At 52.3% G+C, this 49,672-nt stretch carries 41 protein-coding genes and 1 pseudogene; 17 read left to right on the top strand and 25 right to left on the bottom strand.

All coding sequences use genetic code 11. The features are described from left to right. Positions 1-410: 410 nt before the first annotated feature. Complete coding sequence (locus ACCI49_RS15290) at positions 411-695, top strand: hypothetical protein (protein ID WP_371839935.1); 285 nt, start codon at positions 411-413, stop codon at positions 693-695. 340 nt (positions 696-1,035) lie between these two features. On the opposite strand, the gene ACCI49_RS15295 is transcribed toward ACCI49_RS15290, so the two are convergent. After that, entirely contained in the window at positions 1,036-1,545 is a 510-nt protein-coding gene (locus ACCI49_RS15295; protein ID WP_371839936.1) for a hypothetical protein, read from the bottom strand. Between the two features lie 298 nt (positions 1,546-1,843). Between ACCI49_RS15295 and ACCI49_RS15300 the strand changes: the two genes are divergently transcribed. From ACCI49_RS15300 to ACCI49_RS15310, 3 genes are all read left to right on the top strand, one after another. After that, positions 1,844-2,362 carry an SRPBCC family protein gene (locus ACCI49_RS15300; protein ID WP_371839937.1) on the top strand — a complete coding sequence of 173 codons (519 nt, stop codon included), beginning with the start codon at positions 1,844-1,846 and terminating at the stop codon, positions 2,360-2,362. After that, on the top strand, positions 2,359-3,372 hold the full coding sequence (locus ACCI49_RS15305; protein WP_371839938.1) for a zinc-dependent alcohol dehydrogenase family protein: 1,014 nt from the start codon (positions 2,359-2,361) through the stop codon (positions 3,370-3,372). Before ACCI49_RS15300 ends, ACCI49_RS15305 begins: the two co-directional genes overlap by 4 nt. A gap of 238 nt (positions 3,373-3,610) precedes the next feature. Beyond that, a complete protein-coding gene (locus tag ACCI49_RS15310) occupies positions 3,611-3,817 on the top strand; it encodes an SRPBCC domain-containing protein (protein WP_371839939.1) in 207 nt (68 codons plus the stop codon). Between the two features lie 327 nt (positions 3,818-4,144). On the opposite strand, the gene ACCI49_RS15315 is transcribed toward ACCI49_RS15310, so the two are convergent. Next, positions 4,145-5,092 (bottom strand): GlxA family transcriptional regulator, encoded by a 948-nt coding sequence (locus ACCI49_RS15315; protein ID WP_371839940.1) that lies wholly within the window; start codon positions 5,090-5,092, stop codon positions 4,145-4,147. Positions 5,093-6,370: 1,278 nt separating this feature from the next. Between ACCI49_RS15315 and ACCI49_RS15320 the strand changes: the two genes are divergently transcribed. Beyond that, a complete protein-coding gene (locus tag ACCI49_RS15320; RefSeq protein ID WP_371839942.1) occupies positions 6,371-6,634 on the top strand; it encodes a hypothetical protein in 264 nt (87 codons plus the stop codon). Between the two features lie 263 nt (positions 6,635-6,897). On the opposite strand, the gene ACCI49_RS15325 is transcribed toward ACCI49_RS15320, so the two are convergent. Next, a complete protein-coding gene (locus ACCI49_RS15325; protein ID WP_371839943.1) occupies positions 6,898-7,773 on the bottom strand; it encodes a DUF3667 domain-containing protein in 876 nt (291 codons plus the stop codon). A gap of 519 nt (positions 7,774-8,292) precedes the next feature. Beyond that, on the bottom strand, positions 8,293-9,582 hold the full coding sequence (gene pepB, locus ACCI49_RS15330) for an aminopeptidase PepB (RefSeq protein WP_371839944.1): 1,290 nt from the start codon (positions 9,580-9,582) through the stop codon (positions 8,293-8,295). A 168-nt stretch (positions 9,583-9,750) separates the two neighbouring features. On the opposite strand from pepB, the gene ACCI49_RS15335 reads away from it, so the two are divergent. After that, positions 9,751-11,163 (top strand): hypothetical protein, encoded by a 1,413-nt coding sequence (locus ACCI49_RS15335; protein WP_371839945.1) that lies wholly within the window; start codon positions 9,751-9,753, stop codon positions 11,161-11,163. 34 nt (positions 11,164-11,197) lie between these two features. On the opposite strand, the gene ACCI49_RS15340 is transcribed toward ACCI49_RS15335, so the two are convergent. The 9 genes from ACCI49_RS15340 to ACCI49_RS15380 form a co-directional block, all read right to left on the bottom strand. Next, a complete protein-coding gene (locus ACCI49_RS15340; protein WP_371839946.1) occupies positions 11,198-11,563 on the bottom strand; it encodes a thiol-disulfide oxidoreductase DCC family protein in 366 nt (121 codons plus the stop codon). A 20-nt stretch (positions 11,564-11,583) separates the two neighbouring features. Continuing rightward, positions 11,584-12,051, bottom strand: coding sequence for a cupin domain-containing protein (locus ACCI49_RS15345; protein WP_371839948.1), 468 nt, complete (start codon positions 12,049-12,051; stop codon positions 11,584-11,586). A 77-nt stretch (positions 12,052-12,128) separates the two neighbouring features. After that, entirely contained in the window at positions 12,129-13,541 is a 1,413-nt protein-coding gene (locus ACCI49_RS15350; protein WP_371839949.1) for a rhomboid family intramembrane serine protease, read from the bottom strand. Positions 13,542-13,688: 147 nt separating this feature from the next. Further along, the gene (locus tag ACCI49_RS15355; RefSeq protein WP_371839950.1) at positions 13,689-15,863 is read right to left on the bottom strand and encodes a mechanosensitive ion channel domain-containing protein; all 2,175 of its coding nucleotides are present in this window, start codon (positions 15,861-15,863) and stop codon (positions 13,689-13,691) included. Positions 15,864-15,965: 102 nt separating this feature from the next. Continuing rightward, on the bottom strand, positions 15,966-16,589 hold the full coding sequence (locus ACCI49_RS15360; protein ID WP_371839951.1) for a DUF6515 family protein: 624 nt from the start codon (positions 16,587-16,589) through the stop codon (positions 15,966-15,968). Between the two features lie 96 nt (positions 16,590-16,685). Next, positions 16,686-17,810, bottom strand: a complete 1,125-nt coding sequence (locus ACCI49_RS15365) for an efflux RND transporter periplasmic adaptor subunit (protein ID WP_371839952.1) — start codon at positions 17,808-17,810, stop codon at positions 16,686-16,688. Next, entirely contained in the window at positions 17,807-20,902 is a 3,096-nt protein-coding gene (locus tag ACCI49_RS15370) for an efflux RND transporter permease subunit (protein ID WP_371839954.1), read from the bottom strand. Before ACCI49_RS15370 ends, ACCI49_RS15365 begins: the two co-directional genes overlap by 4 nt. A gap of 138 nt (positions 20,903-21,040) precedes the next feature. Then, on the bottom strand, positions 21,041-21,856 hold the full coding sequence (locus ACCI49_RS15375; RefSeq protein WP_371839956.1) for a LytR/AlgR family response regulator transcription factor: 816 nt from the start codon (positions 21,854-21,856) through the stop codon (positions 21,041-21,043). 4 nt (positions 21,857-21,860) lie between these two features. Beyond that, a complete protein-coding gene (locus ACCI49_RS15380) occupies positions 21,861-22,949 on the bottom strand; it encodes a sensor histidine kinase (protein ID WP_371839958.1) in 1,089 nt (362 codons plus the stop codon). Between the two features lie 120 nt (positions 22,950-23,069). Between ACCI49_RS15380 and ACCI49_RS15385 the strand changes: the two genes are divergently transcribed. Continuing rightward, positions 23,070-23,531 (top strand): EVE domain-containing protein, encoded by a 462-nt coding sequence (locus ACCI49_RS15385; protein ID WP_371839959.1) that lies wholly within the window; start codon positions 23,070-23,072, stop codon positions 23,529-23,531. A gap of 53 nt (positions 23,532-23,584) precedes the next feature. On the opposite strand, the gene creD is transcribed toward ACCI49_RS15385, so the two are convergent. The 5 genes from creD to ACCI49_RS15410 form a co-directional block, all read right to left on the bottom strand. Then, complete coding sequence (gene creD, locus ACCI49_RS15390) at positions 23,585-24,853, bottom strand: cell envelope integrity protein CreD (RefSeq protein ID WP_371839960.1); 1,269 nt, start codon at positions 24,851-24,853, stop codon at positions 23,585-23,587. Positions 24,854-25,225: 372 nt separating this feature from the next. Then, positions 25,226-26,650: a two-component system sensor histidine kinase CreC gene (gene creC / locus ACCI49_RS15395; protein ID WP_371839962.1), complete on the bottom strand. Its 1,425-nt coding sequence runs from the start codon at positions 26,648-26,650 to the stop codon at positions 25,226-25,228. A 1-nt stretch (position 26,651) separates the two neighbouring features. After that, a complete protein-coding gene (gene creB / locus ACCI49_RS15400; protein WP_371839964.1) occupies positions 26,652-27,338 on the bottom strand; it encodes a two-component system response regulator CreB in 687 nt (228 codons plus the stop codon). A gap of 78 nt (positions 27,339-27,416) precedes the next feature. Then, positions 27,417-28,085, bottom strand: coding sequence for a nitroreductase family protein (locus tag ACCI49_RS15405; protein WP_371839965.1), 669 nt, complete (start codon positions 28,083-28,085; stop codon positions 27,417-27,419). 10 nt (positions 28,086-28,095) lie between these two features. Next, positions 28,096-28,287 (bottom strand): DUF3094 family protein, encoded by a 192-nt coding sequence (locus ACCI49_RS15410; protein ID WP_371839966.1) that lies wholly within the window; start codon positions 28,285-28,287, stop codon positions 28,096-28,098. A gap of 471 nt (positions 28,288-28,758) precedes the next feature. Between ACCI49_RS15410 and ACCI49_RS15415 the strand changes: the two genes are divergently transcribed. Then, positions 28,759-30,489 (top strand): S8 family peptidase, encoded by a 1,731-nt coding sequence (locus ACCI49_RS15415; RefSeq protein WP_371839967.1) that lies wholly within the window; start codon positions 28,759-28,761, stop codon positions 30,487-30,489. A 75-nt stretch (positions 30,490-30,564) separates the two neighbouring features. On the opposite strand, the gene ACCI49_RS15420 is transcribed toward ACCI49_RS15415, so the two are convergent. Together ACCI49_RS15420 and bioD are read right to left on the bottom strand one after the other, a co-directional pair. Next, positions 30,565-32,346: an acyl-CoA dehydrogenase C-terminal domain-containing protein gene (locus ACCI49_RS15420; RefSeq protein WP_371839968.1), complete on the bottom strand. Its 1,782-nt coding sequence runs from the start codon at positions 32,344-32,346 to the stop codon at positions 30,565-30,567. A 115-nt stretch (positions 32,347-32,461) separates the two neighbouring features. Beyond that, positions 32,462-33,148 (bottom strand): dethiobiotin synthase, encoded by a 687-nt coding sequence (gene bioD / locus ACCI49_RS15425; RefSeq protein ID WP_371839969.1) that lies wholly within the window; start codon positions 33,146-33,148, stop codon positions 32,462-32,464. Between the two features lie 179 nt (positions 33,149-33,327). Between bioD and ACCI49_RS15430 the strand changes: the two genes are divergently transcribed. Next, positions 33,328-33,867 (top strand): L,D-transpeptidase family protein, encoded by a 540-nt coding sequence (locus ACCI49_RS15430; RefSeq protein WP_371839970.1) that lies wholly within the window; start codon positions 33,328-33,330, stop codon positions 33,865-33,867. On the opposite strand, the gene bioC is transcribed toward ACCI49_RS15430, so the two are convergent. Genes bioC through bioB form a run of 3 tightly spaced genes read right to left on the bottom strand, consistent with a single transcriptional unit; the run spans position 33,858 to position 37,656 of the window. Then, the gene (gene bioC / locus ACCI49_RS15435; RefSeq protein ID WP_371839972.1) at positions 33,858-35,402 is read right to left on the bottom strand and encodes a malonyl-ACP O-methyltransferase BioC; all 1,545 of its coding nucleotides are present in this window, start codon (positions 35,400-35,402) and stop codon (positions 33,858-33,860) included. The genes ACCI49_RS15430 and bioC overlap by 10 nt on opposite strands. Continuing rightward, positions 35,399-36,592 carry an 8-amino-7-oxononanoate synthase gene (gene bioF, locus ACCI49_RS15440; protein ID WP_371839973.1) on the bottom strand — a complete coding sequence of 398 codons (1,194 nt, stop codon included), beginning with the start codon at positions 36,590-36,592 and terminating at the stop codon, positions 35,399-35,401. Before bioF ends, bioC begins: the two co-directional genes overlap by 4 nt. After that, on the bottom strand, positions 36,589-37,656 hold the full coding sequence (bioB, locus tag ACCI49_RS15445) for a biotin synthase BioB (RefSeq protein WP_371839982.1): 1,068 nt from the start codon (positions 37,654-37,656) through the stop codon (positions 36,589-36,591). Before bioB ends, bioF begins: the two co-directional genes overlap by 4 nt. 150 nt (positions 37,657-37,806) lie before the next feature. Here bioB and ACCI49_RS15450 point away from each other — a divergent pair. The 3 genes and pseudogenes from ACCI49_RS15450 to ACCI49_RS15460 all read left to right on the top strand — a co-directional run. Beyond that, positions 37,807-37,932 (top strand): annotated as a pseudogene (locus tag ACCI49_RS15450) (ComF family protein); the annotation flags it as partial. A gap of 57 nt (positions 37,933-37,989) precedes the next feature. Then, complete coding sequence (locus ACCI49_RS15455; protein WP_371839983.1) at positions 37,990-38,496, top strand: ComF family protein; 507 nt, start codon at positions 37,990-37,992, stop codon at positions 38,494-38,496. Positions 38,497-38,653: 157 nt separating this feature from the next. Continuing rightward, positions 38,654-39,799 (top strand): beta-ketoacyl-ACP synthase III, encoded by a 1,146-nt coding sequence (locus tag ACCI49_RS15460; protein WP_371839974.1) that lies wholly within the window; start codon positions 38,654-38,656, stop codon positions 39,797-39,799. A gap of 45 nt (positions 39,800-39,844) precedes the next feature. Here ACCI49_RS15460 and ACCI49_RS15465 read toward each other — a convergent pair whose 3' ends face one another. Further along, positions 39,845-40,396 (bottom strand): PadR family transcriptional regulator, encoded by a 552-nt coding sequence (locus ACCI49_RS15465; RefSeq protein ID WP_371839975.1) that lies wholly within the window; start codon positions 40,394-40,396, stop codon positions 39,845-39,847. Positions 40,397-40,652: 256 nt separating this feature from the next. Between ACCI49_RS15465 and alaE the strand changes: the two genes are divergently transcribed. The 5 genes from alaE (at position 40,653) to ppc (ending at position 47,375) form a co-directional block, all read left to right on the top strand. Continuing rightward, positions 40,653-41,147: an L-alanine exporter AlaE gene (alaE, locus tag ACCI49_RS15470; protein ID WP_371839976.1), complete on the top strand. Its 495-nt coding sequence runs from the start codon at positions 40,653-40,655 to the stop codon at positions 41,145-41,147. A 45-nt stretch (positions 41,148-41,192) separates the two neighbouring features. Next, a complete protein-coding gene (locus ACCI49_RS15475; RefSeq protein WP_371839977.1) occupies positions 41,193-41,888 on the top strand; it encodes an aspartate/glutamate racemase family protein in 696 nt (231 codons plus the stop codon). Between the two features lie 389 nt (positions 41,889-42,277). After that, positions 42,278-43,651, top strand: a complete 1,374-nt coding sequence (locus tag ACCI49_RS15480; RefSeq protein ID WP_371839978.1) for a response regulator — start codon at positions 42,278-42,280, stop codon at positions 43,649-43,651. A gap of 133 nt (positions 43,652-43,784) precedes the next feature. Further along, positions 43,785-44,147 carry a DUF4870 family protein gene (locus tag ACCI49_RS15485; RefSeq protein ID WP_371839979.1) on the top strand — a complete coding sequence of 121 codons (363 nt, stop codon included), beginning with the start codon at positions 43,785-43,787 and terminating at the stop codon, positions 44,145-44,147. 564 nt (positions 44,148-44,711) lie between these two features. Then, positions 44,712-47,375, top strand: coding sequence for a phosphoenolpyruvate carboxylase (gene ppc, locus ACCI49_RS15490; protein ID WP_371839980.1), 2,664 nt, complete (start codon positions 44,712-44,714; stop codon positions 47,373-47,375). Between the two features lie 66 nt (positions 47,376-47,441). Here the strand turns inward: ppc and ACCI49_RS15495 are convergent, their stop codons facing one another. Next, positions 47,442-48,689: a DUF945 family protein gene (locus tag ACCI49_RS15495; protein ID WP_371839981.1), complete on the bottom strand. Its 1,248-nt coding sequence runs from the start codon at positions 48,687-48,689 to the stop codon at positions 47,442-47,444. Positions 48,690-49,672: the final 983 nt, after the last annotated feature.

Genomic DNA, 49,672 nt, shown 5'->3' on the forward strand with positions numbered 1-49,672 from the left:
TCGTTCAGAATGGACGCTTCATTATCAGAAACTTGAAAAGGTTTAGGTGTACGCATAGAAGATACATTATACGGACAATTCTCCATTAGTTACATTACTTTCCGCATGGACCACTAGGTGGTTGTTTCACGAAAAACTGGTGAACGCCGGCTCATGAAACCCGTCTTTCTGGATTTCAATTTGCAGCTTGAGGCGCAAGGGCGTAAAGCTCAAAAGGACAAATAGTTGATGCCAACTTAATCAGTGCGCCGAAACAGCGTAATAGCCGCGAAGAGGACGAGTAAATCAAGGCAGATAAGATTCCGAAACGAATCGAGAAAAATTAAGATACCAGACACCAGAAGGATCTTGATGCTCGTTGGACTAAGCAGAACAACGAGATCCACTACGAATACACGAGTCACGCCTGAGTGGACAACGAGCATAATCTTATCCGAGATTACGATATTACCTCCGTTGAGGTGTATGACTCGCAGATGCTCCATCAACTGCTTGGTGACAATAGCTCCCAGGATGGTTGGGCAGACGGTGCCTACTACAGTGAAATGAGTGAGATCATGTTGGAAGCGATGGGTTACCGCAGCCATGGACACAAGAAAGGTTGGCATGATGAATTTGATTTACAACATACGTCGACTTGTAAGTTTGCACGCTTGAGGTGCGCCCATTGTGTGAATAGATATGGATATAGATAAATACTTACACTACCGTCTGAAAATCAAAAAATACCTTAAGATTCTACATTTTCACTGATTTTAATATTATCGGTACAAATTAACAGGGAAAAAGCCAACTCAAAAAATTGTGCAATTTTTTCAGGATTTATAGGGATGTCATTAAGATGAAGACCGCTTACGCATTCCTATTGTCTGGTGCAGATAACGTTAAATTTATGAATCTCACCCTTCGCTGAGATAACAAATGGTATTTTTATGAATAGCGTTTAACTAATAGAGCAATAATTCAAAGTTATTTGTATACGCAAAAATAGTATCAATTTTTGCTCTGTAAAAATAATTTAGTAAAAAATTGATACTAAAGCGGTGCTTGCGTATCTCGAAACATCGGTTGATCATTCATCCAGGGAATTCGCTCAGCTGTATGGCATGCCATACACGCTGAGCGACCTGTGGAAAATCCCTGCCATGCTTTTTTGATATCCTTCACCTCAAATGACTTGAGCACATCCCCATAAACTGAGTTAAGGAAAATTGCATCAGCATTTTCTTTGCGTGCAGGGCGTTTTAGGTAGCCATTTTCAATGGCTATTTTTATTTTTTTCCAGTGGTAAATAGCCAGCTCAAAATTCTCATCCTGTAGGGCAGTGTAGATATGCTTGTAACGGGCCCCTACTTCCCACATTGAAGCGCCAAACCCACCTAGATAGTTTTGTAATAAAATCAAGCGCTCCTTTTCATTTTTTGCATTCAACAGCCAGTCGCGCTCCTGGCCTGTATCGTAACTTTCAGAATGTACAAAGCTGACCATTGACAAAAAAATTATCAGGGTAATTAGCAACTTACTCCCATCCTTAGCATTCACCATCAGTTATGCCTTAGCCCCCTGGGAATGGATAACATCCTAATATTTATAGCAGTGGATTCAAGTGCAGCCCCGCCATTAAAAAGCCATATCTATGCATCCTTAGAATACTGGCCCACCATTGAGCTTCTGAGAGCAATGCTCTCAGGATTTAGGTACTTCAACTAGATATAAGTTTAGATTATGACTTAAATAATTAAATAGAATTAGACTTATATCTGGAAGCTATTATGATCAAGTCAACGCTTCAGAACAGGCCTCCAAGACTTGCTGAGCTATCAACGAATTTCAGGAAATCACTATGAGTGAAATCATTTGGCCCCAGGGCTTTGTTCCGGGATTTACCGACAATTATTGCTCCAATGAAGTAATAGTTGCCGAACTGACTACAGCAGATATTTGGCCGTTATTGAATACCCCTTCCCTGTGGCCCAGTTACTATGCAAACTCATCCAATGTCCAATTCCAGGATGGGCAGGGGCCAGAACTAAGTGAAGGTGCACGGTTTTCGTTTGAGACCTTCGGTTTTCCGGTTGAGGCGCGTTGTGTAGAGCATGTAACCCCAGTAAAAGGCCAGCCCGCACGAGTAGCTTGGCATGGCTGGGCTGGTGAAGGAGATACTCGCCTGGATGTTCATCACGCCTGGTTAATTGAGGATTTATCTGGCGACCGCGTGCGTATCCTCACCCAAGAAACACAAAATGGTTTACCGGCTGTTGAATTAGCAAAAGCTCAACCCAACCCTATGATCAATGGACACCAGGATTGGTTACAAGGCTTGGTGACAGCAGCACTCAAAGTTAAAGGAGAGAATTCGTGAAAGCATTAACGCTGAAAGCACCCGGCGGACTGAACAATATCTTAGTCAGCGATATCGCAGACCCCGGTGAGCCGGGACCAGGAGAGATTCGAGTTGGTATTGGTGCATCCTCACTCAATTTTCACGACCTGCTGGTTGCCAACGGTAGTATTCCCACGGAAGACGGCCGAATTTTAATGTCCGATGGTGGCGGTACTGTGGAGGCGATTGGTGAAGGCGTAACCGAGTTTAAGGTTGGAGATTCCGTGGTTTCGTGCTTTTTTCCACAGTGGCCAGCCGGTTCCGCTGACGCATCTGTGGGCACTTTCGCCAATACGCCTGGCGATGGTATCAACGGCATGGCTGCCCAATTTGTTGTACGGCATCAAAACGCATTTACCTTAGCCCCCAAAGGCTGGACCCATGCAGAATCTGCAACCATCACTACAGCCGGTCTTACCGCATGGCGGGCGCTGGTGGTAGATGGCAAAGTAAAACCCGGCGACACTATATTAACCTTGGGAACCGGCGGCGTGTCTATCGCTGTAATACAGATCGCTAATATGCTGGGGGCTAAAGTCATTATCACTTCCTCGTCAGATGAGAAACTAGAGCGCGCTAAGAAACTGGGTGCCAGCGAGGGGGTCAACTATCGAACCTATGCACAGTGGTCAGACAAGGTGTTGGAGCTGACTGACGGTAAAGGCGCAGACCATGTGATCGAGCTCGGAGGCCCTGGCACGCTAGAGCAATCGATCCACGCTGTGAGAGTTGGCGGCCATATCTCCTTGATCGGAGTGTTAACCGGCCGGTCGGGAGAGGTTCCCACAGCCCTGTTAATGGCAAAGCAAGCCCGTTTGCAGGGCTTGGTTGTTGGTAGCCGCCGTAATCAGCAGGACTATGTCGCGGCACTGGAAGCCAACCAAATTCATCCGCTGATTGATAAAACTTTTGCCATGGAAGAATTGGCAGCGGCATTTGAGCACCAAACCAGCGGGTCACATTTTGGCAAAATCTGTGTGGAATGGTAATTGACCCTCATAAGAGGGTAACTTAAGGAGCCTCAAAATAATTCCGTAATATTCCTGCGGGACTTTCAGAGGCTCCTTAACCTTGCTATTGACCCCTTAAGCTCTGATGCGAGGTATATCCAAAAACTTTCCCGCCAAATGCTACCAAGTCACTCTACTTCTCCAAAATTAAGTAATACAAACCCCACAATTTTCTGCATAACCTTAAATTTGACAAGGTGTCAAAATTGGAAAAAGTATGGAAATCGCAATTGAAACAACTGTGAAGGCTCCCATAGAGGAAGTCTGGTCATTCTGGACCACACCGGAAGATATTGAGCAATGGAATTTTGCCTCCGACGATTGGTGCTGCCCGGAAGCAACTACAGAATTAAAGGTGGCTGGCAAATTTACTTACCGTATGGAATCAAAGGATGGCTCGGCTGGCTTTGATATTGAAGGCTAGTTCACCAACATTGAGAATGTTTAAACGTATCGAATTTGTAATGCCAGACAAAAGAAAAGTAGATACTGAAGAAGCCCGCTATACTGAAACACAAAGGCAAGGCAAAGTAAACTGAACAACTTCAAAAAGCATGGTGAGGGGAAGCTGGATTAATATCCATCAAGCCCCATCCTTAATTGGTAAATTCATGGTATTCGATACCGCAGGCTTCCCATTTTTTAAATCGTATCTACTTTGACCGTATCTCACTGTTCCTAAATTTAAAAACCAAGAAAAGCAACCTTGCTGTAGAATGACATAAAAATAAAGACATAAATAGTTTAGGGCTCATCCGTGATTCCTATTGAAGTAAGAGGGAGATACCCCAAACTGATTGTGAAATGCCCGGCGGAAACTATCATAATTAGAAAAGCCCACCTGTAAGGCTACCTGTTCCAGCTGCAAAGTCTCACAGGTAATCAAATCTCTAGCCCGATTAAGGCGTATTTGATTTAAATAATGGCTAGGTGTACTGTTCAGGTGACGCTTAAATAAGCGCGTGAGCTGACGCTCACTGATAGCTATTCTCTCGGCCATATCCGTAACGGTGATGGGCTTTTGGTAATCTTCGGCCAACCATTCCAACAACGGGTTGAGACGCATACTATCACTTGACTGTACTTGTAATAGATCTGAGTACTGGGCTTGACCACCTCGGCGCTGCAGATAGACTACCAGCTCTTTCGCAACACTCGCAGCTATAGTATTTCCGTGATCCTGGCGAATGATTTCCAAGGCAAGGTCTACTCCTGACAAAATACCGGCAGAGGACCATATCCCGTCGCTCTCAATAAACAGCGGATCTTTCTCAACCTGATAATTTGCCGCTTTTCGTGCCAGTTGCTGACAGTGCCGCCAGTGGGTGGTAACCCTGTGGCTCTGTTCGGGGAAAACCTTTACCAGTACAAAAGCTCCAGTACAAATACTCAATACCTTGCTAGCACTTTCCGCGATTAGTCTGAGCGTATTGAGTTGCTTGGAGCTCAATTCCAATTGACGCATCCCTATGCCCCCGCAAATTACCAGATAGTCAAATTTGGGCAGCTGATGGATATCGTAATCTACAGAGAGTATTTGGCCATGAGCCGTTTTAACCTGATCGCTCTCAAGACCAATCAGGCTACAGGTATATGCATCACTGACAAAACTATTGACTTCCATAAAGGCATCCAGTGGACCGAACAAATCCAGTGCCTGGAACCCATCGGCAATGAAAAATCCAACTTTCTTAGGCATAGCGTCTCCTCCACGACCGTATTCTAACGGTTTAGCGGTGTCATATAGGACGCAATTACGACAAAAACAGACAAAAAGAACAGTCAAAGCGCTGGTAATCTACGGATGGATCTTAGCCCTACAACCAATCTAAAGCAGGTGACACTCGTATTTACCATTGAGACACAAGTATTAACAATACTAATCAGCAAGCTGCGAAATATTGTGACTAACGCCTAAACATCCAATCACTTTTATCGGAAACATGTATCACTTACTCCTAATCAATTTCAGCATCAACCAGACAATTGCATTGGGAATTTTTATCCCAGATAATAATACATAGGCACCAACTCTCTTTTTAAGGCCTTCTATCGAATCTCAAACAACCTATCTTCGGTCAGTTACTAACCAATCCATATAAAAAGCATACTAATCTTCGCTTTAAAGTCGAACCAACAGAATCTTTTTTAACTCTCAAGATTAGGGTGCTGTTTACCAGCAATCCTAAATCTCCAAGAGAAAAGAAAAACACCTAGATACTAAAACGGGGGAAGAAAAGAATACCCTGCACACGGGACCGTATGAGGCATGGATGCCGATTACGAGCTTACGGGATGTATTCACAGCGAGTCCCGAGTGCAGGCTATTCTTTTCTACTGACCCAGTAGCACAAACCTTATATTTTCACTATATCTTTTATCTGCATACTCGGTTTATGAACACATATTTCAAATAGAAAGATAGTTATTCATCTGAATCACAGGGCATCAATCATTACGGACCAAAATATTGATCTATAGTGCTAAGAGAGAAAACATTACTGTCAATAAACAATTGAAAATGTAAAAAGGGGGTATAAGGAACAATATTCTTATGGAAATTTATCAAGATTACCGCGATTATCATTACCACCTACTTTTGCTTGCATTGGTCGTTGGCACTATTATTTGCGCGAAAGTTCTCAAAAGGATTTTTCAGTTTCGTGAAAACTCTATAGCACAAGTAAGCTTGGAAAGGTCGCCAGAACTCCATTGAATAAATTTTACTTACAAAAAACGACCATAGGCCCGAAATGATTACTATTGAACACAGCGATGAATCGCACCCTTTCAAATTTCTTACTCAAGCCGTCAAACACCATACACTGGGATCTATTGAATAGCGCTTAATTACCACTTCAGAACAATAATATCAATTAACTTTATGACTACAGCGATTGAGGCAGTTGAGCTATACTCACCTAAAAATTCAGAGATCTCCTTCTGGAATTCAACTTGTCTTGTAGAGATTTCATAAATGTATAACTCACTATTAATTGCTTCCTTGCTGGCTGCTACTGCTCCTCAGAATATTTGCTCCGATGGCATTGCCCTTGTCAGAGGAGTTGCTGCAATCACAGCGGAATATCCCTGGCATAGCGCCAATAAAAACGATTACTTGGTACGAAGCTATCCGCGCATGTATATCATAGTCCCCAGAAAACTCGAGATCGGCGGCTCACCCACTGCAACGATCAACAAGGAAGATTGCCAGGTAATCAATATTTACCTGTCCCGTTAAATTTAGCAACGGCTAATCACCCTTTTAGCCGCCTTTCCAGAGTGAATTTTGCTCCAATTCCGGGACGTTCGCTCTTCGAACTCCCCCAATTATATTCACTTTAATCGTCCCTAACTTCTCAGATTCAGTCTTTGAGTCTGCATGACGTACTCTTGTCTCAGCCGCACGGCAAGGAGTTCACTATGAAGTCTCTCACTGATTTTTGCACATTGGTTATCACTACTACTGGTACTCCACTAACCTCAAAGACAGCCCCTATTTATTTACAATTCGGCGAGACTATATAAAGCTGTTACTGCCGCACAAAATGCTAGTAGAACAGGATAAGAGGTTGCCAGAAAGGTATATTTTATTAATGTTATTAACCAACTTTGCTGGTAGATTCTTTTTTGCATCATCAGCAAATAAATGGGAATCCACCCAACCAGAAACATCAATCCCCATGAAAAAACAACTTCGATCCACCTGAAATTTTTCAGCCATTCCTGGGCATCCATCATCAGGGTTGCCAGTAATAAGGAAAAACAAATAAACGCATGGCTATGGAGCGTGACTATCAAATGTTCCATATATAAACGACGCTTAAATACATAGAGAACCCAAAGCATCATGGCGAATATGGGAACCATAACAAGCAAGGTTGAGGGGAGTGCACTAAAAAAAGCTTTCTTGAAACGATTTGGATCCTCAGAGACCCGATTAATATTTTTACGGGCCTTGGCAATTTCCTTGTTAGTCCAGTCACTCCAGGATACTGGCAAGCTAACAATTTGAAGGAATCCCTGATCAATGTTGGTAATCGCCTGGTTGAGCCCCGTTTCAATCCCCTTTGTGGTAGAGCGCTCCGAACTCTCAGGTCCTTCCACAATTACATTTTGTTCACTGTTAAAATTATCTTTGACTTGCGCCATCTCCAGTTCGACTTTACTGACATCAATTGTCCAGTCGCTACTAAGGCGCATCACGAGGAAGGTAGTAAGGCACAAGAAGATAAACAGACGCACAGGGCTTACATAACGTACCCGGCGCCCGGCAAAATACTCTATAGAGAGAAAACCCGGCTTGAATAACAGAGATGGCAGAGTACGCCAAGTACGAGAGTCCAAAGCTAATAATGTGCTTAAAAGATCCCCAATCACATTGGAGAAGTGTCGAACCATCCCCTTGACCGGTTGGCCACAAGCATAGCAATGTGGACCCATTAGCTCAGTCTGGCAGTTGGCGCAGCGTAACTTAGAGTCAGCGCATGAGCCTGCCGCGTCAGAAGTATTCATTACATATCCCCTTTCAGCCTCCTCGAGAACTAGCTGGTCATCACTTATCTGGCATCATTGCATGTGTGTTAAAAAGCCAATGTTACCAAAACACGTCGCAACTTTGAACAAAAAATAAACTTACCGATCAATATTCAACCAGAACAATTACTTGATTTTAATGTGATTCACCCTTTCATATAGACGTATAAAATAATTTCTAAAGGTTTTTCAGGTTTCTAAATTATTTGTATCATGCAAAGCCGCTACCGAATTACCAATTCAACCCGTGCCTGTCCAAGAGAAAACTAGGGAGCCTCTGAAAAAATAGAGACAAAAAAAACGCACTCAATAGTGAGTGCGCTTTGTAAACAGCTCTGCAGTAGTTTTTGACTGCAGTGACGGTTAAGTTTCCAGCAAAAAGCGCGCGATAGTACGCATGCCGTGTCCTTTGGCTCCAGTCGCCCACAGGTCATTGGCAGCCGGTTGATATGACCCGGACAAATCCATATGTACCCAGTTACGTCCCTCATTAGGCACGAAGCGCGCAAGAAATGCCGCTGCGGTGGAAGCTCCGGGACTACCATCTGCGCCTATGTTGGATATATCTGCAAAGCTGGATGGCGTCTGATCCAGGTGGAAACGTTCCAGGGGCAAACGCCAGGCTTTTTCATTTTCCTGTGCAGCAGCATCCAGTACCTTTTCTGCCATCTCATCTTCAAAGCTGAACACAGAGTTAAAATCGCGGCCCACGGCCATCTTGGCTGCACCAGTCAAAGTAGCGGCATCCAGCAGCCAGCGCGGTTCTTCCTCCGAAGCAGCAATCAGGCCATCAGCCAGTACTAAGCGCCCTTCCGCATCGGTATTTAATACTTCGACGGTGACATCGTTTTTATATTTAATAATATCCCCAAGTTTAAAGGCATGCCCGGAAATCAGATTTTCCGCACAACATAAATAAAGTTTCACCCTTTTGTCCAAGCCTCGGGCAATCGCCAGTGCAAGACCACCTGTGACCATAGCTGCTCCGCCCATGTCAGACTTCATCGTGGCCATATTGCCTGAGGGTTTGATGCTGTAACCACCGGAATCAAAGGTGATACCTTTACCCACCAGGCAGGTATCTACGGGCGCACTTTTGTCATCTGACGGGTTGTAGTCCACCTGCAACATCACCGGTTCACGTACGCTGCCACGGCCAACATTATGAATCCCCACAAAACCCTCACGCAGCAGGTCATCACCAGCAACAATGCGGTAGCTCACTGCTCGGGGGGCCAGCTTCTGCAACATTTCTGCGGCACTCTCTGCAAGCACTCTGGGGGAGATATCATCCGGGGTACCATTAGTGATTTCGCGTACCCAACGAGCGGCGTTCTCGCGTGCCATTAGTTCTTTCAGTTCCTCGGCATCTTCGGTGCCCCAATCAATCTTATTGGGTGTCTTGGGGTTGAAATAGCCCAACCAGAATGCCCAGCGACATTCGATATCCCAACTATCGCCAGTTAGGACAACTTCTCTTACTCCCATGCCATCCAGGCGGCGCGCCGCACGCTGGGCCGCCACCAATGGCGCCCCAGCGGCTGCACCAATATGAACCAACGCATCGCTCCCATTAAAGCTGAGCAGTGCAGACTCTCCCCAGGGTTCTCCGGCCATACCTTCCACCAACTGAACGCGCATAGCTTTTGTCATACAACACCTTTTTTTGAAACTTTTGTGCCAATTTTGTCGGGAAACTTTCAGCATTCTAACAGTACTTCAAAAATACTTGACGATTGCGCCGCCACGAGCGCGACGATTACACTGTCACCAGGAAAAACCATACACGTTTAGAAAAGGAAGACACTGTGGGGAAATTTCATGGCTGAATCCTGCCACTACCATTCCACTGTCAGTGCATCCTGGCAGTGCCAACCTTGCCGCCGAACATACTGTGGAGAATGTATCCCCGGCTCAAGTGCCAATTATCAGGGCCTGGGGCCGGAGTGCCCGTTATGCCGCAAGCCAGCGGAGTATATAGGGGCCAGTAATGGTGCCAAACCGTTTTGGCAAATGGGACTCTTCTATTTCCTTTATGCACTGAAACCGGGGCCACTGATCGTTATCGCCCTGGCCGCGGGAGCCAGCCTTTTAATCTCGGGGTTGGGCATATTGGCACTGATCGCCCTAATAGCCATTATCGCTCTGGTCACCCGCTACAATCTCCTGGTGATAGAACGCTTGGCCAGTGGTCAGCTGGAAGCACCCGAGTTCACCGACGCCCTCGACGGAAACAGCGCGCTACTTTTCCTGAAAGTGATTGGCATGTCACTCATCGCCGTTTTTGGGGGCTACAAGCTGATGGGTTTTGGCATAGGGGCTGTACAGGTTTATGCCTTTGTCCTTTCTCTGCTGGCGCCAGCAGCCATGATCGTATTGGCGTTGGAGCACAGCCTACGTGCGGCAATCAATCCCCTTAAGTTACTGCAATTTACTCTGATTATCGGCTGGCCCTACTGGTTGCTGTGGCTCACCACTACCGCCGCTTCGGCAGCACCCAGTTTCCTGGTAGGAGTCACCGCGAGTAAATTACCCCCCTGGGCGATCGGCCCGGTAATTGCCGCCTGCACCGCATACTTCTATACGGTGACCAGTGCCATGATGGGCTACATCTGTCTGTCACGGCAACAGAAACTAGGTATCGTGGCAGAGCCCGATGAAAATGATACCTATATGGAAGAGGAGCAATTCAACCGTGCGCGAGCCCTGGCAGAAGCTCAAATACTGGTGCGGGAATCGGATTTCAAATCCGCACGCCAAGCACTGGTAGATGGGTTGCGCCGTTACCCTAATGACGAGGCCCTCAACGAACGCTACTATCGTTTGCTGCTGGCGACACAGGACAAAAAAGCCTTGCAGGAACTTGGGCCCCACCTACTGGGAAAGTTTGTCCATATCAACCGGCCCCACAAGGCCGCAGAACTTTATCTTGCCACCAAGCCCATACCGCCCATTAAAAAGCCGGAATTACGCCACGCCCTCGCCGAAGTACTTTACCAGCAACATAAATATTCGCTGGCAGCCCAGCTTTTGAATAACCTGCACAAGGAAAACTATCCACAGCTGGACGCTGCCTATTTGCTACTGGCCCAGGTGTACATCGAGGGAATGAATCGCGAAGACCTGGCCAGGAAACTGCTACAGTTTGTGCGACAGAGATTCCCGGAGAGCCCGATTCGCAGCCAGATAGACACACTATGGAAGGTATTAAACAACGCAGAGGCAACCAGCTGATTCAGTGAAAAACGCTTCGGGCTACCGCTGGCCATCACCAATGTTTCAAAGCCCGGTTCCACAGGTAAAGGCACCGGGCAAATCCATTGTAGGTTTTATTGAGACACCAGCGCAGTCCGTATATTTTTGACAGCTTCGCCTTCCACCGCTCACTAGGGGAGTTCTCCCAAATTGCAATAAAAGCCTCATAGCCCACACACAAGTTCCCACGTGCATCAATCACATGCAGGCGCTCGCGTATAAGCTCCAGATCCACATTGAGCTCTTCTGCCTTGGCATTATCCAGGTGCACGTCTTCCCAAATTACTTCACAGCTGCTGGATTTTCTCTTTTGGGCACTAATACCCGCATTGCATACTGGACAGGCGGAGTTATAGTAAACACGGATTTTGGTGGCCATGGGGCAAGTAACTGATCAGCTTACCTCGGGTATTCAATATCACTGTGATTTACCAGCTCCCAAGGCAACCCTTTATTGCGGTAAATCCTCTTATTTTTATTAGGGTAGTCGGCCACATCATGATCCAGGCGCTGGCCCACAACGATACAGCGCAGGATCTCAGTACCGGTATTTTTCATTACATGGGGCAGCCCACCTGCCGGATAGCCAATAAAGTCTCCTTCCGATACCTTGTAAGCCTCTTCACCGATTTGGACTTGCGCCTGCCCTTGCAAGATATAGACACATTCATCCTCGAATTGATGGCAGTGAAATTCTGTCGATTCATAACCCGGCTCTATTTCAATAATATGAAAGCCAAAACCGGATATCCCGGTCATATCCCCAAGGGATTTGTTGCGGCGCAACGCATTTGGATTGAGGAAGTGCATCTTCTTTTCGCCTTCCATTTCCAGAATTTCTTCATTTTTAAGAATATATTTACTCATGCCTCTCCCTTGCCTATTCCATCTTTTATTGGAGATCCAAAAATTGTGCTCTTCTCTTCTAATTTAAAACGTAGCTGTTAGGGCTGTCCCTGTATCTCCAAAGCCTGTGTTAATTCTTTCATTTCCCGCGCCCTGCCTTCCTCACCGACGCGCCGGTAATAATTCACCAGGGTCATACTCAGCTTGGGTATCAGCGGGTGTTGCACTCTCTGCGAAATCAGTCTCTGCAGCAGTTCCTCCAGCCAGGGCCAGTTCTTAGCTTCGGCAGCGCGGCGTGCCAGCAACAGGCAGGCCTTGGCAGTGAGAGCACGGGGGTTTTGGGTGACTTTCAAATACCCCTGGTATCCCGTTACCAAAACACGCGCATCAATACTCGGATTAGCCGCCTGGGCAAACAAAGCGAGGTTAGCGCGGTGGAAAGCTTCACTGTCTGGATTGATTGCAGTTAATTCGATATGGCGCTGTATCAGCGGCAAATATTCCGGGTATTGACGCACCGCCACCGCAGCAGCCTCGGCAGCTTCCAGCAGTTTGCCCTCCTCTTGAAAACGATCGATTCTGGCCAGAGCGCTTTTTTGCGGTGACGGTAGTTCCCCTTCTTCTTCCGGCATCGCCTGCACAGGTGGGCGCCAATAGATCAACATCAAGGCGAGTACAAAGCCGGCAAGTAAACCTCCGGTATGGGCCCAATAGGCGATGCCGGAATCTCCATAGAAATAGCCGAATATTTCCTTGCCCAGCCACAGGGGCAATACCAGCAGTGCCGGTGCACTGAATTCCCCGAACATAAAACCGATGGTGTAAAAAAAGCGCAATCTCCGCACACCATAAATAGCCACAAACATGCCCATAATAGCCGACACGGCACCGGAAGCGCCGACCATAGGCACATGGCTGCCCGATTCCACCAGCATATGTAAACCGGCAGCGGCCAAGCCGCCGAGCAGGTAGAGCGCAACAAACCAGAGCCCACCCAGGGCCAACTCCACCGACAGGCCAAACAGCAACAGGAATACCATATTGCCAATCAAGTGATCCCAACTACCGTGCAGAAACATATGGCCGAACATTCCTGCAAGCTTGGGTTCCGCCGGGGTCAGCCCTAAAGCCATACTGCTAACGCGATCACGCAGTTTTGCAAAGTGCTGGCGTTGCTGTAACCACTGTGCCTGCCCCTCCTGCTCCAGTTTGGGCAGTAACCAATGGTGGAACTCGGGATTCCACAATAGCTCGCGGTAGACAAACTCCTCGCCCTCCACATCCATCTGCAAACGCCATTCCGGGTGTACTTCATTGACGTACATGAGGAAACGCTGCTCCTCCAATTCCGGCAACTCGCTGTCAAAATAGTACTCCTCCGCCTGCTGCCAGCGGGCTTCATCACCTCCCTGATAAAATACAAATACCAACAGATTCACGAGAATCAGCGCGAAGCATATCAGCGGGGGACGGCGCCAGTCCGGCTTGTTCTGGATCGGAATAATCAGCACGGGCGTTTCCTTGTTTTTATTGCACGAGCGCCCAGTAGCAAAACGCAGCAATAGAAAATAAAAGGGAAAGAGCCGATATCAACACCGGCCGCTTGAAAATACTACGCATAATCCCTGGAACTCAATACCCTACAATTGGCGCTAGCGCTATTTCCTGGCGGCGCGACTGATAATGGCCGGAACATCCCAGCTACGCAGATGCACATCGCGCTGTGGGAAAGGTACTTCAATGCCCTTTTCGCGAAACTCCCGCAACAACTCCAGATTATAAAGTGCGTAGGAATCCCCCAGAGAAGTGACCATATTGCTGTTTACCCATACAACCAGCTTGAAATTCAGCGAGTTATCACCGAACTCCATCAGCCAAACCTCGGTTTTGCGCTTCCAGTCGGTGTGGGTAATATTGACTCGTTCGGCAGCTTCCAGCGCAGCCTCACGCACTAGGTCCGGGTCGGAGGAGTAAGACACTCCAAAAGACACGTGGATGCGCCGCACCGGGTCATCCAGAGTGTGGTTGATCACCCGCCCAGCCACAAACTCGGTATTGGGTACCAGGATATCCACATTGTCACGAGTGGTGATGCGGGTGGAGCGCACATTGATATCGCGAATACGGCCAAATACACCGGACTCCAGCTCCACCAGATCCCCCACCTTGAGTGGCCGCTCGAACAGCAGGATCAAGCCAGAGATAAAATTAGAGAAAATCGCCTGTAAACCGAAACCGATACCCACAGAGAGGGCACCGGCCACTAGCGCTAACTTGGAAGTGTCCAGACCCAACATACTCAACACGATGATCAGGGCAGCGGCTATAAAGGTGTAGTGCAGTACCCGACTCAGGTTGTACATGGAGGATTCGCTAACATGTTCCCTGCGCACCAGGCGATGCAGAAAAGCCCTGGTCAGCACTGATAGCAGCCAAGCACACACCAACACAAACACCATCTTGGCAATCAAGCGCAAAGTGATGGGGTTTTGTGCGATGGTAAACAGCTGGTAATCCGCCAGTTTACGCCAGCGACTGTATGCCTGACGGGCGGTCAATGACAAGCGCTCACGCACTGTGGCCCACCACCCTTGCCGCTCCCGGTAGACCTCTAGCTGTGCTTTTTCATAGCGCTGGATATCCTGCTCCAGGTCGTTGGCCCGCGCCAAGCCACTACCGATCCGTTCGAAATAAGACCACCAGCGACTGAGATCCTCGCTCTCATCCTCACCTCGCCAAGCGACTACCTGGCGCTGGCGGATAGCCAGCTCCCGCGCAGTGGCCTCAATCACCGCATTGGCACTCTCCAGCAGCTCACGGCTGACTATCAGCGGCCGCTCCTCAGCCTCAGGGTCCAGCACGCGGTTAATAGATTGCAGCAATTCGCTCTTGCGCTTACCCAAATGCTCTTCCAGCAGGTCCACCTCCAACTGCATCAGGGTAAGATCCTTTTTCATATTCGTATCAGGATCGGTGGAGGGCTCAGTGGTACTTTGAATACTGGTGCGGGTAGCGGCAATACGCTCGATTTTTTTATCCGTGTCACCGATAGCTTTTTCGAGTTTCTTGGCATCCTCCTCGCTGTATTGCAGGTCATCGAGCATGCGCCGCAATTTACTCTCCGCCAGCTCTATTTTTTCCTGCCAAGTGTTGCGAAAATCATTCACAGTTTCCAGCTGTTCGATAATGTTCAAGTGATTGATCTGCGCCAATAATAGTGCCTGCGCCGCCTCATCCTCCTCCTTACTTTTAGCATCCCTTAGTACAATCACTTGCTGGCGTAACTGGGCCAGTGACTGGGAGCGAGTATCGCGCAACTGGCGCGCCTCCAGCTGAACTCCGCTCAAGCGTCGCCGGCCGCGGCTGATCGCACCATCCGCGCGCGCCCAATCAAGTACTGTGGGAGCTTCAGGGAATTTCACCTCTGGCATCAACTCGACTTTCAAGTACTCTTGACGCTTTTTCCAGGTAATCGCCACCCCTTGCAGGCTCTGGGTGATCTTATCCGCACCTTTTTTTAGGTCTTCCTCATCTTCCGGCAACCCCTTTTCCCACTCAGCCCAAGCAGTTTGCAGAGCTTCCAGCCACTCCCGGCGCTGCTCCGGCGTGGCATTACTCCATCCGGTCCACCAATCTGCTGACGGATCGGCAAAATCAGGAATTTCCGGCTTGAATTCCTTAGGTTGACTACCAGGCAATTGCCCATGTGCCGCAATAGAAACCAACGCGACAAATAAGAGGGAAACCAATAGGAGAAACAGACGAAATGGTCGGCAATTGATGCATGTCTTACGAAGGGGGAAGAAACCGCCAGCACCCGTCATAGAATACATCTATCCATGAAGAAACAAACGCGAGAAGCCCCCATTCGGGGATATTTCTCAGTGTAGCTGAGAGCAGCGAAGCCCCCCACACGGCTCTGTTCCAAAATGGAATTAAAAACGGCGGCTCCGATACTCGCGTAAACAGTTGCGATATTGCCTGCGGTAGGCACGCAAGTTGCCCTTCGCCACCTTGCCCGGCCGGTGCGCCCTTCTCACCAAGTTGGCAGCTCTAGCTTGGCAAAACAATTCGCGACGGCCAAGGCCCTGGTCCGAGCGACGTAAATAACGGGAACCGCGCAACTGACTGACACGTCGTGTGGATTCGTATTTCGGTGGGTAGGCTCGTTGAGATGGGTAGGCTCTAGGGTAAATTTTTACCTCAGGGGCCAGGGGGTTTCGATTGTAATTACGCCAGTTACTCGGTGGCGTGACCACCACGTACTGACTTTCCTTCGGGTCAAACTGGAAGAAAGTACCATTGCCAGCAACCCGATAGTCCTTGCCCTCGAGGAAGAAAGAAGTGCCTGTGGGAACCTCCGGCACCTTAGCTCCCAATGGCGGCTCCACACGTGTATAACCATCCGGTCCCTGGCGATAGAAGTAACCGTCTACGTAGAAATAGATCTCGTCGTTAGCTTCAATAAGGCGCGCCCCATCCGGTAGGCGCTCCACCTGCGTCTCCGCCAAGGGTGCTGAGGTCATCGTCAATAACAGCAGCGCAAACAGGAAACGCATGAGGCACCTCGACGAGCAAGTAAATGTCGCAGAAGTGTATTGTCATGGAATACTGTTCCCCAATTTAATTAATGGAAACTATGACCGCGATTCCGGTCAGCTATCGCCCTGAATACTGGTGCCATCCTCATCACGTACCACCTCGGAAAGTATCTTCACTTCCTGCCCCGGCTGCAGTCGCTCTGCACCGCGCACAATCACCCGGTCACCACTACCGAGATCACCGTAAACGGCAATCCACTCTCCATCACCGCTGCCAATACGAACCGACAAGCGCTCCGCTTTATCCTCCTCACCTACACGGAAGACAAAGGTATCGCCATTGCGCAGGACCAGAGCGTCCCGCGGCACCACCATGGTCGCGCGGGCTTCGGCCAGGGGCACAGCGACCTGGACCGGCATTCCTACAATCCAGTCCCACTGTTGTGGTGCGCTCTGCGGTAACTTCACCATCAGCTTCACCCGCCGCGAATTATCACTGGCCACGGGTACAAACTGGCGCACCTGGCCAGTGAAAACCTGGTCGCTGGTGCGCTCTCCTTCAGAGCGAGATACCGCATCACTACGCACGGCTATGGTATCGCCAGCAGCAATCAACGGCAGAGCGGCTAGCGGGATATCCGCTTCCACTTCGAGTTGCGACATATCCAGGGCGCGCAATAACTCGGAACCAGTGCGCACATACTCCCCTGCCTGTAATTCACGGCTCGCCACCAAAGTATCAAAAGGCGCATCAATTTTGGTTTTGGAGAGTTCGTAAGCTCGCCTGTCTCTTTCAATTTGCGCAGCCAGCAGATCCTGGGCCATTGCCTCGCGCTCGGCGTGCTGTTCCTCCAGCGCCGAGCGCGAAGTACTATTGGTTTCCGCCAGCTTGCTCAACCGCTGAAGCTGGGCATCCATATAAGTGAGGCGTGCCTGTAATTGCGCTATCCGGCTCTCGCTGTTACGTAATTGAAGGCGCCAGTGCGTAGCATCCAGCTGTGCCAGGCGCTGGCCTTTTTTCACTAGGCTGCCCGGCTCGGCGACAAATTCCAGCACGCCATCCAATTCAGAGGAAATCAGGATATCGCGACGACTCACCACCTCCCCGGCAGACCATTGGCTCGGCACCACTTCACGGGTTTGCGCCCTATCGACAGTGACTGCCACTGCCCCGCCCTGAGCCAAAACCGGTTCGGCGATAAGTAGGGACAAGGCGGCCCCGACTAAAAACTTTCTCATTGGGAACTCCTCACAGCCAATCTTTGGCGCAGGCGGGTAAATTGCGGTAGTGGCACACGCCCGGTCTGCAGCAGCGCCGGCAACAATATCAAGGTAAATAGGGTACTGACTGCCATGCCGCCGACGATCACCGCAGCCAGCCCGCGATAGATCACACTGCCCTCACCCGGCGCGACTAGCAGGGGTAACATACCGAACACACTGGTCAGGGTACTCATAAAGATCGGGCGCAGACGCAGGCGCAATGCCTGCTCTACTGCCTCTACCCGGCTAGCGCCGGCATCTTCCGCAGCACGAGTCTGGTGCACTAACAGAATGGCATTGTTCACTACCAGGCCCAGCAAAATAACGAAGCCAATCATGGTGAGAAGATCGAGAGGCTGGAAGCCAATTAAATTCAGGAATTGTAGAGCCAGCACTCCACCCACCGTGGCAAGTGGCACGGTGAGCAAAACCAGCCCAGCATCACGCAAAGAGCGGAATAAGGCACTCATCAACAGGAATAGAATCAACAACGCCAAAACAAAATTCTGTGACAGGGATACCAGGGCCTTATCCAGATCACTGGCATTACCACCCACCAGGATACTGCCATCATCCGGCAGAGCCTCGCGGATTTGCGGCAGCACTTCCGCCTCCAGCTGCGCGCGAACTTCCTCCAGGGACACATCATCGGGCGGCACAATATTCAATGTAATAGTGCGGCGACCATCCACCCTGCGCAGGTTGCCCGGACCTACTGTGCGCTCAACATTGGCAAGCTGGTTGAGCGGCACTACCTCACCGCGGGGCGTGACCAGCGGGGTATTCTGCAACTGCTCCGGGGTGCTCCAGGGCTGTGCCTTGAAAATCACATCCAGACGTTTTTCCCCGTCAAAATATTCGCCCACATAGAGACCATTACCCAGGGTGCGAATCAAGCTGCCCATATCCTGGCGGTTCCAGCCCTGCTCCAGCATTGCACGGTCGTTCGGGCGCACAGTTAGCTCAGGTTCCGATAAAGAAAGCCCCGGATTGGTCTGCACCGGTGTGCCCGGCATCACCTCTTCCATCACTTCCACACCACGGGCGGCGGCACGCATCAGGCCATCCGCATCGCGGGACTGTAAGTGCAAAGCTATCCGGCGATCCCCACCAAACTGGCCAAACAGATTGCCGCGGGCGGCAAATCCCTGAAAGTCGGGAATATCCACCAGGATTTCCTCGCGCAGCAGCCGCTCCATCTCCTTGGCCTGGTCCATATCCTTAACACGCACCCCCATGGTGCCGCCATTGGGCCAGGAAATAATGTAATAGTTCTTCAGGGCCGGCTCGCGCTCACCGCTCATATAAGGCGCCATGCGCCGGTCCAGCTCGTTGACGATTTCCTTTTCAATTGTTTTGGTGTTGGTAGATGAGGGGAAATTCATCCACACATCCACCGCATCCCTTTTTACCGGTGGTAAATAATCGAGGTTGGGTAAAAGAAAATATGTTGCGGCTATTGGCACCAACAGGAAGCCACCAATGACTCGCCAGCGACGGGCGCGAGTGCCGGTCAGTGCCATTACCCGCGAAGTGATTTTTTCCCAAACGCGCGCCAGGCGATCCTCGCTGGAAATAGGAGGCAACCACAGCTTCGCCGCCAATGGCACTATTGCCACAGCGGCCAGCAGGGAAAATACTACTGCCACGGCAATAGTCAGAGCCAAGTCCCCAAATACCTGCCCTTCGACACTATTGAGGAAAAATACCGGCAGGAAGATCGCCACAGTTGTTGCGGTGCTCGCCAGCAGTGCTCCCCAAACCTGTCCGGCCCCCTGCTCCGAGGCTTCCTCCGGGCCGAGGCCTTTTTCCCGCAGGCGCACAATATTTTCCAGCACCACAATCGCGGCATCGAGCACCATACCAGTGGCGAAGGCGAGGCCGGCGAGGGAAATCACGTTCACACTGCGCCCTGCAGCGGACAGCACTACAAAGGTCGAGAGCAGGGAAATGGGAATAGCCGCAGCCACGATCAGGGTGGCACGCATGCGCCGCATAAACCACCACAGCACCCCCACTGCCAGCAGTATACCCAGTATCAGATTGCCGCCGAGTAAATTCAGGGCGCGGTAAACAAACACCGAGGCATCGAAGGACTGCACCAGCACCAACTGCTCGCCCTTCAACTTAGTGTCATTCAATTCAGCGACTTTTTGTTTTACCCGTTCCAGGGTTGCGAGCATATTGGCGTCGTTGGTGCGGTTGATGCGCATAGATACCGCGGGGTTGCCGTTCTGCGTGGTCACCCCGCGGGACTCAGACGGCCCCACCCGCACCTCGGCAATATCGCCGAGACGTACTGGCTGACCATCGCGCCACTCCAGCACCAACTCCGACAAATCATCGGGTTTGTACTCACCGACAAAGCGCAAAGTGTAGCGACGCCGTCCCACATCGGTAAAACCGCCCGAGACATCCCGCGCCGAAGCCAGCTGGCGGCTGATCGCCGGTAGTTGAATACCCAGTTCTGCGGCTTTCCAGGGATCAAAAACAACCTGTAATTCCTCCTGCGCCGCACGCCCGGATTGGGCCTGCACACTGGCAACGCCTGGCACGGACTCCAGTTCAGGTCGCAGTACATCCTCAATCAGGCCAGCGTAGTCGTCGAGATGATTGGAGTTTCCCGGAAGTTTTTGCAGGAAAAAATAAGTGAGCGCTGTAGCATCGCCGCCCCAACCGCCTAGCATCACCCGTGGTGGCTCCGCATCCCTCGGCAACGGCGGCAGGCTGCTCATTCGGCTGATCACATCGATCAGCACCTTATCCATATCTGTGCCCATGGTGAATTCCAGATTCACCCAAGCGCCGCCACGGCCGGCATTCACCTGCATCATCTCTAAGCCGGTGAGTCCCTGTAGTACGGATTCAATTGGCTCAACAATTTCCGCCTCCACCTCTTTCGGTGCAGCGGCACGCCACCCAGCCTGGATGGTAATGCGCGGATTTTCGATATCGGGGAAAAGCTGTACCGGCAAGCGACTGGCGAGAAAAGCCCCCAGTAAAACGGCCAGTACCACAGCCACGCCAGCTGCGGCGGGGTTTTTCAAAGCGGCTCTTGTCAGCGCCATTCTATAGACCCTTCTTTTTTAATTAGCGGCGAAGGCTAATGATTTAATACACACAAACAAGGGGCTTGCGACTAATTGTCGGGAATTGTAGATCAGGCCACGTGTGACATTTTCACAAGTCCATGGACTGACACTTTTCTATAAAAAATGCTGCACTTTGTTTTTATAACTGCGACTCATTTTCAAGCACTCACCATTATCCAGCACTAGGTGATATTCGCCATTGATATGCGCACGAATTTCACGCACGCGGCTGAGATTCACAATGGTGGAACGATGGATACGCTGAAACAGTTTCGGGTCCAACTGCTGCTCCAGCTCCTTCATGGTAATACGCATTACATGGGTTTCGCCCAGGGCGTGTACACACATGTAATCCCCGGCAGCATCAATCCAGTCAATCTCGCTCGCCGGTACAAGGGTGATTTTGCCGGAGTCCTTCACTGCAATTTTTTCCGGATAGGCACTGCCGGCGAACTGGCCACTCACCAGTTTCTGCTCTAGTTCCTCGGGGGATTCTTTGGTTAGATCGGCAACCGCTTCCAGCAACTTCTCGCGCTGCACGGCAATATCCGCCGTAGCCATTTTTTCCCGCACTCGTGTCAGCGCCAGTTCCAGGCGCTCTTCCTCTATGGGCTTCAATACGTAGTCCACTGCATTAACCTCAAAGGCCTCCACCGCATACTGGTCATAAGCAGTGACAAACACGATTTGTGGCAACTTATCCAAAGGGATCTGCTGCACCAGCTGCAGTCCGTTGATACCCGGCATCTGAATATCCAAAAAGATCACATCAGGATTCAGTTTAAGAATTTTATCCAACGCCTCGCGCCCATTGCCGCATTCGGCGATCACTTCTACACCAGACATCTGCTCCAAGCGTAGGCGTAGACCGCGCCGCGCCAGGGGTTCATCATCGATAATCACTGCGCTCAGGGTTACAACTGCACTCATTTCATTATTCCTGTTCAAAGGGAATGCGGATATTTACCGACAGGCCACCCTCCGGGCGATTGCGGAAACGCACTCTCTGGTCATCACCATACAATGCGCGTAAGCGCTCACAGGTATTGCGGATACCTACACCGTAGCCCTTGCCAATTAAACTAAGTTCCTTGTCCGACATTCCGGGGCCATTGTCGCTGACCTCCAGTAATAACTCACCAGCAAAAACTCGGGCTTTAATACTGATTTCTCCGCCCCACTCCAACTGGGAAATACCATATTTGATGGCATTCTCCACCAGCGGCTGCAGCAGCAGGCTCGGCACCAGTGCCTGTGGCGACTCTCCCTGTAAATCCAGGCGCACGCCGAGGCGATCGGCAAAGCGCACTTTCTCTATGTCCAAATAGAGCATCAGCGCCTCCACCTCCTTGGCCAGAGTCACCTTCTGCATCGGGTCATTATCCAGGGAGTGACGCAGAAACTGTGACAATCTTGTCACCATATTGTTAGCCGTACGCCCGTCGTTATCGAGAATCAGAGTGGAAATCGCATTCAGTGTGTTAAACAAAAAATGAGGGTTCAACTGATAACGCAGCATCTTGAGTTGGGCCTGGTGCGCCATGGATTCGGCTCGCAGGGTCTTGGCCTTCTGGGTTTGCGAAGCTTGGTAGTACTTGATGCTGTAATACAATGCCGACCAAGTGGTGAAAATCATAAATGAATAGGAAAACCAATAAATGGCCCGCCATAAGGGGTTCTCAGCATCTTCCGTACCATAAAGCCACAAGTGGCCGCCAAACTTAATTCCCGCCCACAAGGCAGCAGCCACTGACACTAATAAAAGCGATCCCAGGAACCGGGTGACCGGCGGCCTGCTCCACAGTCTCTGGTAGCCAGTACGCATGGCTTCGGTAAGGAAAATCCCGGAGCTAACGGCAACGGCAATATAGCCGGAATAAACCCAGTGATCTTTCACCCAGAAAAAACTATTGACATAGGACAGCAGGGTATAGCCAGCCCAACCGCTAAGCTGCAGCGCCCAGTATTGGGACTTGTGGCTAGACAGGCGCTGTGAAAGCCATTGAAATGCTTTGTTTCCCATAATCTCCCGCTGCAGACATCAAAAAATGACGTCGATTTGACACATTTGTATGGGTTCATACTAAATGGCACCGATCGCCGGCGAAACACCAACCGGCGCAGCACAGGGACAAACTGCCGCATGACATACTGGTTATTCAAATCCGAACCCGACGAATACAGCCTGCAGGACCTCGCCGCCGAAGCCACCGGCTGCGGCCGCTGGGATGGAATCCGCAACTACCAGGCGCGCAACTTCCTGCGTGACCAGGTCTCATTAGGCGATGAGGTACTCTTCTACCACAGTGCCTGCAAGGTGCCTGCGGTGGTGGGTACCGCCAAAGTAGTTCGTGCGGCCTATCCAGACCCGGCCCAATTCGATCCCGAAAACAAGTACTTCGACCCAAAGGCGATTCCCGACGAGCCGCGCTGGTACTGTGTCGATGTAACCTGGTGCAGTGAGTTCGCACGGCCAGTTCCCCTGGCCGAAATCAAGAAGACCCCTGAACTTAAAAACATGGTGTTAGTTAAGCAGGGGCGACTATCGATACAGCCTGTGACGGATTCAGAATGGGAGACCATAGTGCGCCTGGGGGAAAGGTAACCGGGACCTTCACACTAGGTCCCGGTTTATAGGAGAGATACAGTCTTAACAGACTATGACTTCTCTTGATCCGAAGCGCGGCGTCCAACACTGTACCAATCCAACTTACGGGTAAGCACCATAGTGCAGCCGAGCACACCGAATACCAACAGCGCCCCCATTAACAGGGCATAGTCCTCGGCGCTGAGCAATCCATAGAGGAGACCGTAAAGCGCCGCCAGCAGTAAAGCAAAGCCCAACCCCCGGCGCCAGCTGTGCAGCACTGAGCTGGTGTAAAAGCCAATCAGTCCCACACATGCCAATGCGGCCAATATATAGGCTTTGGCAAAAGCGATATGCTCAGACAGTGACAGTAACAACAGATAAAATAGAGCTAACGCCAGACCCACCAGCGCATACTGCACTGGGTGTACCGCCAGGCGCTTGAGGATTTCAAACAAGAAGAAAGTGGCGAATGTCAGGGTTAAAAACAACAGTGCATACTTGACCGCACGATCAGTTTTTAGGTATTGATTCACCGGGTCAAGGAAGCTGACTCCGAAGCTGCGATGTAACAGTTCTTTACACTCACTGCTATTGCCACATTGCTGCAACACCTCCTCCAGGTTGGTGGCAAAGAAGCTGGTCTGCCACTCTGCGGTAAACCCGTTTTTATCCACCTGGCGACGACTGGGTAGGAATTCCCCGAAGAAGCTTGGATGTGGCCAGTCGCCACTCAGCATCACCTGGCTGTCGCGGCCAACCGGGACCAAACGCAGATGCTCTGTGCCCTGCAGTTTCAGATCGAAAGCAAACTCCAGAGATTGCCCTTCCTCGCGTTCCAGCGCTGGCAGCTTTGCATGTATCCCGCTACCAACAATCGGTGCCCAGCTACCCGGCGCAAATGGCAATGTTCGGCCATTCAGTTTCAGCTGTAAACCATTGCGAATACCCCGGATATCACTAATCCCCACGGAAAGGAAAGGAACCCCGAAACGATATTTATCCAAATTATCTCCCAACCCCAGCCGCGGCGGCACTTGAAACATACCGCTGACTTTGCTATCGCTGTGGTAGAGAAGCGCTTCGTAAATACCCCGGGCACGACGCTCAGTGGTCATATCAGCGTCAAAAGAAAAATGCTCGGGCAGGAAATACAGATTCCCGCTCACCGCACGCTCTTCTTCGTAGCGCTTTCCTGTCTGCTCATGAGTCTTCCACTCTTTAAAGGTTTTTACATAAGGCTGCACAAGGATGGGTCCGACGATCTGCTGGCTATAACTGGAGCTGCGCGCAATATCCTGCAGAACGCCCCGCTGGTATCGCTGTCGCTCATCGATCATCGATCATCGATCATCGATCATCGATCATCGATCATGCCGCCAATCATATTCAGGGGTACTACTAGTAGCAGCAGAATTAGAAGGGAGATTGCACCCACTTTAAAAACCAGGACTCGGTTCATACTTCAGACCTCAATGTCGAATTTCGATGCAGTAAGTCTGAAGAGTGAATATGGGGCGCTTATGGGGAGAGCGTGGAGATTGTATGGAGGCTGAGTGGAAATCAGCAGGTACTAAAAAGCAGGAAAGAAAGAATACACTGCGCTCGGGACCGTATGAGGCATGGATGCCGATTACGAGATTACAGGGATGTATTCACAGCGCGTCTCAAGTGCAGTGTATTCTTTCCTTCTGACTCAGTAGTACCTTCAATCAGGCACTCGGTAAGTTCAGACGCACCTCCACGCCACCGTCCACATTGCTGATAGCCAGAGTACCACCATGCAACCCAGCCACCTCCTGCACAAAGTTGAGTCCAAGGCCGGTGCTTTTGCGCCCGCCGCTTGGCCGAGGCAAGGAGTAGAAACGCTCGGTCAAACGCTCCAGAGCGTACTCGGGAATCGCCTGTCCCTGATTGAACAGGCACAATTCGATACGCGCTTCTTTTCGCTTGCCGGTAAAGCGAATCAACCCGCCTTGCGGGGTAAAATCCAGAGCATTATCTAGCAAGTTGGCCAGCGCCTGGCGCAATAGGAAGCGCTCTCCACAGAGCTTTAATGCGCGATCTAATACAACCTCAACCTTCAAATCTGCAGCGGAAATACGCGACTGCTGGGCATGTAACAACTCTTCTAGCAAGAGGAACATTGACACCTCCTCCCGTTCCTCCAGGCCCTGGCGCTGCTCAACCTGGGCTAGATGCAGTAATCGCTCGCTCAATTGCTGTAAGCGTCCAGCCTCCCGCTGGATATTGCTCACAAAACGCTGCCGCTGCGCCTTTGACATCTCCCCAGCCAATAATTCAGCAGCACCGCGAATAGCTGCCAATGGGCTTTTTAATTCATGGGTCAGAGTATGCACATAGCGCTCTACATAATCCTTGCCCTCTAGCTCAACACGCATATGCTCTACCGCACTTGCCAGTTGTCCCAGTTCACCTGTGGCTAACTGTGGTGCTTCCGCGCGCTGCCCAGCACTCACAGCCTGGGCATAGCGAGTCAATTTGCCCAGGGAGCGGCTCAACCACCAAGATAACAGTGCGCCAACCAATAGGCCGAGAACGAGTAAGCCGGCAGCAAACCAGGTCAAACGCTTTTGCGATCGATCGATATAGGGCTGCAGGGTTTGATTGGGCTTGGCCACTGAGACCACACCGATAATTTTTTCCTTATCCAGGATTGGTGCGGCAACGTACATAACCGAAGACTCAGGATTATTCGGGTCCTCGCGGGAAGAGCGTGCACCGTAATCCCCACGCAAAGTCAGGTAGACATCATTCCAACGGGAGTAATCCTGGCCCACCGCCCGACCACTGGAATCCAGCAGAACCCTGCCCTTAGCATCGGTGACATAGATGCGATGGTTGACCTGGCTCTTAGTCAAGCCCCAGATATTGGCCTGCGGTTGACGCCGGCCATAGGCTTCCAGCAGCGCCGGCAACTGGCTCTGAGCCAGGTTACCGCTGCTGACATCGTCGCGCAGGATTTCCGCCAACAAGTTGGCAGTATCTACCAGGGTTTCCTCAGTGGACTGGCGCACCCCCGGGCGGATCTCCTCCATTACCGTATTTAATACAAACCAGCTGGCCAGGCCAACAAAAACAAAATAGACAGCGAAAATGCGTATCCCCAACGACATCTCAATGTTCCAGGCAGCAACTGTAGCCCAACCCTCGGTGGGTCTGGATTGGCTTGGCATCCGGTGCGATCAATCGCAACTTGGCTCGCAGCCCCTTGATATGGCTATCGATATTGCGCTCATAGCCCGCCTCCAGAGCTATGCCCAAAGCATCGAGTAATTGTGCTCGGGAAAATACCCGGCCCGGCTGGGCCAGCAAGGTTTCCATCAGGCGATATTCATGGAGGGTCAGAGGCAATAACTGATCATGGAAATGAATCTGGTAACTCGCCGGGTCAATACGAAAAGGCCCTGTCGACTCTATCGTTGAAGATTTATTGGACCGCGGCACCATGCGCTTGAGGATAGCCTTGACCCGCGCCGCCACTTCGCGAGGGCTGAAGGGTTTCACCACATAATCGTCGGCACCGATTTCGAGTCCTACTACCCGATCTATTTCCGCGTTGCGCGCAGTGAGGAAGATTACCGGCACTTCGGAGAACCGGCGCAAGCGCTTGCACGCCTCAAAGCCACTAATATCTGGCAAGCCGATATCCAGAATAACCAAATCGAAAGGCTCACTTTCCAGCATCGCAAGTGCCTCACCAGCGACCCCCACCCAGCAGGTGGCAAAACCTTCGGCCTCCTGGGCGTAAACCAGAGTATCGGCAATAGCGCCCTCATCCTCAACGATCAGTATTTTTGGCATGGCCCCCTAAGCTCAAATTCCGCCAGTGTACCCATTTTTCACTCAAGCCCGCGCCCCTTACACACAGAATCCGCATACTCAAATAAAATCAGCAATCTCATCCAGCGGTTTTCTGGCGATCGCCGGCACCTGGGCGCCTTTCGCCGGCAGCCCGGCTACCAGAATCATATAGGGCTTTTCCTCCACAGGACGGCCGAGAATTTCATTGAGAAATTTCATTGGGCTGGGGGTGTGCGTCAGGGTCGCCACACCGGCGTTGTGCAGTGCGGCGATCAACATACCCGTGGCAATACCCACCGATTCAGAGGTGTAATAGTTTTTTAGTCGCTCTCCAGTTTCCGCATTGGAGAATTTTTTCAGGAATATCGCGATCAGGTAGGGGGCGGTTTCCAGGAACGGCTTGTGAGCATCTGTCCCCAGAGGTTCCAGTGCATTGAGCCACTCCTCGGAGGCGCGGCGCTGATAAAATTCACGCTCCTCCTCTTCCGCCGCCAGGCGAATACGGCGTTTAACTTCCACACTCTCAACTACAACAAAATGCCACGGTTGCATATTGGCCCCGCTGGGAGCGCTGCCCGCAGCGCGCACAGCGTCTTCGATAACCCCCCGGGGTACAGGCTTTGCAGAGAAATCGCGCACCGAGCGGCGCCGGCGCATCAAGCGGAAAAACTCTCCGGCGCGACGGCACATCTCATCTTCGTCAAGGTGGGTAAAATTGAGGGGCTGGAAAGTTTTTTCAGTCGTCATAGCAAGCCCCTTAAACCACGCCTTTGGTCTGTGCGATAAACACACTGAGCAGCGACAGCAGCGTCAGTACAACCACTACAACCAGCAACAACAACCAGGGCCTGAATGGTTTGCGTTCGACCTGATTCACACCACTTTGCAGAAATTGATCGACTCTGGCCTGGTCTTCCTCAGAGAGTTTTTTACGGGGAGTATCGGACATTGGCTCTTTCGCTCATTATTTTTGTGTTTCGAGTGTAGGAGAAAGCGATAAGCGACTCCACAAAAACTTGCTTAACCCCCTGAAGCAGGAAGATTCTCAGAAGGCCGGCCACAGGAGCCACCTGAAGTCTCCGGGGTTGCTCTGCCCATTTCGAGGAAGCTGAGTTCAGACTATTTGCTCCCGACAAACAAGCGATAAAGTTATTACATATTATTATAAGAAAAATTTAATTTTGACCTGAAGACTAACGTTTCAAATTCGTTACAAAGCATGCCCAGGTGATTATTTTTTGAGGAATAAAATTCCTAAATTTTATGTTTATCAGCACAGGACTTTTAGGCTAAGGCCATTCGCTCAGGGATCAGTCAAACTTGTTAGGCTTGGGAGCGCACTTGGGATCAGCAATCAAAAAATGTACTGGCAAAACTGCCGGTACCGATAATTCCAAAAGTTGTGGAGAAAACAATAATAATGCGCTCATCATTAAAAGCCCTGATGCAAAAAACAGCAATCGCAGCGGCAGTTTCGCTGGCGTGTGCCGCCCCTTTCGCGGCTCATGCAAATGAGACCGGCCTGAGTGACGGCATCATCATCAAGTACAAGCAAAGCTCAAAAGTTGGTCATGGTGCCAAGCTTGCACAAGACACTATTGATAAGGCCTCTCAACGAGCCGGCCACAAGTTACGCCACAAGCGCCGTATGGCCTCAGGAGCCCAGGTAATGCGCTTGGAGGGCCGCAAAAGCAAGGCAGAACTGAAAAAAATAGTTGAGCGACTAAAGCAGGACCCCAATGTCGAGTACGCAGAACCAGACCTGATAATGCGTCCAATGGCAATTCCGAATGATCCCAGTTATTGGAATCAATGGCACTATTGGGAATCCACAGGTGGCCTCAATCTGCCCTCAGCCTGGGATGTCACACAGGGTGAGGGCGCTGTAGTAGCCGTCCTTGATACCGGCTATCGCCCTCATCACGACCTGAAAGACAACCTGCTTCCGGGTTACGATATGATTTCCAATACGTTTGTCTCGGTCGATGGTAACGGGCGTGATAGCGATGCCACTGACCCAGGTGACTGGCACACAGACAATGCCTGCCAAAGTAATGACCCCAGAGATTACGAAAGCGACAGCAGCTGGCACGGTACCCACGTTGCCGGCACTATCGCAGCCACTACCAACAACAATATCGGTGTGGCCGGCGTCGCTTACAAAGCCAAGGTGGTCCCAGTTCGAGTACTCGGCCGCTGTGGCGGTCTGACTTCAGATATCGCAGATGCCATCGTTTGGGCTGCGGGAGGCAGCGTTTCCGGTGTACCGAAGAATGCCAACCCGGCACAGGTTCTTAACCTGAGCCTCGGTGGTGAGGGTGCCTGCGGCTCGGCCTACCAAACCGCCATTAATACCGCACGCAGCCTCGGCGCAACCGTTGTCGTGGCCGCCGGTAATGACGATGATTACGCAAGTAGATACACCCCGGCGAGCTGTGATGGCGTTATCACTGTTGCCGCAACAGATCGCGACGGCGGCCGCGCTTACTATTCCAATTACGGCAATGCAGTAGATATGGCCGCACCTGGGGGCGCACAAAGCTTCATCAACGATTCCAACGGCATCCTCTCAACACTCAATAGCGGTACCAGAAGCCCCGGAAGCGATAGCTACTACTACAGTCAAGGCACCAGCATGGCCGCACCCCATGTTGCCGGCGTAGCCGCTTTGCTTTACTCGGTAGACCCGAACCTGACCCCAGATGAAGTTGAATCCGTACTCAGTAACACTACTCGTAGTTTCCCATCTTCGTGTAGTGGCTGTGGTGCCGGCATTGTCGATGCCGCTGCGGCGGTTGCAGCGGTAACCGGCGGTGGAAATACTGGTAATAGCTCCAGTCTGGTGGAAACTAATGTTGCAGGCGCGTCGGGCAGCTGGCTGACATACCAGATTGAGGTGGAGCCGGGCATGTCCTCCCTGGATATCGAAATCTACAACGATAATGGTGAAGTCGACCTGTATGTCCAATACGGAAGCAGCCCAAGCAAAAGCAATTACGATTGCCGACCTTACGAGTGGGTAGAAGAGACCGGTGGGTATAATACTGAGAGCTGTTCTTTCAATAACCCCTCTGCCGGTACCTGGTATATCGCCCTGCACGGCTACGAAGCATTTAACGGACTGACCCTGACTGCTGAAGCCAAGCCATAGCAAGCTCTGAAACATAAACAATCAAAATAAAAAAGCCCCGCGATGCGGGGCTTTTGGCGCTCTGTTAGGGAGCCGTTAAAACAGCTCTTCCTCCAGATCCATCAGGGTAGCACTGCCGGCATTTACACTTGCAGCCAGTGCCTGGGTGCGCGGCAGCAAGCGCGCGAAGTAAAAGCGTGCGGTTTTCACCTGGCCTTTATAGAAGCTGTCCACCTCCTGCTTATCCAGGGCCACATCGGCCACTTTCGCCCACATAAAGGCATAGGCCACATAACCGAACAGATGTAAGTATTCAACGGAAGCGGCGCCTGGTGCGTGAAGGTCTTCCTGACTGGCCGCGACCATTTTTTCGGTAGCTTCGCGCAGGCGCTGCAGTTCTGCCGCCAGTGGCCGTACAAACTCCGACATTGTTTCGCGATCTACTTGGCGGTCGATAAATTTCTGCACATCCGCGGCAAACAACTCAAACAGGGCGCCGCCGCTGGCGACGGTCTTACGGCCCACCAGATCCAGGGCCTGGATACCATTGGTACCCTCGTAGATCTGGGTAATACGCACATCGCGCACCAACTGCTCCTGGCCCCACTCACGGATATAGCCGTGCCCGCCGAATACTTGCTGGCCGAGTACGGTGCAATCGAGGCCCATATCGGTAGTGAAAGCTTTAGCCACCGGAGTCAGCAACGCCACCATGGCCTCAGCATTCTTCTTCTCATCACCCTCACCGAACTTGGAGATATCCAGCCACTGTGCCACATAGGTGGACAGGGCACGACCACCGCCAACCAGGGCTTTCTGGGTAAGCAGCATACGGCGTACATCGGGATGCACAATGATCGGGTCCGCGGCTTTTGCAGGTTGCTGGGCACCAGCCGGGGAGCGGCTCTGAATACGGTCGCGGGCGTACTCCAGGGCATTCTGGTAGGAACGGTCAGAAGCACCGAGGCCCTGGATACCCACTCCCAGGCGCTCGTAATTCATCATGGTAAACATAGCCGCGAGGCCCTTGTTCACCTCACCCACCAGCCAGCCCTGGGCGCCATCAAAATTCATCGCACAGGTGGCGGAGGCTTTGATGCCCATCTTGTGCTCAATGGAACCACAGTTCACTTTATTACTCTCGCCGAGACCACCGTCTTCGTTCACCTTGTATTTCGGCACCAGAAAAAGGGAGATGCCTTTGGGGCCCTTGGGCGCGTCCGGCAGCTTGGCCAGTACCAGGTGAATAATATTTTCGGACAGATCCTGGTCGCCGCCGGTAATAAAGATCTTACTGCCGCTAATGCTGTAGCTGCCATCTTCACGGGGCTCAGCCTTGGTGCGGATAATGCCCAGGTCGGTGCCGGCGTGTGGCTCAGTAAGGTCCATGGCGCCGGCCCAGGTGCCCTCGTACATTTTGGGCAGGAATTTCTGTTTCAGCTCCTCGCTGGCATGGGCATCGATCGCCAGGCAGGCGCCATTGGTCAATACCGGGTAGAGAGCGAAGGAGATATTGGAGGCGGTGATCATTTCCTCGACCTGGGCACCCAGCATTTTCGGCATACCCATACCACCGTATTCCGGATTGCCCAGCAGTGCGCCCCAGCCACCCTCGCAGAAGGTCGCATAGGCCTCCTTGAAGCCTTCCGGCGTAGTCACAACACCATCATTCCAGTGGCATCCTTCTTCATCGCCGCTGCGATTAATCGGGTCCAGGGTATTGGAAGCCAGTTTGGCCATCTCTTCGAGAATCGCATCAGCAGTCTCGCGATCTACCGCCCCAGCCAATCCGGGCAGTTTCGTCCAGAGTTTTTCTGCAGCAAAGACTTCGTGCAGCAGGAAGTTCATCTCCCGCAGGGGCGCCTTGTAGTCGGCCATGCTCCCAATCCTCATTCAAGTGTTTCAAACGCTTGTTTGAATCTAGGGCCGAAGGCGGGCAAAGTCAACTGGTTTGGGCTGTCACAAAGCCGGCAGAAAATTGATCGGGAATCGGTCAGGTAGACAACAGTGGGCGGATATCCAAGTATTGGGCCGCATCGCGATAGTCCCGCGCTTCGCAGTGCGGCACCACACCGAGCAGAGCCGCGGGCAACAGGGCCTCAAGAGTAGCGAGGTTTTCCTCGGCGCGCTCCATGCCCACACGAGTAAAGTTGGCTACCCAACCCGCCAGCGGCAGGCCGTCACGACGAATTGCTTCGGCAGTGAGCAGGGCGTGATTGATACAACCGAGCTGCATACCCACCACCAGGATTACCGGTGTGTTCAACTCCCGCGGCAACTGGGACAGGAATGCTCTTGGGCCCAGCGGCGTACGCCACCCTCCGGCCCCCTCAATCAACACCAGGTCGGCACCAGCGGCCATTACACCACGGCAGACACCGGCCATACGCGCAGAGCTGAGCTGCTTACCCGCTTCAATGGCGGCAATATGGGGGGCGATAGCGGGTTCCAGGGCAAAGGGGTTTACCTGCTGGTAAGGTAGCTCCAGGGTCATAGCCTCCTGTAGTAGCAGGGCGTCTTCGTTGCGCAGTCCCTCCTCCGTACGCTCGCAACCGGAGGCTACCGGCTTTACCGCCGCAGTCTGCAGGCCCGCATCTTCGGCAGCGGTGAGCAGAGCCGCACTCACAAATGTCTTTCCCACTTCGGTATCGGTACCGGCAACAAAATAGGTTCTGCCCAAGGCGACAATCTCCCCTAATCAAAAAATTCAGTTTTTTTCTTGGCGCGACTTTTCATGTTAACAACATGGTGGTAATTTAGCCGAGTAGCGCATATTTTGAACAATTCAAGCCGGGCACTGAAAAAAAGCACGGCGTTGCGCTCAAAAAAACCTCCCCAAGGGGAGTCTGCTCTGCATGGATGCGGCGAAATCTCGAAATTACCGATAAACATTCGAACTGCTTAAAGACCATGCGATACTTGATTCTTGCCCTGCTGCTCGCGGTGCCCGCGCTCGCCTCAGCAAAAGTTGCCCCTGTCGACCATGTCGTTGTGTACAAGTCCAAGAAACTGATGCAGCTGATTCGCGATGGGCGGGTAGTAAAAAGCTACACCGTCTCATTTGGCGACAACCCCAGAGGACACAAAGTCCGCCAGGGAGATGAGCGCACCCCAGAGGGCCGCTACACGCTGGACTGGAAGAACCCGAAAAGTCGGTTCTACCGTTCCATTCACGTCTCCTATCCGAATAAGCAGGACCGCGCGCGCGCAGCGAGGATGGGCGTCAGCCCCGGCGGCGATATCATGATTCACGGCATTAAACCCCAATGGTCTTATATGGAAAAACACCTGCGCCGCAACAACTGGACCGACGGTTGCATCGCGGTGGCCTCCAACCGGGAAATGGACGAGATCTGGGAGCTGGTGAAGACCCCTACCCCCATCGATATCTACCCCTGATCAGGTCCCTGGGCAAGCTTCATATAGATCACCTCGTAACTCACCGGCAGCCCTTGCGGCTGCCTGAGACTTTCATAGGCCAAAGCCAGTCGCTTTAGGCTGGCTCTCCCAGTCATGCCTCGGTTGGCTGCGCGATTGATATTGTGCGCACCCACTCCTTTCAACTCCCTCATCAAATGGCGCAGACTGTCGAAATGCAACAATCGCTGCTCGTCGAGCACCTTCCCGCTTAAACCTGAGTGCGATGCAGCATGGTGCCAGTCTGCCAGAGGCAGAAAGCGGTTGACGTGCACACCGCTGTCCACTTTGGCCCAACTGTCGCGAAGTTCCGCCAGGGTGCCCGGTCCCAGTGTCGCCACCAGGCAGCGTCCCTCAGGCGACAGGATACGCCGCAACTCAGCGAATAACGTCGGCAGCCTATAGCACCACTGCAGCGCCATACTGGAGAACACCAAGTCTACGCTGCCGTCCGCCAGGGGTAACTGCTCTGCATCTGCGGCGATGTGGGCATTTGCCTGCGGCCGCTCCTTGCGGGCAAAACGCAGCATATCCTCAGCCAAATCCAAGGCGACGATACGCGCTTCAGGAAAATGCTGACGCAGCAGTTTGCTGCCGAAACCAGTACCACTGCCCAGGTCGATTATTATGCGGGGAGTCCAGTGGTGATCCGCCATTTTCATTAGCTGGCGGCATACCTCCCGCTGCAAATGGGCACAGCCATCATAACTGCTGGCAGCACGGCCAAACGAACGCGCCACCGCAGACTTGTCAAAGGGCTCAAACACATCACCGGCTGGGGCCAGGCTTGCTACAAAACGCCTCAGCCGTTTGGCCACCTGTTGAGGCTGTGACAAGTGTGGTTTGTGGCCACAGCCTTCCAATATTTCAACTGAAGCACCAAAGGCTTGGAATTCCTCTGCCGCCTCCAGTGGTACCAGGGCATCCCGCTTGCCAAACATGTGCAGGGCGGGTACTCGCAGGCCCTGCAATAAACTCCGATTATCCAGCCTTGCGAGGCAGTCCAGGGCGCTTAACCAGGAGCCGACATTGATATCTGGCCTGCGCCTCTTAAGATGCTTGAGCAGAGTGCGCATGGCACTGTCGCCATGGGATTGCAAGGCACAAAAGCGCTCCCAGGCTCCGTAAGGGTCACTCACAAATGCACTGCGAAAATTCTCAAAGGTGCGCCGGGACATACCCGGCCAATTATCCCGCGCTACAAAGCAGGCATTGGCGGAAATAGTGACAACCCCTAAGATTTTGCTCTGTTCCGGCCTAGCCGCCAGGCGCAGGGCCAGCATGCCGCCAAGAGAGTGCCCCACAATTACACAACGACATGGCAGCGACTGGTAGAGCTGCTGCAAAAGTGCCTCTTCACTCGGCCAAGGCTCATCTCTAAGTTCGCCAAAGCCCGGCAATTCAATACAACTCAAACGCTGGCCCAGCTGCTCCCGTACAGCGTTCAGTAGCGGCTGCCAGGGACCTTTATCCCCGCCCCAGCCATGTAGAAATACCAGGTTCTCTATTTGGCTCACAAACGTACCGCTCTATTTTCCTGCAGTACGACCGCCAAGGCATCGAGAAGCGCATCAATTTGGCTGTGACAATGTGCAGCACTCAAGGTAATACGCAGGCGAGCGGTGCCAGCTGGCACCGTAGGTGGGCGTATCGCACCAACCAAAAAACCGCGTTGCTCCAACTGTGCAGCTACTGCCATAACGGTTTCTTCACAACCGAGCAGGAGCGGCTGAATTGCGCTGGGAGAGTCAGCGAGAGGTAAATTCAGTTGCCTCGCACGATGGCGGAAGTGGGCAATGTTAGACTCCAGGCGCTGGGGCAACGCGGGTTCACTGCGCATCAAATTAACAGCGGCCACACAGCCTGCGGCCACTGCCGGCGGCATACCGGTTGTGTAGATATAAGGGCGGGCAAACTGCACCAGGTAGTCGATCAATGCGCGGGAGCCAGCTACAAAGGCTCCGGCATTGCCAGCGGCCTTGCCCAAGGTGCCCATCATAACCGGCACTTGGGACTGGTCGAGACCCGCCGCTGCACAACTGCCCGCCAGGGGAAATTGTTCACTGCCCATCACTCCAAATCCATGTGCTTCATCCACCATCAACCAGGCATCGAACTCCCTACACAACCTGGCGATCTCAGCCAATGGGGCGAGATCGCCATCCATACTGTAGACACCATCTACCGCCACCAGGATATTACCGTCGCGCCCGGCAGCCCTTCGCAACTGGCGACGCAATCCATCCAGGTCGTTATGTGGGAAACGCAGGCTGTTGGCACCACACAGGCGGGCGCCATCAATCAGAGAGGCATGGTTGAGCTTGTCAGAAATAATATTATCGACACGGCCCAACAGCGCACAAAGCGTGCCTACATTGGCCATATAGCCGCTGGAAAATACCAGTGCTGCCTCTCGCCCGGTAATCTCGGCCAGGTCGTACTGCAACTGCTGGTGAATCTGCAGGTGGCCGTTGACCAAATGGGAGGCAGTGGCGCCTGCGCCCAGCTCAGCACCGGCCTGCTGCGCAGCGATTACTTCAGGGCGGCTCGCCAACCCCAGGTAGTCATTACTGCTGAAGGCGATTAGTTCGCCGCCATCCACCCTCGCCAGGGGATTCGGCACCGAATCCAGGGTTTTAACTTCTCGGTATAGGTTGCGCCGGCGCCGCTCATCGAGACGTTGACGCAGGATTTGATCCAGGGTCATTTGGCCGCGTCGTAGAAAAAGGCATCATTTTGCTGCTCGCTGATCTGCGAATTCAGCTCCGCTTCCACTTCGGACTCATCGCTGTACTGCTGGTACTCCTCCGGCTGGATTCCCAAACGGCTGAATAGCTGCATATCCTTGTTGGCTTCGGGGTTGGCAGTAGTCAGAAGTTTTTCACCGTAGAAAATGGAGTTGGCACCAGCCAGGAAGGCCATCGACTGCATCTCATCACTCATCTGCTCACGCCCCGCAGACAGGCGCACGTGGGACTTGGGCATCATGATACGGGCCACGGCAATACAGCGAATAAACTCGAAGGGGTCCAGGTCTTTTTCCTGCTCTAACGGCGTGCCCGCCACCTTGACCAGCATGTTGATCGGCACTGACTCCGGGTGTTCAGGCAGATTGGCCAGCTGCATCAGCAGGCCAGCACGATCCTTGTCACCCTCACCCATACCGACAATGCCGCCGGCACAGACCTTCATGCCGGCTGAACGCACCCGCCCCAGAGTCTCCAGGCGATCCTGATAAGTGCGAGTGGTGATAATCTCGCCATAATATTCAGGCGAGGTGTCCAGATTGTGGTTGTAGTAGTCGAGCCCTGCCTCAGCTAATTCCTGCGCCTGCTCATCACTGAGCATACCCAGGGTCATACAGGTTTCCATGCCCAGTGCCTTGACGTCGCGTACCATCTGGGTGACATAGGGCATGTCTTTTTTCTTGGGCGAGCGCCAGGCTGCACCCATACAAAAGCGGGTGGCACCGCCGGCCTTGGCCGCGCGGGCCTCTTCCAAAACCTTCTCCACTTTCATCAGCTTTTCCCGCTCCAGCCCGGTATCGTAGCGGGCACTCTGTGGGCAGTAGGCACAGTCTTCCGGGCAAGCACCGGTCTTAATCGAGCAGAGAGTGCTCACCTGCACCCGGTTGGCATCAAAGTGCACCCTGTGTACCTGCTGAGCGGTAAACATCAGATCACTGAATGGCATGGCGAAGAGATCCAGAACCTGCTGGCGGGTCCAATCGTGGCGGATCTTGGCGGCGGGCAATTGCTGAGCGGCAGTCACTGGGCGTACTCTCTCTTTATTGCTGGAGTTATTCGTGCTGTTTTTATTCACAGGGCCGGGGTAACTGCAACTCAAAGTAGTGGCAAACTCGACCAAACGGACTGGCCAGTTTAGCCAGGCCCAAAACGCTGTCAACTCAATCATCAGATTATGGTTTACAGGCTGCTGTCTCCACTCATCATTCAAAATCTCACCATATGCCTGCTGTGCGGGGATCGGGCGGGCAATTACGGCATCTGCCATGACTGCGTTATAGAGCTGCCCTATCTGGGCAGTGCCTGCGAAACCTGTGCGCTACCGTTGACTTCGCCTGCCAGAGTCTGCCCCGCTTGCTTGAGGGAGCCCCCGCAATACAGTGGTGTACGCGCAACCTGGCACTACGCCTACCCGATAAGCCAGCTGATTCAGCGTTTCAAATACCACAGCGACCTGGCCGCTGGTCACACTCTGGCGCAACTGACGGCGCAGGCAATAGAGCCCGTTGAAGATAGGCCGGACCTGCTTGCGCCCATTCCTTTGCACTGGCGCCGCTACTGGCAGCGCGGCTACAACCAATCCCAACTGGTGGCGGCGGAACTCGCAAAGCAATGGCAATTGCCACTGCGCCCGCGACTGCTGCGCAAAATTGCAGCCACCCAGACCCAGTCACAGCTGCGCCGCCACCAACGCCTGCGCAATCTATTGCAGAACTTCGCAGTTCGTGAGCCTGTAGAGGGGTTGCATATAGGATTGGTAGACGACGTCTTGACCACCAGTGCCACCCTGGAAGCGGCAACACAAAAGTTACTAGAAGCGGGAGCTACCAGAGTCAGCGCCTTTATTTTGGCCAGAACGCCATGACACTTCGGCGCGACCGCAGATAGACCAGTAGTCACATTAACGTCACAATATCCTACCTTGCCGTTCTGGCATCAATCCCATTAAAGCCGGCACTGCTAAGGTTCTATTCAGTGACTAATTGCTCGCACCTTTTTTGATGCGGGCCAGGGATTCAGCGATGAGTGAGTACAAGTTGCCACGGGGCATTGTCATCAGCGGTACAGGCCTGTGGACCCCACCAGAGGCTATCAGCAATGAAGAGCTGGTAGACGCCTATAACGCCTACGCCACACAGTACAACCTGAAACACGCGCAGGAAATCGAGGCTGGAAATCTACAACCCAAGCCCCATTCCTCGGCGGAATTTATTGAGAAGGCCTCCGGCATCAAGAGCCGCTATGTGGTTACACGCGAAGGTATTCTGGACCCAGAGCGCATGCGTCCCTATATACCCGAGCGCCATGACGACGAACTCTGTATGCAGGCCGAAATGGGCCTGAACGCCGCCAAGCTGGCGCTGGATAAAGCCGGCAAGAAAGCCTCTGACGTAGATATGGTCATTGTCGGCGCCTCCTATATGCAGCGTGCTTACCCGGCTATTGCTATCGAAATCCAGGGCGCTCTTGGTATCGATGGCTTCGCCTTCGATATGGAAGTAGCCTGTTCCTCCGCCACCTTTTCCCTGCAGCGCGCTGTAGATGCAATCTGCTCCGGCGCAGCGCGAACTGTTCTGGTCATCAACGCCGAGTTGGCCTCCCCCCAAGTGGATTTTACCGATCGCGACAGTCACTTTATTTTTGGCGATGTGGCCGTGGCCAGCGTGGTCGAACGCCGCGATACCTGCTCTGTGGACAGCGCCTGGGAAATCCTCGGCACCAAGGCAAAAACCGTCTATTCCAACAATATCCGCTCTAACTTCGGCTACACTGCGCGCGCCGCAGACGTGGATCCATTCGGTCCCGGCAAGCTTTTCCGCCAAAATGGCCGCAAGGTCTTCAAGGAAGTCTGCCCCATCGCCGCAGCTCATATTGAGGAACACCTGGGCGAAACCGGCACCACACCCCAAGCGGTGAGTCGCTACTGGCTGCACCAGGCCAATATCAATATGAACAACCTGATCGCCAAAAAGCTGATGGGCGACGATGCCAGCATTGAGCGCGCCCCGGTGGTATTGGACCGCTACGCCAACACCGCCAGTGCCGGTTCGGTCATTGCTTTTAATTTGCACAGTGACGATTTGCAGGTCGGTGAGCGCGGTATTATCTGCTCATTTGGTGCTGGCTATTCAATTGGCAGCCTGGTGATAGAGAAGGTCAATATTTAAGCTGCAGCTGCATAGCAACTAAAAAACCGGGCTGAACCCGGTTTTTTAGTTTGTCTCTTCACGCTTTTCTTCCAGTTCCACGAGCAATTTCTCCGCCCAAGTGATCCAGGTCTTCTCCGCCTCGATACCCAATAACAGGGTCTGGTGTGCTAACCAGTAGCGTTCCTGCAGAGCAGGGTCACTCTTCAGCACCCGCTCATTTTGCTCCCTATAGTTGTCCAGCAACCCCCTGTGCAACTGTAACTGAGCGTCCAGCGCCCCATGTAGCTCATCGCGGCTCAAATGGTGGCCAGCAAACATACGCACAAGGAAGGGTTCACGGATCTTTTGTGGCGCCGCCGGCTGGGCTACCCAGTTGCGCAGCTCTGCACGGCCCTTGTCGGTAAGACTGTAGACTTTCTTGTCCGGCTTGCCTGCCTGAGGCTGCTCCTCACAATCCAGCAGGCCCTCGTCGTGCAACTTATGCAGCTCCCGGTACATCTGCTGGTGGCTGGCACTCCAGAAGTGGGAAACGCTGCGCTCAAAACGACGCTTCAGATCGTAGCCACTGCCGGGGTCGATATCCAGCAGAGTAAGGACGGCGTAGCGCAGTGACATAGAGGCTCCGATTCGGGTTATGCAAGCAGTTGCATACAAAGAATGACATATTAACTGTTGGCGCCTCATTGTGGCCAGACGACACTTTAAGCCAATAAGATGTTTAGATTAAATTCACATTAAAACTTAGGATGTTTATCTCGAAGTATCCTGCCAGTCGAGATGCAAGGCTAGCTTTTACGCAAATTGGAGATATAATCGCCGGCCGATCACCACCACTACCCGGTGGCTTGATGTTCAAGAGGTTATTTGCTCCATGTCCGCGCCCGCATTAATACCGCCCAGCCCCGACGCCGACACGGCCGCGCCCCACACGCGCCGCTGGAATTTCCTCCTGGATATCTTCGCTATGAACAGCTTCTCTTGGGCTGTAGCCATCCCTATCGAACTGGTGCTCGCTGGCATGAGCTGGAACGAACACTTAAAAGTGCGATTAATGGCGCTGGTATTCAACACCCTGATCGCACGCCCTTTTAGCATCTACCGCAGTTGGGTTGTGAACCGCTTCGGCGGCGGCGGTGTGGTCAATGCCTATCTGGTGGACACCTTTGTGTTTCTTAGCTTTCAGTTTCCTCTATACCTGTGCAATATGCGCCTCGGCGGTGCCAGCTGGGACGAAATTGCCACCGCCAGTGTCACCTTTATACTGATCGCTGGCGCCCTCGGCGGCCCCTATGGAATTTATCTCGACTGGGTGCGCCGAGTGTGGGTAAATAGCATCTGTTCCCTTGGAAGCAGAAGGGCCTCCTGAGAAACACCAACACTCGAGTGAGTATTACGAGAGAGGAAAATCGCCGTGTTGACCTATAACGCCATTGAGAACAGCTCCATGACAATTGGCGTGGTGGCCGGCACCCCTACAGATACCCGCTTCGGGCTGGAGTTCCTCGACGCACGACAGTTTCGCGGCGTGGGCCTATCCCTGTCCGCATCGCCCCAGGCCCAAACCCAGCTTCAAGCACTGGCACGCAGTGCCCTCACCCAGCAGTTAATCAGTGCCATCGAGCAACTGCACCAGGCCGGTGCAGACGCCGCCATGATCTACTGTAATTCCCTCTCTGGCGCAGTGGATATGACCGCAGTAAAAGCCGCCTCCCCTATCGAAGTGGTTTCTCCTCTGGAAGTCTACGCTGAGCTGACCCAGCGCTACCGCAACTTCGGCCTACTTGCAGCCAACTGCCAGAGCTGTGCCAATATCGAGCGGGAAATCCTGGAGCGCAATAAAACCGCCAAGGTGATTGGTATCGGCAACTTGCAGATCGTGGAGGATATAGAGGATGGCCTCTCCGCAGAAATGATCGTACAGCACCACGCCCTCGACGACCTGGTGGCCGCGCTGGTGAAAAGCGGTGTGCAAATTCTGATCCTGGGCTGCACTCATTTCGATTATTTTTATCAAGAGCTCCTCGCCCACTGCGATGGCATCCGCCTTTTTCTGCCCTCTGAGCGTATGCTGCAGCTGATACAAGAGCGACTGTTACAGGCCGCCTAAGAAAAAAACCGAATAAATTTTCTAATACAACAGGTTGCGCATTTTGATATTCTCTCTTACCTCGCCTAAAAACGCTTTGCCCTAATAAAATCCTCTGTTGCTCCTACCAATGTAATAGCGTGCAATCCACATAGCTAAGGGCGTTTTAAAAAAAGTTATCTGCCTTCATGGCGCAATAAACCTTGGATAGCAGAGAAAAAAGGCCTATCAATGGCCTATTTACCCTCTTGCTATAAACCCTCCTCGAAAAAAATTTCTCTTGTACCCCAGGCAATATTGCAGTATCAAACGGTTTGATGTTTTCGGGAGTATCAATAGAAACTTACCGCAAAAAAACAGACTGCGAACTGATGGACTTAGTTCGCCCTAACAAAAAAGTGGTTACAAGGATGAAAAAAACCATGTTTTCTGGGGGGGTACCCTCTCGTCGTGTTTATTTGCACGACCTAATGATCGGCTCACTTGTCTGCATTTCGGTATTTATCTCCAATACTGCGCAGGCATATGAATTTCCCAATCTTGACCAACAGGTATCCATGCTCTGGCTTGCTGCAATAGCGGCTGCATTTTTGTTAGTTTGCACCTTTGCAATCAATAGACAGTTATGTCTAGGCAAATTAAAACGGGAAACTGGAGAGCGCATTGACAGTCTGGGCAAAGAAAACAGCAATCTGTTTCAGAAAGTGCACAGTCGCAATAGCGAATTCAATACCCTGGAAAAACAACTGGAAGAAACGCGCGAGGACCTAGAATTATTACGTCAGGAAAAATCCGATCTGCTCACTATTGCCCGCCACCGACTACACCACCCTTTGGACACCTTGCTCGGCACACTGAATCTGCTGGCGCGTAGCGAGGACAATAACACCAAAGCCCTAGTGGAAATTGGTAAGCGCCAATTAAACGCCGCGCTTAAATCCCTGGATGATCTGCGCCTGGCAGGTGAAGTGGAAATGGTGGAGCTCAAGCTGCCAAAAGAAATACTTGGAAATAACAGCTCTCATCAGTCGGTACTGCTGGTTGAAAATAATAAGCACGAATCCCTGCAAGCTGCTCTGGAGGCCATGGGGCACTATGTGCAACGAGAGTGCAACGGGGTTGATGGCAGCAGCGCGGCACTTCGGAGAAATTTTGATTTAATCCTGACTGACACCCACCTGCCGCTGATGGATGGTGTCGAGGCCGTGCGTGAAATTCGCCGTGAGCGCGGCACTGAGTTACCGATATTTGCCCTGCTACAAAGCGCCAAATCCGGCGATAAGGAGCGTTACCAGGCTCGCGGTTTTACTGGCGTACTCACTCACCCCGTTGCCGACCACCAGTTGATGCAATTAATGAGTTGGGCTGGCCGACGTAGCCAGGGCGCCAACGCACAGCAAAAGCCGCGCCCCGGCAAACTACTCAATACCAACACCCTTTTCCGCCAACAGGACATCCTCGATCACCTGACTTTTGCAGAACTGCTCAGCGAGCATATCGCCACTCTGCCCAAGCGCATTACCTCTTTAACCAGTGCGCTCACCGGGCGCCACTGGCTGGATGCGGAAAGACAAGCCCTTGGGGTATCCAGGGCAGCGGCAGAGGTAGGCCTCGACAATGTGGCCTCACGCTTGCGCTGCCTTGCCGCAAACCTCTCCATCGACAGCGAGCGGGAACATTGCAGGCAACAACGCACAGAGCTGCTACAACTTATGCGCGAATCTGTACGCCAGTTAAAAGCCTGGCGCGAACGCAATGTACACACCGAATGGGCGCTAAAATAATGAGGATCATTTCACTTTTAAGTGGCGGCAATCATATCCGACCGTCGCACAAAAATGCCACTTCAACGCAGCTAAGTTGAATTGCGAAGCAGGGGCCGCACTATATTTACTGAACCCTCAAGAGAATAGAGTTATGTCTGAGCAGTACCCTGCACGGTCCCAGGAAGCCCGCGAACAGAGCGGCCGCGACCTGGCCATTATGGTTTACTTGATCCAAGCCATCAGCCTGTTTACCGCAATCCCATTTTTTGTCGGGGTACTGATCAATTACTTTAAGCGTAGCGATGTGCGCGGTACCCTGGCGGAATCCCACTTCCGCTGGCAGATTCGCACCTTCTGGTTCTGGCTACTGTGGACAATTGTTGGCTCTTTGACCTGGTGGATTTTTGGTCTCGGTTACGTAATTCTCGCCGTTAACTGGGTGTGGGTAATCTATCGAGTTATCCGCGGCTGGCTGACACTTGTAGACCGCCGCCCCGCCTACAACCACTACTAGGAAATCCCACAGTCGAGCCCGCGAAAAGGCCAGTCCGCGGGCTGCAACTAAAAAGAAGACTATATCGCCTGTTATTTCAGACGCTTGTCTCCAGACCAACTCCCTGTGAGCCTGCCTCGCTTTATCTAGGGACTGAAAACTATTTTGCAAGGTGTTTTCCAGCAGGCTGCTGGAAGGGTCTTCCGTGGCTTTTCAACCCAGATTTGCGGCGCAAACCCTCCACTACAAAATAAGCACTTACATACTGATTTGCGGTCCGCCCTTCCCTGTTCGAGTTAGCCGGCTACCGAAAACTGCTTTTTCAGCAGCCCGCTCGGGTTTTCACATAAATATTCCATGATTGCCCTGAAAGCTCACTGAATACAGGCTCCATTGTTTTTGTAAAAACCTTCCTATTTTTTGCTGCAGTTGTGATGCTCATCTTTTTATCCTCTGTTTTTTAAACAGGGGGCCAGCGAACTCAAACTTTTTCCATCTAATTGCAAAACCCCCTCATCGGAAAATTATGCGAAGATAACCTCCTCGTTGTGCTATCAACGTATTTCGCTAGGGAGAAAAAGGTTCGTGAGCCAGGATCAAAATACCCCTCTAAGGGAAGACGTCCGTCTGCTCGGTGGAGAACTCGGATCGGTACTGCAGGAACAGGCGGGTAAGTCGCTATTTGATACCGTGGAAACTATTCGCCAGGCTGCGGTGGAAAGCCGCAGCACCGGGGAGATGCAGGTCGATCGTCTGCGCCAGCTATTGGACCCCCTCGACGATGAAACCCTGTTGGAAGTCGCCCGCGCCTTTAGCCAATTCCTGAATTTAGCCAATATTGCCGAGCAGCGGCACCGAGAGCGACTGCACCGGCATCACCAGCGTTTTTCTGGTGACCCAGACACCGACCACGGTCTACGACATGTGCTCTCGGAGTTGAAAAACGCCGACATAGCGCCATCCGATATCTTCGACGTGTTGAAGGGCCTTTCCGTCGAACTGGTCCTGACTGCCCACCCTACAGAAGTGACCCGTCGCACCCTAATTCGCAAATATGATCGCGTAGCCGACCTGCTCGCCGCTCAGGACCGTCCGGATCTCACCATGGAGGAAAGCCAGGAACTGCGTCGACTTTTACACGAGCAGATTCTCGCAGCTTGGAGCACCGATGAAATTCGCCGGGAGAGACCGACACCAATAGACGAGGCCAAGTGGGGCTTTGCCACCATTGAACAGTCCTTGTGGCAAGCGGTTCCCCAAAGCATGCGCGCGATCGAAGCAGAACTGGTTCTAGCCGGACTGCCGCCACTACCGGAAGACTGGGTACCCATCCGTTTCGCCTCTTGGATGGGTGGCGATCGCGACGGCAACCCTAATGTCACCGCCTCGGTAACCCGAAAGGTGCTGCTTCTGGCCCGCTGGATGGCTGCGGATCTCTATCTGCGCGATGTGGAAAACCTTTTGGCAGACTTGTCAATGCATAAGGCCAGCAAAGAGTTGTTGGCACATACCGGCCCCAGCCACGAACCCTATCGTCTAGTATTGCGCCGGGTGCGCAATCGCCTGCGCGTTACCCGCGCACAGATGGAAGCGCGTATTAACGGCGAGCCGGAGCCTGCGGGCCAGGCTTACGAGAGTGGACAACAACTATTTGACGAGCTGAGCCTAATTGACCGCTCCCTTCGTTCCGTAGGCCTCTCTGCCATTGCTGACGGCCAGCTCAAAGACACAATGCGCAGGCTCAACTGCTTTGGCATTACCCTGCTGCGGCTGGATATCCGTCAGGAATCCACCCGGCACGCTGATGCGCTAGATGCCATCACCCGCTACTTGGGAATGGGTAACTACGCCACCTGGGACGAGACGCGTAAACTGGAATTCCTGCTAGCGGAGCTGGAAAATCGCCGACCGCTAGTCAACGAAGATTTTTACCGCACAGATTTTTGTAACGAAGATGTGCGCGAAGTATTGAAGACCTGCAAAGTAGTTGCCGAACAGGGCCCTGAGGGGTTGGGCGCCTATGTAATTTCCATGGCAAAAAAACCCTCCGATGTGCTGGCTGTGATGCTGCTGCAAAAGATCGCCGGCGTACATCAGCCAATGCGCGTGGTACCTCTTTTTGAAACCCTCGATGATCTTAATAATGCCCCCACCACTATGAGCACCCTGCTCAATATTCCACAGTACAAACAGCGCGTATTGGAAGGCCAGGAGGTGATGATCGGCTACTCCGACTCAGCCAAGGATGCCGGCTTTCTCGGTGCGGCTTGGGCGCAATTTCGCTCCCAGGAGGCCCTCACCAAAAATTTTCGCAACCACGGCATACCACTGACCCTGTTTCATGGCCGTGGGGGCTCGATATCCCGCGGTGGTTCCCCCACCCGAATGGCCCTGTTATCACAACCCCCAGGTTCAGTAGCCGGTCGTATCCGCGTTACTGAGCAGGGGGAAATGATCCGCTTTAAATACGGCCGTCCATCAGTCGCCGCTTACAATCTGGAGCAGTATGTGGCGGCAACACTTGAAGCTACCCTAATGCCACCGGCGCAACCGCGACCGGAATGGCGCAATCAAATGGAGCGTCTCACGGATATTTCAGTCAGCAGCTACCGCGAAGTGGTGCGCGACGATCCGGCACTGGTAGCCTACCTGCGCACTGTTACCCCAGAAACCGAACTGAGTCGACTGGCACTGGGCAGCCGTCCGGCAAGGCGTAAACCCGGCGGCGGTGTAGGAACCCTACGTGCCATTCCCTGGGTCTTCGCCTGGACTCAGATTCGCCTGATGCTGCCCGCCTGGCTCGGCACTGGCACCGCCCTCGAGCACGCGCTAAAGCATGCCGATGAAGCCGACATCCTGCGTAACATGAGCCGCGAGTGGCCCTTCTTTCAAGGCGTGGTGGACATGCTTGAGATGGTACTGGCCAAGTCCGATACTCGTGTCGCCTCCTGGTATGAAGAGCGGCTGACAGATGATGACGAACTGATCGGCCTCGGAGAGAAATTACGCGAACACCTGGCCCACACCGTGAGCGCCTTGCAACAGCTCACCGGCCGCGAGAGCCTGTTGGACAACAACCCGGTAATGCGCTGGTCAATCCGTGTGCGTGATCCCTACACAGATCCACTGCACCTGCTGCAGGCAGAATTAATGGCGCGCCTGCGGGAAAGAGGGAGTGATTCGATGTTGGAGAGCGCCCTGATGGTGACTATCGCCGGTATTGCTGCGGGAATGCGCAACACGGGTTGAGAGAGATAAGAAGTTCGGAGAAGACTGAGCGGGGAGCGCCAAGGCCACTCCCCGGGATGACTTTCCCTAGAACTTCCCGGTTAATGCCATGATAAATAGCTCTGGCGGCAAGTCCTGACCATTCACTTCCAACTGACCGCGATTCACTTGCATATGCATTTGCAGCTCGCCGTCCTGCTCCAATAACAAACCGTAGTCCCTCAATAACATCACCTGCCCCACCAGCGGAGACTGCAGCAATGCTGATTCTGCCGCACTTAGGGTCATGCTACCTACCAATGGCTTCAACCACTGATTCAAGGCACTGCCCCCGCGGTGACGCGGTGGGCGCTTCATACCGCGCCAGTCGATATCCGCATCCACCAGCACCGGGCCGTTATGGGATTCCACCACCAGTTGCTGTTGTAAGCGCAGTGGCGGGCGCATTTCGCGAGCCCAGTCCCGCTCCGCATTCGGCAGCAACACACGCAAGTAATGACCCAAGTCAACAGCTTTAATCCTCGGCAGCGTCATTTTCTGGCGTGCAGAGGTAATGGGAGTAGCGGACTGCACACTGGGTAACTGTAGATCGCTCACAATCTTCAGGTTCTGAGCGGTCAGCATTTCCAGGTTTAGATCCAAACTGATATCCCGCATCTCAACCGGACCCGAATCTGACTCCGCACGCAAAAGTGACAAACGCAGCAGAGCCTTACCGCCGCGACCAGGCTCTACCTGGAACTCCCCCTTAAGCGGTTCGGTAAACAGTACCTCGACCCCCTCGCGTACTTGACGAAGGCTGCCAAGGTCCACAACGCCATTCAACAAAGCGCCACTGTAGTCAGTTTTTACCGCGATTTCGCCGCCTCCGAACTCCAACTGACCAAAAGTGCCAGTATTGTTGAATGGCTCGAGACGCAGGGTATTCAGTACTCGATTATCTGCCGTAACTAAGGTTTCAAGGATCAGGGGACTGTTTTGCAAGCGGCCATAAATACCCTCAAGCTGAGCACGCAGCTCCGGGTTCAGTCGACCCAGCTCAAGGCGGGTTTCACTATAGATAACGCCCAAGCGCGGTCCCTGTGAGGTAAACAGCACCGGGCCGTGATGGATCTCTGTATGCAGCTCCGTGGTACCATTTTGTAGTGCCACTTCAGTATTCGCCTCGGCTCCAAACCAGCTGCGCTGGTAACTGGTAGGAGTCCCCCCCTGTAACCGACCCAGTTGCTGCTTCCAGATTTCCTCTACCTTGGGGCCAATAAACCCCGGCGCCGCCAGAGCGGAAATTACCAGCAAAGCAAGCACAATAAACAGAAGCCAACGCAATAGTTTCATAGGGATTGATCTAACAACGGGATTTGCGCCGATGTTAGCAGATTATGGGGTTATTAGTGCGACAGGAGGCCCATTGCGCTATAGCGCTATTGCTTTTTTGGCGAAACGCACAATCACCATCCCAGAGCGTGCTTTATTCTGTTATGGGTAACCAGGCACGTCTCCCTGGCTTGCCTAAACTAAAAGCGGAAGCCCTTAAATACTACGGGATATTGCGGGACCTTGAGAGTAGATATCGACAATCTGCTACTGAGTCAGAAGTAAAGAATACACGCCTCTCACGACACGCCGCGAATACATTCATGTTTGCTCACAATCGGCAGCCATGCCTTACAAGCTCCCGGGCGGAGTGTTTTCTTTCACCCCGTTTTTTAATGGCTTGATCCCTCCCACCAATACTTTTAAAAATACAGGAGCATCGAAGTTGATGGTACGAATGCCCGGTAAAGAATTGGACTTATCAAAAGACCTATAAAAATGTAAAGTCCTATTAATGACCATTAGTGAGGTGAACCTCCTTAAATATATGAAAAGCCGAATTTAATATCCGTTCAAAAGAACAGACATTAAAGGTAACTTCGCTAAGCCATCAGAGTTCACCTGGCTAACTTACTAAAAAGGGGGAAGGAAAGAATACACTGCGCTCGGGACCGTATGAAGCATGGATGCCGATTACGAGCTTACAGGGATGTATTCGTAGCGCATCTCGCGTGCAGTGTATTCTTTCCTTCTGACCCAGTAGTATTAAATAAAAATGAATTAACAGCACATCCAAAAATATGATGAAGATATTAGTAACACAAACCTCACAATTCCATGAATATTATTCAACATATGGCAAAAGTGAATATTTGCAAGTATCAGCACTAGCGGTCCATGCGGAAAGTAATGTAACTAATGGAGAATTGTCCGTATAATGTATCTTCTATGCGTACACCTAAACCTTTTCAAGTTTCTGATAATGAAGCGTCCATTCTGAACGA

The sequence above is a fragment of the Microbulbifer epialgicus genome, from assembly GCF_041447265.1.
Taxonomy (GTDB): domain Bacteria; phylum Pseudomonadota; class Gammaproteobacteria; order Pseudomonadales; family Cellvibrionaceae; genus Microbulbifer; species Microbulbifer epialgicus.

What these genes read in the sequence shown, in the direction of transcription:
- ACCI49_RS15295 (WP_371839936.1), bottom strand. Translation starts at nt 1,545, where the DNA reads ATGGTGAATGCTAAGGATGGGAGTAAGTTGCTAATTACCCTGATAATT.
- ACCI49_RS15300 (WP_371839937.1), top strand. Translation starts at nt 1,844, where the DNA reads ATGAGTGAAATCATTTGGCCCCAGGGCTTTGTTCCGGGATTTACCGAC.
- ACCI49_RS15310 (WP_371839939.1), top strand. Translation starts at nt 3,611, where the DNA reads ATGGAAATCGCAATTGAAACAACTGTGAAGGCTCCCATAGAGGAAGTC.
- ACCI49_RS15315 (WP_371839940.1), bottom strand. Translation starts at nt 5,092, where the DNA reads ATGCCTAAGAAAGTTGGATTTTTCATTGCCGATGGGTTCCAGGCACTG.
- ACCI49_RS15320 (WP_371839942.1), top strand. Translation starts at nt 6,371, where the DNA reads ATGTATAACTCACTATTAATTGCTTCCTTGCTGGCTGCTACTGCTCCT.
- pepB (WP_371839944.1), bottom strand. Translation starts at nt 9,582, where the DNA reads ATGACAAAAGCTATGCGCGTTCAGTTGGTGGAAGGTATGGCCGGAGAA.
- ACCI49_RS15335 (WP_371839945.1), top strand. Translation starts at nt 9,751, where the DNA reads ATGGCTGAATCCTGCCACTACCATTCCACTGTCAGTGCATCCTGGCAG.
- ACCI49_RS15340 (WP_371839946.1), bottom strand. Translation starts at nt 11,563, where the DNA reads ATGGCCACCAAAATCCGTGTTTACTATAACTCCGCCTGTCCAGTATGC.
- ACCI49_RS15345 (WP_371839948.1), bottom strand. Translation starts at nt 12,051, where the DNA reads ATGAGTAAATATATTCTTAAAAATGAAGAAATTCTGGAAATGGAAGGC.
- ACCI49_RS15355 (WP_371839950.1), bottom strand. Translation starts at nt 15,863, where the DNA reads ATGTATTCTATGACGGGTGCTGGCGGTTTCTTCCCCCTTCGTAAGACA.
- ACCI49_RS15360 (WP_371839951.1), bottom strand. Translation starts at nt 16,589, where the DNA reads ATGCGTTTCCTGTTTGCGCTGCTGTTATTGACGATGACCTCAGCACCC.
- ACCI49_RS15365 (WP_371839952.1), bottom strand. Translation starts at nt 17,810, where the DNA reads ATGAGAAAGTTTTTAGTCGGGGCCGCCTTGTCCCTACTTATCGCCGAA.
- ACCI49_RS15370 (WP_371839954.1), bottom strand. Translation starts at nt 20,902, where the DNA reads ATGGCGCTGACAAGAGCCGCTTTGAAAAACCCCGCCGCAGCTGGCGTG.
- ACCI49_RS15375 (WP_371839956.1), bottom strand. Translation starts at nt 21,856, where the DNA reads ATGAGTGCAGTTGTAACCCTGAGCGCAGTGATTATCGATGATGAACCC.
- ACCI49_RS15380 (WP_371839958.1), bottom strand. Translation starts at nt 22,949, where the DNA reads ATGGGAAACAAAGCATTTCAATGGCTTTCACAGCGCCTGTCTAGCCAC.
- ACCI49_RS15385 (WP_371839959.1), top strand. Translation starts at nt 23,070, where the DNA reads ATGACATACTGGTTATTCAAATCCGAACCCGACGAATACAGCCTGCAG.
- creD (WP_371839960.1), bottom strand. Translation starts at nt 24,853, where the DNA reads ATGATCGATGAGCGACAGCGATACCAGCGGGGCGTTCTGCAGGATATT.
- creC (WP_371839962.1), bottom strand. Translation starts at nt 26,650, where the DNA reads ATGTCGTTGGGGATACGCATTTTCGCTGTCTATTTTGTTTTTGTTGGC.
- creB (WP_371839964.1), bottom strand. Translation starts at nt 27,338, where the DNA reads ATGCCAAAAATACTGATCGTTGAGGATGAGGGCGCTATTGCCGATACT.
- ACCI49_RS15405 (WP_371839965.1), bottom strand. Translation starts at nt 28,085, where the DNA reads ATGACGACTGAAAAAACTTTCCAGCCCCTCAATTTTACCCACCTTGAC.
- ACCI49_RS15410 (WP_371839966.1), bottom strand. Translation starts at nt 28,287, where the DNA reads ATGTCCGATACTCCCCGTAAAAAACTCTCTGAGGAAGACCAGGCCAGA.
- ACCI49_RS15415 (WP_371839967.1), top strand. Translation starts at nt 28,759, where the DNA reads ATGCGCTCATCATTAAAAGCCCTGATGCAAAAAACAGCAATCGCAGCG.
- ACCI49_RS15420 (WP_371839968.1), bottom strand. Translation starts at nt 32,346, where the DNA reads ATGGCCGACTACAAGGCGCCCCTGCGGGAGATGAACTTCCTGCTGCAC.
- ACCI49_RS15430 (WP_371839970.1), top strand. Translation starts at nt 33,328, where the DNA reads ATGCGGCGAAATCTCGAAATTACCGATAAACATTCGAACTGCTTAAAG.
- bioF (WP_371839973.1), bottom strand. Translation starts at nt 36,592, where the DNA reads ATGACCCTGGATCAAATCCTGCGTCAACGTCTCGATGAGCGGCGCCGG.
- ACCI49_RS15460 (WP_371839974.1), top strand. Translation starts at nt 38,654, where the DNA reads ATGAGTGAGTACAAGTTGCCACGGGGCATTGTCATCAGCGGTACAGGC.
- ACCI49_RS15465 (WP_371839975.1), bottom strand. Translation starts at nt 40,396, where the DNA reads ATGTCACTGCGCTACGCCGTCCTTACTCTGCTGGATATCGACCCCGGC.
- alaE (WP_371839976.1), top strand. Translation starts at nt 40,653, where the DNA reads ATGTCCGCGCCCGCATTAATACCGCCCAGCCCCGACGCCGACACGGCC.
- ACCI49_RS15480 (WP_371839978.1), top strand. Translation starts at nt 42,278, where the DNA reads ATGAAAAAAACCATGTTTTCTGGGGGGGTACCCTCTCGTCGTGTTTAT.
- ACCI49_RS15485 (WP_371839979.1), top strand. Translation starts at nt 43,785, where the DNA reads ATGTCTGAGCAGTACCCTGCACGGTCCCAGGAAGCCCGCGAACAGAGC.
- ACCI49_RS15495 (WP_371839981.1), bottom strand. Translation starts at nt 48,689, where the DNA reads ATGAAACTATTGCGTTGGCTTCTGTTTATTGTGCTTGCTTTGCTGGTA.